Origin of the sequence: Streptomyces xanthophaeus, from assembly GCF_000725805.1 — a bacterium.
Lineage (GTDB): Bacteria > Actinomycetota > Actinomycetes > Streptomycetales > Streptomycetaceae > Streptomyces > Streptomyces xanthophaeus.
Genome location: NZ_KL647136.1, coordinates 74,077 through 129,374 on the forward strand (window position 1 = coordinate 74,077; position 55,298 = coordinate 129,374).

The window sequence follows — 55,298 nt, forward strand, 5'->3', positions numbered from 1 at the left end:
CTGGCGGCCGACTGGAGCCGCCCGGCCGCCGCGGAACGGCCGCGGGCGCTCTGATCCGCACGCGCGCGTCCGGCCGCACGCGCGGCCGTGAACCGCGTCACCCGGCGCGCCGTCAGGCCGAGGGGTCTCCTACGCTGGTTCCAGTGAAACTGCCCGGCCCCGCCCTCCCCACAGCTCCCGAAGCCGCCCCGCGCCCCGCCGCCCTGCGCATCCTGCTCGCGCTCGCGGTGGTCTTCCTCATGCTGGCGACCACCGGCTGGACCGCCGTGCACCGCCCCGAGACGGCGCCGCCGCTGCGGGCCACCGCCCTCGCCGCCTGGGCCTCGGCCCGGATCGACGGCCACCCGGTGCCGTCCGCCGACGCCCCCGTGCGCACGGTGGCCCGCTTCTTCGCGGGGCTCGACGACGCCCAGCGGGCCCGCCTCGCCGACAGCTACCCGCTGGTCGTGGGCAACCTCGACGGGGTTCCCGTGACGACCCGCTACCGGGCCAACGTGCACGGCCTGCGCGAGGCCGGCCGGATCGAGGACGCCCGCAGCCGCGACGTCGCGCTGACCCCGGCCGACCGCAGCGCGGCGACCCGCCGCTCGCACCGCTTCGCCTCGCTCGCCGAGCCCGGCCGGCAGATCCTCGCCTTCGACCCCACCGGCGGCGGCCGCGTCGCCGAGGTGTTCGGCGACCTCGACCTGGCCCGCCGGGTCTCGGTGATCGTCCCCGGCGTCGACACCGACGTCCTCACCTTCGAGCGCACCCAGCGCCGGTTCACCGCCCCCGTCGGCATGGCGCAGTCCCTGTACGAGGCCGAGCGCGCCGCCGATCCGCAGGGCCGGACCGCGGTCATCGCCTGGGCCGGTTACACCGCGCCCACCGGGGTCGGCATGGACGCGGCCACCGGCCGGATGGCCGTCGACGGCGCCGTCCGGCTGCGGGCGCTGACCCTGGCCCTGCCCGGGGACTCGACCGTGGCCCTGTTCTGCCACAGCTACGGCTCGGTGGTGTGCGGGGTCGCCGCGCACGAACTGCCGGACCGGGTGACGGACCTGGCGGTGGCGGGCAGCCCCGGCATGCGCGCCGGGAACGTCGAGGGCCTGGGCACCTCGGCCCGGGTGTGGGCGATGCGCGACGAGGGCGACTGGATCGAGGACGTACCGCACCTGGAGGTCGGCGGAGTGGGCCACGGGGCCGATCCGGTGTCCCCGGACTTCGGCGCGCGGCTGCTGTCCTCGGCCGGGGCCAAGAGTCACACCGGCTATTTCGCGCCAGGTACGAGCTCGGTGGACAACTTCGCCAAAATCGGAACCGGCGCATTCGGTTCCGTCGTCTGCGCCGCCCCGGATGACGAGTGCAGCCGTGGAATCTTCGGGACCGAAGGGGACTGACGCGCGTAGAGCCCCGAAAACGGGCTCCGCAACGAGGGGGACGCGTGGGGGCGCCGCCGTTTACCATGTGCCGCATGGGTGACGTACTGGCCGGAAACCATGCCGTCTGGGAGTTCGACTCGGACTCGGTGCTCATCCGCTTCGCACGGGGGTTGCGCACGCCGAGGACGCCCAGGCTCCTTCACGCCCTGGGTTCGCGCCGGATCCCCTTGGAAGCGGTGTGCGGGGTGGAGCTGACCCCGGGGAAGCGGGACACGGTGGTGCTGCGCGCCCTGCCGCGGCCGGGCGCCGATCCGCTGATGGAGGCCGCCGCCGGGCAGCTGCGGGAGGCCTGCGACCCGTACCGGCTGGTGCTGCCGGGCGAACGGGCCCCGCACGCCGCCGCGTTCGCCGACGCGCTGCGCTCCCGCCTCTCGCCCGACGCCGCCGAACCGGCTCCGCGCTTCCTCGTCGACGCACCGCAGCCGCCGCTGCACCTGAAGGCCTACGACGCGCGGCTCGACTTCGACGGCCGGGCCGTCACCTTCCGCTGGTCGCGTACGGGCGCCACCGGCACCAAGTGGAAGGCGGGCGACCAGCATTACCCGCTGACCGCCCTCACCGGCCTGGAGTGGTCCTCCCCGGAGGGCTCGCGCGGCCACCTGCGGCTGCTGCCGCGCGAACCCCGGCAGCCCGCCGCCGACCCCCGGCCGGACCACGACCTCGCCACCGCGGTCTTCGGGGTGGGCTACGGGGCGGTGCACGAATCGCTGCCCTTCGCCGCGGCCGTCCTCGCCGCCCTGCGCGGCCGCACCCCGGTCGGTGCGGTCCCCCGGCCCCGCCCCGGCGACGACCGGCTGCGCCACCTGGGCGAACTCCACGACGCGGGGCTGCTCACGGACGCCGAGTACGCGGCCCTGCGGGCCCGTTTCACCTCCGGGGCCGACGCCTGACCCCGCAGCGGCCCGGTCGCTCGCGCCTCAGGGCCGGGCGGCCTCGGAGCACGAGCTCCGCGTGTACGTCCCGATCTTGAAGTCCAGTACGGCGAGCGCGTCGGTGAGCTCCGCGAGCCGGGCCCGCACCTCGCGCCGCGTCCGCTCCAGCAGCTCGCGGCGCTCGTCGACGGTGTGCTCGCCCGCCCGCACCAGCTCGGCGTAGCGCACCATGTCCGCCACCGACATCCCGGTGGCGCGCAGCTTGCCCACGAACGCCAGCCAGTGCAGGTCCTGGTCGCTGAAGCGGCGCTGGCCCGAGTGGGTGCGGTCCACGTGCGGCATCAGGCCGATCCGCTCGTACCAGCGCAGGGTGTGCTGGGTCAGACCGGTCCGGGCCTCGACCTCGCTGATCGTGTACCGCGTCTGCGTCAGGCTCTGGCTCATGGCCCCACGCTAAAACCCTGGAGTGCACTCCAAGCAAGTAGGCTCGGCCGCATGGAGAGCTTGGAGGCCGTCAACAGCATGGAAAGCCTGCGGATCATCGAGACCTGGCCGGTGCCGTCCGCCGCGGCGGCCGTCGTACGGGCCGACGGGACCCTGGCCGGTTCCCACGGACCGGTCGACCACCGCTTCCCGCTGGCCTCGGTCACCAAGCCGCTCGCCGCGTACGCGGCCCTCGTCGCGTACGAGGAAGGCGCGATCGAGCTGGACGAGGCGGCCGGGCCCGAGGGTTCGACGGTCCGTCACCTGCTCGCGCACACCAGCGGCCTGGCCTTCGACGAGCACCGGGTGACGGCCCCGCCCGGGCAGCGCCGGCTGTACTCGAACGCCGGCTTCGAGGTCCTCGGCGACCACATCGCCAAGGCGACCGGCATCCCCTTCGCGGAGTACCTGCACCAGGCCGTCTTCGAGCCGCTGGGCATGACCTCCTCCGCCCTGGAGGGCTCCCCCGCCAAGGACGGCGTCTCCACCGTCTCGGACCTGGTCCGCTTCGCCGCCGAACTCCAGGCACCCCGGCTGCTCGACGTCCGTACGGTCGCCGCGGCCACCACCGTCGTGCACCCCGGCCTCAAGGGCGTCCTGCCCGGCTACGGGCACCAGTCCCCCAACGACTGGGGCCTCGGCCTGGAGATCCGCGACGGCAAGTCCCCGCACTGGACGGGCGGCTCGTCCTCGCCGCGGACCTTCGGCCACTTCGGCCAGTCCGGCACCTTCCTGTGGGTGGACCCGGACGCCCGCGCCGCGTGCGTGGCGCTGACCGACCGCGCCTTCGGGCCGTGGGCCGTCGAGGCCTGGCCGCCCTTCACCGACGCGGTGCTCGCCGAACTGGGCTCCCGCTAGCCCTGGCACCACCCGTCAGGGAAGCTCCCAGATCAGCACTTCCCCCGGGGACCCCGCGGTGATCTCCAGGCCGTGTTCGCCGGTGATCCGCGCCGAGTCCCCGGGGCCCAGCTCCTCGCCGTCGAGACGCAGGTCCCCGCGCACCACGTGCAGGTAGACCCGCTCGGCGTCCGGTACGTGCACCCGCTCGCCCGCGCCGGGCCGCCGCACGTGCAGGACCGCCCCGGCCGCGGGGACCTTGTAGGGCGTGCCCTCGGGCAGCCCCCTGACCACCTCGTACGAGGGCTCGCCGCCCGGGGTGAGCGGCGCGAGCCACGTCTGGACGAAGCGCAGCCGCGTGGCGCCGTCGTTGCGCTCCACGTGCCGGGCCCCGGAGCCGGCGCCGAGGTACTGCACGTCCCCGGGCCCGACCCGGCCGCTCTCCCCCGTGCTGTCCCTGTGGGTGAGCTCGCCCTCGACGACCCAGGTCACGATCTCGGTGTGGCTGTGGGGGTGCTCGTCGAAGCCCGCGCCCGGGGCGAGGGTCTCCTCGTTGCAGGCCAGGACCGGGCCGAAGCGCAGGTTGTCCGGGTCGTAGTACGACCCGAAGGAGAAGGCGTGCCGGGTGGTGATCCCCGTCGCCGGGTCCCCTCCCTCGTACCGGTCCGCGCCGCGTCGTACATCAATCATGGAGGCCACGGTAGACCCCGCGGCCGGGACCGGACTCCGCACAGCCGTCCCGATAAGGCAGTCTTGTCACGTGCCTCAACCCGAACGTGAGCATTCCCCCGCGACACACGCCGCGCATCCCGCTCCCGCCCATCCGCACACCGCGACGCTGCGCCGGCTGGAGAAGTCCTCCGGCCGGCTCGCCGCGAACGCGATCGCGCGGATGGACGAGACCCTGCCGTGGTACCGGGCGATGCCCCCGGAGAACCGCTCATGGATCGGCCTGGTCGCCCAGGCCGGCATCGCCGCGTTCACGGAGTGGTTCCGGCACCCGGAGACTCCACAGGCGATCTCCACCGACGTCTTCGGGACGGCTCCGCGGGAGCTGACCCGGGCGATCACCCTGCGCCAGACCGTGGAGATGGTCCGCACCACGATCGAGGTCATGGAGACCGCGATCGACGAGGTCGCGGCCCCGGGCGACGAGCAGATCCTGCGCGAGGCGCTGCTGGTGTACGCCCGGGAGATCGCCTTCGCGACCGCCCAGGTGTACGCGCAGGCCGCCGAGGCGCGCGGGGCGTGGGACGCCCGCCTGGAGTCCCTCGTCGTCAACGCGGTGCTGTCCGGGGAGGCCGACGAGGGTGCGCTGTCGCGGGCCGCGGCGCTGGGCTGGAACTCCCCCGAGCACGTGTGCGTGGTCCTGGGGACCGCGCCGGAGGGCGACAGCGAGCTGACGGTCGAGGCGATCCGGCGGGCGGCCCGGCACCACAAGCTCCAGGTCCTCACGGGTGTGCTCGGGGACCGCCTGGTCGTCATCGCGGGCGGCAGCGACAATCCGATGCAGGTGGCGAAGTCGCTGATCGGGCCGTTCGCCGCGGGTCCGGTGGTGGCCGGTCCGGTGGTTCCCGACCTGCTGAACGCGACGAAGTCGGCGCAGGCGGCGGCCGCCGGGCTGAAGGCGTGCACGGCCTGGCAGGACGCTCCCCGGCCGGTGCTGGCAGACGATCTCCTGCCCGAACGCGCGATCGCCTCGGATCCGGCTGCGCGGGAGCAGTTGGTAGAGGAGATCTACAGACCGCTCGAAGAAGCGGGCTCGGCCCTGCTGGAGACGCTCAGCGTTTACCTGGAGCAGGCGAGCAGTCTCGAAGGGGCTGCCCGCATGCTGTTCGTGCACCCCAATACGGTGCGCTACCGGCTGCGACGTGTGACCGACGTCACCGGCTGGTCGCCCTCAGATGTCCGTTCGGCGTTCACTCTGCGAATCGCCCTGATCCTCGGGCGTCTGGCCGACGGAGATCCGCAGTCCTAGACTTTTGTCGGACATCAACAATTACCCCGGCCGTTCTTGGTCCCTGTCCCCACGGGCGGCAGGGACCATCCACAAGAGAGAGTGTGAGGGTGCTCGTACTCGTCGCTCCCGGCCAAGGCGCCCAGACGCCTGGCTTCCTGACTCCCTGGCTCGACCTTCCCGGCGCCGCTGACCGCGTCGCCGCCTGGTCCGACGCCATCGGGCTCGACCTTGCCCACTACGGCACGCACGCCGGCGCCGACGAGATCCTCGACACGGCGGTGGCCCAGCCACTGCTGGTCGCCGCGGGTCTGCTCTCGGCCTCCGCGCTCGGCTCCCGCACGGCCTTCGGCGCCGTCGCGGGCCACAGCGTCGGTGAGATCACCGCCGCCGCGTACGCGGGGGTGCTGTCCGACGCCGACGCCCTGTCCTTCGTCCGCACCCGCGGGCTGGGCATGGCAGAGGCCGCCGCCGTCACCGAGACGGGCATGGCCGCGATCCTCGGCGGGGACCCCGACGTAGTGGTCGCACATCTGGAGAAGCTCGGCCTGACCCCGGCCAACATCAACGGAGCGGGCCAGATCGTGGCCGCCGGCACCGCGGAGCAGATCGCCGCGCTGGTCGCCGAGAAGCCCGAAGGCACCATCAAGGTCGTCGCCCTCAAGGTCGCGGGCGCGTTCCACACGCATCACATGGCCCCCGCGGTCGCCGCGCTGGAGAAGGCCGCGGAGGCCCTCGCCCCGGCCGACCCGGCGCTGACGTACGTCTCCAACAAGGACGGCCAAGTCGTGACCACGGGAGCCGACGTCGTCGCCCGCCTGGTCGGCCAGGTCGCGAACCCGGTCCGCTGGGACCTGTGCATGGAGACGTTCGCCTCCCTGGGCGTCACCGGGATCATCGAGCTCAGCCCCGGCGGCACGCTCACGGGCCTGGCCAAGCGGGCACTGAAGGGCGTACCGAGCGTCGCCCTGAAGACCCCGGACGATCTCGACAAGGCCGCGGCTCTCATCGCAGAGCACTCGGCCTGAGAGAAGGAGCCCACTCAGCATGTCCAAGATCAAGCCGGCCAAGGGCTCCCCGTACGCCCGCATCCTCGGTGTCGGCGGTTACCGCCCGACCCGCGTGGTGCCCAACGAGGTCATCCTCGAGACGATCGACTCCTCCGACGAGTGGATCCGGTCCCGCTCCGGCATCGCCACCCGGCACTGGGCCTCGGCCCAGGAGACGGTCGCCGCGATGTCGGTGGAGGCCTCGGGCAAGGCGCTGGCCGACGCCGGTGTCGCACCGGAGAAGATCGGTGCCGTGATCGTCTCGACGGTCTCGCACTTCAAGCAGACCCCCGCCGTCGCGACCGAGATCGCGCACCGGATCGGTGCGGGCAAGCCCGCCGCCTTCGACATCTCCGCGGGCTGCGCCGGCTTCGGCTACGGGCTGACGCTGGCCAAGGGCCTGGTGGTGGAAGGTTCCGCCGAGTACGTCCTCGTGATCGGCGTGGAGCGGCTCTCGGACCTCACCGACCTGGAGGACCGCGCGACGGCCTTCCTGTTCGGTGACGGCGCGGGCGCCGTGGTCGTCGGCCCCTCGGACGAGCCGGCCATCGGCCCCACGGTGTGGGGTTCGGAGGGCGACAAGTCCGACACCATCAAGCAGACCGTGCCGTGGGACGAATACCTCGGCAAGGACGGCGGCGAGAAGTTCCCGGCCATCACGCAGGAGGGTCAGGCGGTCTTCCGCTGGGCCGTCTTCGAGATGGCCAAGGTGGCCCAGCAGGCGCTCGACGCCGCCGGAATCACCGCCGACGACCTGGATGTCTTCATTCCGCACCAGGCAAACATGCGGATCATCGACTCGATGGTGAAGACTCTGAAGCTGCCGGAACACGTCACGGTCGCCCGTGACGTGGAGACCACCGGCAACACCTCGGCCGCCTCGATCCCGCTCGCTATGGAGCGGCTCCTGGCGACCGGAGCGGCGAAGAGCGGCGACACCGCGCTCGTCATCGGCTTCGGGGCGGGACTCGTCTACGCCGCGACGGTCGTTACCCTCCCCTAGGACCGGGATCCTTTTCCCGGTCCGCGTACCCAGTCAGCTAGAGAAGGAGCGCCACATGGCCGCCACGCAGGAAGAAATCGTCTCGGGTCTCGCGGAGATCGTCAACGAGATCGCCGGCATCCCCACCGAGGACGTCGCGATCGAGAAGTCGTTCACCGACGACCTGGACGTCGACTCCCTGTCCATGGTCGAGGTCGTCGTCGCCGCCGAAGAGCGCTTCGACGTCAAGATCCCCGACGAGGACGTCAAGAACCTCAAGACGGTCGGCGACGCTGCCGACTACATCCTGAAGCACCAGGCCTGAGCCTGACGAGCGTTTGTCGCCACCTGGCGGTGGCGCCGTGACAATTCAGCACCCCCTGAGACGTGGAGAAAGAATTCCTGTGAGCCCGACCAATCGCACCGTGGTCGTCACCGGTATCGGCGCAACCACTCCGCTGGGTGGCGACAGCGCTTCGACCTGGGAAGGTCTGCTCGCCGGCCGTTCCGGCGTAAAGCCCCTGGAGGGCGAGCGCTTCGCCGAACTCCCGGTCCGTATCGCCGCCGCAGCCGCCGTGGACCCCAGCGAGGTCCTGCCCCGACCGCTGGCCCGCAAGCTGGACCGCTCGGCGCAGTTCGCCGTCATCGCGGCCCGCGAGGCCTGGGCCGACGCCGGTTACACGGCCCCGGCCGGTGAGGACGAGGCCGTCGCCCCCGAGCGGCTGGGCACCGTGATCGCCTCCGGCATCGGTGGCGTGACGACCCTGCTCGACCAGTACGACGTACTGAAGGAGAAGGGTGTGCGCCGGGTCTCCCCGCACACCGTCCCCATGCTCATGCCGAACGGCCCGTCGGCCAACGTGGGCCTGGAGGTGAACGCCCGCGCGGGCGTGCACACCCCGGTCAGCGCGTGCGCCTCCGGCGCCGAGGCCATCGGCTACGCCGTCGAGATGATCCGCACCGGCCGTGCCGACGTGGTCGTCGCGGGCGGCACCGAGGCGGCCATCCACCCGCTGCCGATCGCCGCCTTCGCCAACATGATGGCGATGTCCAAGAACAACGAGAACCCCCAGCAGGCCTCCCGCCCCTACGACAAGGCCCGCGACGGCTTCGTCCTCGGCGAGGGCGCGGGCGTCGTCGTCCTGGAGTCCGCGGAGCACGCCGCAGCACGCGGCGCCCGGGTCTACTGCGAGGTGCTGGGCCAGGGTCTGTCCGCGGACAGCCACCACATCGCGCAGCCCGAGCCGACCGGCCGCGGTGTCGCCGCCGCCGTGCAGAACCTGCTCGACAACACGGGCCTCGACCCGGCCGAGCTGGTCCACCTGAACGCGCACGCCACGTCGACCCCGCAGGGTGACACGGCCGAGCTGAAGGCCCTGCGCAAGGTCCTGGGCGACGACCTCGACCACATCGCGATCTCCGCGACCAAGTCGATGACCGGTCACCTGCTGGGCGGTGCCGGCGGCATCGAGACCGTCGCGACCGTCCTCGCGCTGTACCACCGCCTCGCCCCGCCGACGATCAACGTCGACGAGCTCGACGACGACATCGACGCGGACATCGTGCGCGACGAGCCGCGCAAGCTGCCGGCCGACGGCCCGATCTCCGCGATCAACAACTCCTTCGGCTTCGGCGGCCACAACGTCACCCTGGCGTTCCGCACTGTCTAGTGCGCCTACACCGGCGCCGCTCTCGCGGACGTGGTTGCTCGCCGCGGGGGTTGCTCAATTGATGGTTGCGGTGTTCGTCGTCTGAACACCGCAGAAGGCCCACCCGGGTGATTCCGGGTGGGCCTTCTGCGTTGAGCGAGGGGTCAGACCACCTGGTGGAGCCAGCGGACCGGGGCGCCCTCGCCCGCGTAGCGGAAGGGCTCCAGCTCGTCGTCCCAGGGTTTGCCGAGCAGCTTGGCGATCTCGGCCTCCAGATCGGTCTCGCCGCGTGCGGAGCGGGCGAGGGCGGCGCGCAGCCGGTCCTCGGGGATCAGGATGTCGCCGTGCATGCCGGTGACGGCGTGGAAGATGCCGAGCTCGGGGGTGGAGCTGTAGCGCTCGCCCTCGGAGGTCGGGCAGGGTTCCGCGGTCACCTCGAAGCGCAGGAGGTGCCAGCCGCGCAGCGCGGAGGCGAGTTTCGAAGCGGTGCCCGCTTCGGCCTGCCAGGAGAACTCGGCTCTCCAGGTGCCCGGGGAGGCGGGCTGCCTGATCCAGTCGAGGTTCACCCGCACCCCGAGCACGCCCGCCACAGCCCATTCCACGTGCGGGCAGAGCGCGCGCGGTGCGGAATGCACGTACAGAACTCCACGTGTCGTCACCTGGACCTCCAGTATGGGACGAGGTCGGGAATAAACTCCAGAAAACGGACAGTATGTGACGTGATGTAATGTAACGGAAATTATTTGACATTGCGCTACGGGACTTGCGGCCGAAACGCCACGGGAAAAAGCTACCGTGAGTCAGGGGTCATGGTGTGACGTACGGTCGCTCCAAGGCCCGTAATCACACAGCTTTCACTCAGCAGGACGCCCCCGTACGAAACCGGGGCGACAAGAAGGGGACCGACCCGATGCGCACCACCGCTCCGCGCCGCAGGGCGCGCCGGACCCTCGTGGGCACAGGGGCGGCGATCGCCCTCCTGGCCGGTGCGGTGACGGGGTGCCAGTCGCAGGGGAAGCAGGAGGAGGGTGAGCGCGGGGCGCAGGCCGCACCGCGCTGGAACACCGCGCCCGCCTCGATCGCGGCGGTGGGCGACTCCATCACCCGTGGTTTCGACGCCTGTTCGGTCCTGGCCGACTGCCCCGAGGTCTCCTGGGCCACCGGCAACGACCCCGCGGTGCTCTCCCTCGCCACCCGGCTGCTGGGCGACGCCGAAGCGCCGGCGCGGAGCTGGAACTACGCGGTGACCGGCTCGCGGATGGCGGACCTCTCGGGACAGCTGGTCTCGGCCGCGGCACACAAGCCCGACCTGGTCACGGTGATGGTGGGCTCGAACGACGCCTGCCGGCCCACGGCTTCGTCGATGACCCCGGTGGCGGATTTCCGGGCCGGTTTCGAGAAGGCCCTCACGGAGCTGCGGACCGCCTCCCCCACCACCCAGGTGTACGTGTCCAGCGTGCCGGACCTCCAGCGGCTGTGGGAGCAGGGCAAGGACCTCCCGATGGTCCGGCAGATCTGGAAGCTGGGCATCTGCCAGTCGATGCTCGCCGATCCGCTGTCGGCGGCCTCGGGGGCGACCGCCCGGCGCGAGCAGGTGCGGGCGCGGGTGGTGGAGTACAACGAGGTGCTGCGCGAGGTCTGCGGGAAGGACCCGCTGTGCCGCTACGACGGCGGGGCGGTCTTCCAGTACCCGTTCTCGGCGGAGCAGTTGAGCCACTGGGACTGGTTCCACCCGGGCAAGGACGGGCAGGCCCGGCTCGCAGAACTCGCCCACCGCCAGGTGACGGCCGCCGAACCGCCACGTTGACGCGGGGGCCGCGCAGCCGGTCCGGGCGGGCCGGGGGCGGGTGTCAGGTCCCGCCCCCGGCCCTGTTCTCGGGGCCGTATCAGGGGTGATTTCCGGCCATTTCGGAGGCTACGGTGTGTCACGTCACGTCGAGCGTGGCCTTCAGCCGCGTGTCCGCGTGCGAGTGGCTCGCGCGGACCTCGTAGGAGCCCGCGACCGGCCGCCAGCCGCGGGCCTCCTCGTCCCAGATCTCGAAGGCCCGGGCGGGCAGCGGGATCTCGGTCTCCACGCTCTCACCGGGGCCCGCCTCGACGCCCGCGAAGCCGGCCAGCCAGCTCGCCGGGCGTTCCACGGTGTCGGCCAGGGGCGCCACGTAGACCTGTACGGTCTCGCGGCCGGGCCGGGTGCCGGTGTTGGTGAGGCGGACCCGGACGCTGTCGGGGGTGACCTCCAGGGACTCGTAGGACCAGTCCGTGTAACCGAGGCCGTGCCCGAAGGGGTAGGCCGGGGTGACGCCGTGCTTCTCGTAGGCCCGGTAGCCGATGAAGAGCCCCTCGCCGTACTCCAGCCGCCCCTCGGTGGGCACGACCTCGGTGACGGGGGCGTCGGCGAACTCCGCGGGCCAGGTGGTGGGCAGCCGCCCGCCCGGCTCGGCGTCCCCGAGGAGTACGTCGGCCAGCGCGGCCCCGCCCTCCTGCCCGGGGAACCAGGTCAGCAGCACCGCGGCCACGTCCTCGCGCCAGGGGAGCTCCACCGGGGAGCCCGCGTTGACGACGACCACGGTGTTCGGGTTGGCGGCGGCGACGGCGCTCACCAGGTCGTCCTGGCGGCCCGGCAGGCGCAGGTCGCGGCGGTCGAAGCCCTCGGACTCCACGCGCTCGGTGGTGGCGACGACCACGACGGCGGTGTCGGCGGCGCGGGCGGCGGCCACGGACTCGGCGATCAGCTCGTCGGCGTCGCGGCGCGGGCCGAGGTGGAGCAGGGAGAACATGATCGCCTTGAGCGGCATCGCGGTCATGTCGGGGACCTGGTAAGTCAGCGACACCTCGACAGGCTCGCCCTCGGTGAGGGTGGTGCGGGCACGTTCGGCGGGGGCCCCGAAGAAGGCCTCGAAGGGGTCGGCCTCGTCGCCCATCTCCTGGACGCCCTCCCACAGGGGCGTCCCGCCGACGCTCAGGGCGAAGGCGCCGAGCCCGCGGGTGCCGAAGGAGTGCTCCCCGCTCTCGCGGGGCACGAACCGGCCGGTGACCTCGATGCTCGCCATGGTCTCGTAGGCCGCGCCTTCGGGCAGGTCGTCGCCGATCCACTGGACCTGGCCGGAGGGCAGGCTGCCCGTGCCGAGGACGGCGCCGGAGGCGTCGCGGCAGACGGCCCGCAGCTCGAAGCCCTGGTCGGCGGGGGACAGCTCGTCGGAGGGGTCGGCGCCCACGGTGAAGGTGAGCGCACCTTCGGGGAGGGCGGCGGTGAGGCCGTCGAGCGGGGAGACGATGCGCTCGGGGAACACGGTGGCGGAGCCGCCGCCGAGGACCCGGGCGGAGCGGGCGGCGGCGCCGATGAGGGCGACCGAGCCGCCCGCGGCGGCGTCCAGCGGCAGGGCGCCGTTCTCGTTGCGGACCAGGACGGAGCCGCGGACGGCCAGTTCGCGGGCGAGGGCCTGGCCGTCGAGGTGGGCGGGGGGCTCGGCGACGACGGCGGGGGCGCCCTCCAGGAGGCCCACGCGGGCGGCGAGGCGCAGGACGTTGCGCACCGCCCCGTCGACGGTGGCCTCGGCGACCTCGCCCGAGCGGACGGCTTCGGCGAGGGCGGGCCCGTAGACGGTCTGCGGGCCGGGCATGGCCACGTCCAGGCCGCCTTCGATGTCACCGGCGGTGGAGCGGGCGGCCATCCAGTCGGAGACGTTGTACCCGTCGAAGCCCCATTCGCCGCGCAGGACTTCGTTCACGAGGTACCGGTGCTCGGTCATGGTCGTGCCGTTGACCCGGTTGTAGGAGGTCATGATGCCCCAGGGGTGGGCATTGGCGACGATGGCCTCGAAGGGCGCCAGGTACAGCTCGCGCAGCGGGCGCGGGGCGATGGCGCAGTCGACGGTGAACCGCTCGGTCTCGGCGTCGTTGCCGACGAAGTGCTTGACCGTGGTGCCGACGCCGCCGTCCTGGACCCCGTTCACGTAACCGCTGCCGACGGCCCCGGTGAGGAGCGGGTCCTCGGAGTAGCACTCGAAGTGGCGGCCGCCGAGCGGGGAGCGGTGCAGGTTGACCGTGGGTGCGAGCAGGACGTGGACGCCCTTGCGCCGGGCCTCCTGCGCCAGGAGGCGTCCGGCCCGGCGGGCCAGCGCCGGGTCCCAGGCCGCGGCGAGCGCGGTCGGGGACGGCAGGGCGACGGACGGGTCGTCGGCGGTCCAGCGCACGCCGCGCACCCCGATGGGGCCGTCGGACATGACCAGGGACTTCAGCCCGATCCCGGGGACGGCGGGCAGGGACCACATGTCCTGGCCGGCCAGCAGGCGGGCCTTGGTGTCGAGGTCCAGCTTGCCGAGGGCCGTCTCCACGGCGTCCTGGCGGGTCTGTTCGCGGGTCTGTCCGCGGGTCTGTCCGCTGATCTGTTCGCGGGCCTGATCGGCATCGGTCACGGCCGTGCCTCCTCGTCGGGTGCGGTGCGCGGGGGGTGTGCGGTGCCCCCATCGTGGACCTCCTCCCTGTAGAGCGGTAGGGTTCGTAATCCATTCGTGATATCGAGATGTCGTACGGTCCTGCTGGCGGGTACGGACGGAAAGGGGTGCCGGGGCGATGGTCAGGGCGAGGAGCGAGGAGCGGCGCGGCGAGATCGTCCGCGCGGCCCTGGAGGTGATCGCGGAGCGCGGCTACCGGGGCGCGTCCCTGGGCGCGGTGGCCGAGCGCGTGGGACTGACCCAGCAGGGGCTGCTGCACTACTTCCCCACCAAGGAGGCGCTGCTGGTCGCGGTGCTGGAGGAGCGCGACCGCTGGGACACCGGCGGCGGCTCGCGCGCCTCGGCCGGCGCCTGGCGCCTGGACCTGCTGGCCTCGCTGGTGGAGTACAACTCCATGCGCCCGGGGATCGTGCAGACCTTCTCGGCGCTGCTGGGCGAGAGCGTCACCGACGGCCATCCGGCGCGGGAGTTCTTCACCGAGCGCTACGCCCAGGTCCGTTCGGAGACGGCCGCGGTCCTGCGCGCCGAGTTCGGCGACCGGCTCCCCTCCGGCCTCACCCCGGAACAGGCCGCCCCGCTGCTGACGGCGGTCATGGACGGCCTCCAGTACCAGTGGCTGCTGGCCCCGGAATCGGTGGACATGCCCGCCGCCTTCCGCTCCTTCCTGACCCTGCTGCGCGGCCCGCAGGACGCCGCCTAGGCCGGCGCCCTTAGGGTGGCCCCGTGAAGATCGCCGCCGCCCAGCTGACCTGTCTGCCCTGCGACGTGCGGGCCAATGCCGCCCGGGCCGCCGGCCTCGCCGAGCGGGCCCGCGACCAGGGTGCCGAGCTGATCGTCTTCCCCGAGTTGACCCTGACCGGGTACGAGCTGGAGGCGCTGGCCGCCGATCCCGGCCTGTGGACGCCGGCCGACGACCCCCGCCTGGACCCCCTGCGCTCCGCCGGGATCGCCACCGCGGTCAACGTGGCCCTGCCCGGCCCGGGCCCGCGCCCCCTCATCGCCACCCTGGTCCACGACGCGGACGGGGCGCACGTGACCACGTACGCGAAGCAGCACCTCTACCGGAACGAGCAGGAGCACTTCGCGGCCGGGGAGGGCGACGGGCGCTTCGAACTGGGCGGGATCCGCTTCTCCGTGGGCATCTGCTTCGACAACCACTTCCCCGAACTGGCCGCCCGGGCCGCGGCGGACGGCGTCCGCGTCCACCTGGCCAGCTCCCTCTACGGGACGGGCGACGGGATCGGCGAGCGGGCGTCGGTCCACCCCGCCATCGCCGAGGAGCACGGCCTGTACGTCGTCCTCGCCAACCACGTCGGCCCGGCGGGCCCGTGGACCGGCTGCGGCGGGGCCGCGGTGTGGGCGCCCGGCGGTGCGCTGCTGGCCGAGGCGGACGACCGTACGGCCTGTGTGGTGACGGCCTCGGTGTGATGGGGTGGCGGCCATGAGCGACTTCGAGACGATCACGGTGGCGGAACGGCTGCACGGCTATCCGGGCGTGGCCTTCGGCGGTTACGTGGCGGGCCTGCTGGCCGCCCGAGCCGTCGCGCAGGGCGTACGGGTGGACTTCCGGCGGCCGGTCCCGACGGGGACCCCGCTGCGGCTGGCCCCGGTCGCGGGCGGCGGCAGCGAACTGACCGACGGGGAACTGCTGCTGGCCGCCGCGAGCCCCGCCGGGCCGCCGGCGCCGGACGCCCCCGCCGCCCCCACCTGGGAGCAGGCCACGGCAGCGGCCGAGGCCTTCCGGGCGGACCCGCCGGACGGCTCGGTCGACTGCTTCGGCTGCGGCCTGGACCGCACGCCCGCCACCGGACTGCGGCTGCACTGCGGCCGGGTGCCCGGCAGTGAGCTGGTCGCCGCCGCCTGGACCCCCGCGCCGGAGCTCGGCGGGGCGGACGGGCTGCTCCCGCCCGAGCTGGTGTGGGGCGCGCTGGACTGCCCCGGGAACGCCGCAGGACGGCTCCTCGACGGCCGCCCGGCGGGGGCGGTCACGGCCGCGCTGACCGCCCGCCTGCTGCGGCCGGTCCCGGTCGGGCAGGGGCTCGTCTCCTACGCCTGGCTGCTCACGGCCTCGGGCCGCAAGTACACCGTGGGCACGGCGCTGGCCACCGCGGACGGCGAGCTCTGCGCCCTCGCGGAGGCGCTGTGGGTGGTGCCGCGCCCGGCCGCCGCCTGAGCCGGGCCGGGCAGGAGGTGCCTCGCGCCCCACTCCCCCAGGGCCTCCAGGGCCGTGTTCAGCTCCTGGCCCAGGGGGGTCAGGGAGTACTCGACGCGCGGCGGCACCTCCTCGAACACTTCGCGGTGCACGATGCCGTCCGTCTCCAGCTCGCGCAGCTGCGCGGCGAGCACCTTCTCCGAGACCCCCGGGACCAGCCTGCGCAGTTCACCGAAGCGGCGCGGGCACTGCTCCAGCTCCCACAGGAGCGAGACCTTCCACTTGCCGTCGATCACGGACATCGCCGCGGCGATCCCGCAGTGGTCCGCACCGGGCCTTCGTGTCACCGACACCGCACACCCCTCCCACCTGGTCGCTCACCTCGGGGTAACCACCCACTTCGAGGTGCGTACTTGAGTGCCTGACGGCCTGCCACCAGGCTAAACGCCATGACCGACAACACGCCGCAGACGCCGATCACCGCTCCTTCCACCCCGCTCGCCCCGCTCGCCCCGCTCACCCTGCTCGGCCTCGGCGACATGGGCACGGCCCTCGCCCGCACCTGGCTCGCCGCCGGGCACCCCGTCACCGTCTGGAACCGCACCGCCGCCAAGGCCGCAGCGGCGGCCGAGCACGGCGCGACCGTCGCCGCGAGCCCGGCCGAGGCGGTGGCCGCGGGCCGGCTCGTCGTGCTCTGCCTGCTGGACGACGCCTCCGTCGGCGCGGCCCTGGAGGGCGTGGACCTGACCGGCAAGGACCTGGTAAACCTGACCACCGGCACCCCGGCCGAGGGCCGGGCCCGGGCCGCCTGGGCGCAGGCCCGCGGGGCCCGGTTCCTGGACGCCGGGATCATGGCCACGCCGTCGATGATCGGTGCGCCGGAGGCCGGGGGCTACGTCTTCTACAGCGGCTCGCGCGCGCTCTTCGACACCCACCGGGACACGTTGCAGGTCCCGGCCGGGGCCCGCTTCGTCGGCGAGGACGCGGGGTACGCGGCCCTGCACGACGTGGCGCTGCTGAGTGCGATGTACGGCATGTTCGCCGGGATCTCGCACGCCTACGCACTGATCGAGGGCGAGGACATCGCTCCCGAGGACCTGTCCCCGCTGCTGTCCGAGTGGCTCGGCGCGATGGGCTTCTTCGTCGGGAGCACGGCCGGGCGGCTGTCCTCGAAGGACTTCACCACCGGGGTGGTGTCCAATCTGGCCATGCAGGTGGCCGCCAGCAAGACCCTGCTGCGCACCGCCGAGGAGCAGGGGGTCAGCGCGGAGCTGATCTCCCCCTACCTGGAGCTGATGCGGCGGCGGCTGGCCGCCGACCCGGCCGCGCACGGCGGCGAGGACACGGCCGGCGCCCTCACGCTGCTGCGGGACGCCGGCCGGGCGGCGGCTACGACGACGGCGGCCTAGAAGCCGGGCGGCGGCGGGCCGAAGCCCTTGGCCTGCTGCGGTGCGGCCTGACCGGCATGACCCGCGGGCCCGCCGTGGCCCGCGTGGGTCGTGTGGTGTGCGTGGTTCGTGTGGTGCGCCCCGTTCGCCCCGTGCGCCCGGTCCGCGTCGTCCGCCCGCTCCTGCGGTGCGTCGGCCGGCATCAGGTCCCGCGCCATCAGCGTGGCGCCCGCCACCGCGCCCGGCATCAGGAACACCGCGACGAAGGGCACCAGGAAGGCCAGTACCAGCGGCACGCCGAAGCCCAGCACCAGCATCCTGCGCGACCGCAGCAGCACCAGCCGCTCGGCCAGGTCCACCCGGCGCCGCTGGAGGGCGACGGAGGTGAGCTCCTGGGTCAGGAAGTAGCCGGAGACGCAGAATCCGAGCGCCGGGACCACGGTCTGCCCGATCACCGGGATGAAGCCCAGGGCGAAGAGCAGGATCCCGTACAGCAGGACCCGGCCGAGCACCTTGACGCTGTCCCGGGCGGAGATCCACAGCTCCGTCCAGAGGGAGAGCCCGGACTCGGGGACCTCACCGCCCTCGCTGCGGTCGACCGCCTCCGAGAGGGACTCGTAGAACGGCTGGCCGATCAGCAGGGTCACGGCGGTGAAGGTGATCACCGCGACGAAGAGCCCGAGGCCGAAGAGCAGGGCGGTCAGGAAGCCGCGGAAGAGTCCGAGCCAGGGGGAGGACCAGTCGTCGGCGAACGGGGTGGCCCAGGCGGTCAGGTCGTCGGCTCCGGACCCGAGCCCGATCAGCGCACCGGCGTACAGGACGAGGGCCACGAGTCCGGGCAGCAGCCCGAATCCCAGCCAGCGGCCGTGCCCGAAAACCCATCGCTGTCCGGCCAGCAGATACCGGAAGCCCCCCGCAAGATCACTCATGTGGCCAGTTTACGGCGAAGGCCGCACCCCCATCGGGGGTGCGGCCTTCACTGAGCTGCGGCCGGATCAGACGGCGAGCTCGACGGTGATGTTGCCGCGGGTGGCCTTGGAGTACGGGCAGACCTGGTGGGCCTTCTCGATGAGGTCCTTGGCGGTGGCGGCGTCCACGTTCGGGATCACGGCGGAGATCTTGACGATCAGGCCGAAGCCGTCGTCGTTCTTGCCGATGCCGACCTCGGCGGTGACGGTGGAGCCGGAGATGTCGGCGTTCTCGTTCTTGGCGACGACACCGAGGGCGCCCTGGAAGCAGGCGCTGTAGCCGGCGGCGAACAGCTGCTCCGGGTTGGTGCCGGCGCCGCTGCCACCGAGCTCCTTCGGCGGGTTCACGACGACGTCGAGCTGGCCGTCGCTGGTGGCGACGCGGCCGTCACGGCCGTTCTCGGCGGTGGCGACAGCGGTGTACGCGACATCGGACTGCTGGATGGACATGTAAGAAGATCCTCCTGGTAATCGCCGCGACTCGCGCCCACGGTCGCAACGGTGTGGAGTGAGCCTAACCGGTGAAAGAAACGATCATCTTTCCGGTGTTCTCACCGCGCAGCATGCCGAGGAAGGCAGCGGTCGCGTTCTCGACGCCCTCGACGACCGTTTCGTCGTACCGCAGCTCGCCGGAGCGCAGCCATCCCGCCACGTCCTGGACGAACTGCTGCTGGATGCCGGTGTGGTCGCCGACCAGGACGCCCTGCAGCCGCAGGCGCTTGCCGATGACCAGGGCGAGGTTGCGCGGACCGGGGGTGGGCTCGGTGGCGTTGTACTGCGCGATCGCGCCGCACAGGGTGGCCCGGCCGTGCACCTTCAGGGAGGAGATGGCGGCCTCCAGGTGGTCCCCGCCGACGTTGTCGAAGTAGACGTCGATGCCCTCGGGGGCGGCCTCCTTCAGCTGCTCGCCGACGGGGCCGTTCTTGTAGTTGAAGGCGGCGTCGAAGCCGTACTTCTCTGTGAGGAGCGTCACCTTCTCGTCCGAGCCGGCGGAGCCGATCACCCGGGACGCGCCCTTGATCTTCGCGAACTGCCCGACGAGGCTGCCGACCGCGCCCGCCGCACCGGAGACGAAGACCGAGTCGCCCTCCTTGAAGGAGGCGACCTCGAAGAGCCCGGCGTAGGCGGTCAGACCCGGCATGCCGAGCACGCCGAGGTACGCGGAGAGCGGGGCGAGGGCGCCGTCGACCTTGGTGGCGTGCTTGGCGTCCACGTCGGCGTACTCGCGCCAGCCCAGGCCGTGCAGGACGTGGTCGCCGACGGCGAAGCGCTCGTCGGAGGAGGCGACGACCTCGCCGACCGCGCCGCCGTCCATCGGCTTGTCCAGCTGGAACGGCGGGACGTAGGACTTCACGTCGTTCATCCGGCCGCGCATGTACGGGTCCACGGACATGTGCAGGTTGCGCACGAGGATCCGGCCGGGGGCGGGCTCGGCGGCCACGGGCACCTCGCGCAGGGCGAAGTCCTCCGCGACGGGCCAGCCCTGCGGACGGCGGACGAGGTGCCACTCGCGGCTGACGGCGGGGATCTCGGACATGCGGCGCTCCTGGGGGAAAGACGGTGCTTCACGGAAATGCTTCAGCAACTGAAACAACCATGCGCCTGGATATTTCATGTTGTCAAGTAAATGGGTACGCTGTTTCCATGCCCAGTCGTCGCGCAGACCCAGTGACCCAAGAGGTCGTCGAGCTCATCGGCGACGTCGTGGCCCGCTACCACGAGGAGTACGAGCACGCCGCGGCCCGCCATCAGCTCACCGGAGCCCAGGCCCGTGTGCTCGGGCTGCTCTCCCTGGAGCCCCTGCCGATGCGCCGCATCGCGCAGAAGCTGAAGTGCGAGCCCTCCAACATCACCGGCATCATCGACCGCCTGGAGTCCCGCGGTCTCGTGGAGCGCCGCCCCGACCCCGCCGACCGCAGGGTGAAACTGGCCGCCCCCACCGAGGAGGGCCTGCAGACCGCGGACCGGCTCCGCGAGTCGCTGGACTTCGCGCGCGAGCCGCTGGCCGGTCTGAGCACGGCCGAGCGGGCGGTCCTGAGGGACCTGCTCAAGCGGATGCTGGGCTGACCCGAGCGGATGCCGGGCCGGCCCCGCCGCTCATCCGCAGAAGATCCAGAGCACGCAGCTCTTCGTCGGCGTGGGGGTGGGCGTGGGCTTCGGCGGCGCCGGGGGCGGCGGCTGCACGCCGCCGGGACCGGTCGGCGAGGGCTGACCCGAGACGGTCGGCCCGGTGGTGCCCCCAGGGCCGGGGGACGCGGACGCGGAACCCGAAGGCCCGGGTGCGGAGGCGGAGGCGGACGGCCCCGGCTGCGTGACGGCCGGGGAGGCGCTGCCCGCCCCGGCGGACTTCGTGGCCCCCGCGCCGGGCTTCGCGCTGCCGGAGGCCTTCGCGGCCCCCTTGCCCGAGGGCGCACCACTCGTCGGCGCGTCCGGAGCCGGAACGGGCTTCTGCGGGGCGGCGTCATCGGTGAGCACCACCGTGGCGGCCCGGTCGCTGGCCTCACCGTCGGCGGCCATCCGGGCCACGGCCAGGGAACCACCGGCCGCGAGCACCAGCCCGAGACCGATCGTCAGCAGGGTCCGGCGCCGTCTTCGGTGCGCGACACGGCGGCGGGCGCCGGGGCTGCGCTCGCCGGGACCGGACAGCACGACGAGCGAGTCGGCGTAGACGTCGGCCAGCGTGGAGTGCTGCGCGGGGACGTCCTCCGCGCCGTAGGGCACGTAGGGCGCGGCGATCACGTCCGGCGCGGCGGGCGCGGCGGGCATCAGGTACTGAGCCGGGGTTCCGCACCCGGCGCACGCGAGTGCGCCGTTGAGGTGCCTCCGGCAAGCGGGGCAGTAGTTCATGGCGCCCGCAGGCTACGTGGTCCCCGGCAACATCCGTATCCCGGGAACGTAAGGATCCTGTGTGGAATCGTTACGTCCATGACAGCGAACGCGCACTCGCCGCACCGGGGAGCCTTCGGGCCGGCCGCCTTCCAGCTGGTGCTGCTGCGGCGGATGGCGGACTTCCAGCCCGACCTCGCCGAACGCGCCCGCCACCGGCTGGGCGCCTCGCTCGCGGAGCAGCGGGAGGCCAACAAGCGCTGGCAGGCCATGGTCCGTTCGCCGAGGTCACGCGGGGCACTGGCCCGCTACCGCTCGGTGCTCGGCCCGCCGGAGTCCGCCTCGGCCCGCCGGATCGGCGACCTGGAGTGCGAGGCCCTGCTGTGGCCGGTGCCCCTCTGGCCGGACCTGCGCTTCGAGGTGCTGGCCGCGCCGGACGGGGCCGTGTGGAACGAGTGGCTGGTGCGGGCGCCGGGGGCGCCGGGGCCCGTCCTGGCCTCGCCGCAGGACCTGCACCCCTGGTCGGCGACGGTGGACGAGGTGGCGCGGGCCTTTTCCCCGGTGCGCCCGATGGAGGGCACCGCGCCGACCCGCTGGCGGCTGGCGTTCGCGGCGCGGGGGCGGCCGTACGTGGCGGAGTTCACGTACGGCCTGCTCCAGCGGGTTTCCTGCGTAGAGGATGCTGACCAGGAGGCGGCCCGGGAGCCGCTCTAGGTGCCGGCCCAGGCGTCGGCCTAGGTGGCGAGGAAGGCGCGTACGCCCGCCGAGGTGGCGTCGTCGCCGAGCAGGTCATTGTGCTTCAGGCAGCCGACCGGCGTGTTGGCGGCCCCGGTGAGCGGGACGCTGTCGTCGGGGTTGACGACCTCGTCGCAGTTCGACCAGAACGTCGCGTACTTCACCGCGCCCGGGGTCTCGTCGCCGCCGTTCAGGTTCTTCACCACGTACGAGCCGGGGGTCATGTCCCGGCAGGCCTGGTCCCACAGGGCGCAGGCCCAGGCGGTGGAGGTGCCCCGGTTGGGCCCGGCCAGCGAGACCCAGTGCTCCACGGCGGCCGCGCCGCCGCCGAACTTCACGTACCAGCGGCTCACGAGCGAGCCGAAGGAGTGCGAGACGACGTCGACCTGCGCGGCGCCGGTCTGCCGGCGGACGTCCTCGACGTACGCCCCGAGGCGCCCGGCCAGGACCTCGTTGACGGACTGGTGGGTGTCGTAACCCCAGGAGAAGAGTTCCGAGTCGGCGTACCCGGCGGTCCGCAGGTCCTCGCGCAGGCTCCCCCAGACCCCCGGATCGGCGTTGTAACCGTGTACGAAGACCACCGGATTGCGTGATGATGCCTGGTCAGCGGCGCGGCCGGTGACCCGGTCGGCGGCATGGGAAGGGAAGGGCGCCAGGAGCGCCAGGCAGAGTGTCAGGAGTGCCAGCAGTCTCTGGCGGGCCGTCAGCATCTAGTCCCCTTTACCTTGTTACGCGTGAGTAGCGCGTGCGGTGCGCGCATGGTGGTGCCTGTCGGTACAGAAATCCACCCCCATGCAGGCGCCGCGCACCCCCGCCCGGAGCAGCTCAACGGGCGCACAGACCCAAATGTCCGAGATGATATGAAAAGCGATCGGCATTCCGCCGGTCCCTTGCGTCAGCGCTCTCGGGAGGATCTGCCGTGACCGTCAGTCTTGAGCAGTTGCGCCGCTGCCACGTCGCCGTCGACCTGGGTGCGGCCAGAACCCGCGTGTACGTCAAGGGCGCCGGCCTGGTCGTCGACGAGCCCAGCGTCGCCGCGGTGAACACGCGGACCGGCGCACTCATCGCCGTCGGGACCTTCGCCGAACGGATGACCGGCCGCACGCCCGACTACATCCGGGTCGTCCGCCCCGTCTCCGGCGGCACGGTCGTCGACATCGAGATGGCCCAGCGGATGCTGCGCCATCTGCTCGGCGAGAAACTGCGGCGCGCGCTGCGCCGCAAGCCCCGGCTGCGGGCCGCCGCCTGCACCCCGCACGACGCGGACCCGCTGGCCCAGCGGGCGACCGTGGAGACCCTGGTCGGCCTCGGGGCCCGGCGCGTCGAGCTGGTCGACACCCTGATCGCCGCGGCCGTCGGCTGCGGCCTCCCCGTGGAGCAGCCGACCGCGACGATGATCATGGTGTGCGGGGCGGCGGCCACCCAGGTGGCCGTCCTGTCCCTCGGCTCGATCGTCACCGCCCAGCGCATTCCGATCGGCGGTGAGGCCATCGACCACGCCGTGGTCCAGCACCTGCGCCACGCGCACGAGCTGATGCTGCCGAGCCAGGCCGTCCGCCCGCTCCAGCTGGCCCTGCACGGCAACGGCATCACCGCCCAGGGCCCCGCCTCCACCCTGATCCACGGCCGTGACGTGGCCACCGGACTGGCCCGCTCCGTCCAGGTGGACACCGCGGCCGTACGGGACGCCATCCACACCCCGCTGACCGCCGTGATCGACGGCATCGGCAAGGTGCTGCGGGACTGCCCGCCGGACCTGGTCGCCGACCTGACGGACCGGGGGATCATGATGGTGGGCGGCAGCGCCCTGCTGCCGGGCCTGGACCAGATGCTGCGCGACGCCACCGGCATGCCCGTCGCCATCGCGGAACGGCCGGACGTGTGCGCCGTACTCGGTCTCGGCGCGATGCTCGAAGGGAAGATCGCCCCCATGGTCCTCAACCCGCTGTCCGAATGACGGACCCGCAGCCCGCGGCCGGACAGCAGGAGCCGGATCCGGCGCAGTCGGGGCTGCCCGTCCTGCTGGAGGCGGTGCTCAGCGTCGGCTCCGAGCTGGAGCTGCGCTCGACCCTCCAGCACATCGTGGAATCGGCGGCCGAGCTGTGCACGGCCCGGTACGCGGCGCTCGGGGTCATCGACCCCGAGCGCGCCCGGCTGACCGAGCTGTTCACGTCCGGGATGAGCGAGGCCGAGCGCGCCGCGCTCCCCCACCTGCCGGACGGCCGCTCCGGCCTGCTCGGCGTCCTCGCCGACGACCCGCGCCCGCTCCTGCTCGACGACATCACCCAGGACCCGAGGTCCGTGGGACTCCCGCCGGGCCATCCCCCGATGCGCAGCTTCCTCGGCGTCCCGATCCGGGTCCACACCGAGGTTTTCGGCAACCTCTACCTCGCCGAGAAGCGGGGCGACGGCCCCTTCACCGACGAGGACCTGGCCCTGGTCCGCGTCCTGGCCTCGCAGGCGGGCATAGCCATCGGCAACGCCCGGCTGTACGAGACCGCGCGCCGCCGGGAGCGGTGGATCGAGGGCGCCGCCGCCGTGACCACGACCCTGCTGGCGGGCCGCCCCGCGGCGGACGCGCTGAGCTGCGTGGCCGAGCGGGCCCGACTGCTGGCGGACGCGGAGGCCGGGGTGGTGCTCCAGCCGACCCCGGAGGGCGGCATGGAGATCGTGGCCGCGTCCACCCAAGGCGACCCCGGGGACCTCGTCGGGACGGCGATCGCCCCCGGTTCGCCGGTCCTGGAACAACTCCTCGGGGGCGAACCGGTCTTCATCGAGGACTCGGCCACGGACCCCCGGATGACCACGCACGTCCGGGAACGGTTCGGGCCCAGCATGATGCTCCCGCTCCAGAGCGGTGGCCAGCTGATCGGCACCCTGGCCCTGCCGCGCGGCCGCGACGGCCGGCCGTACGACGCCGTGGACCGGCTGCTGGCCTCGCAGTTCGCCCACCAGGCCGCGCTCGCCCTCGTCCTCGCGGACGCGCAGCACGACCGGGAACAGCTGGCGGTGTACGAGGACCGCGACCGGATCGCACGGGACCTGCACGACCTGGTGGTCCAGCGGCTGTTCGCGACGGAGATGATGCTGGAGAGCACCCGGCGCAGGGCCGAGAACGCGCCGTCCGGGGACACGGTGGGCGAGGAGCTCAGCCGGGCCGTCGACGAGCTGGACTCCACCATCCAGGAGGTCCGGACGGCCATCTTCGCCCTCCAGCAGCCTCCGTCCGACGCCCCGACGTCCTTCCGCGGCCGGGTCATGCGCGAAACGGGCGGGGCGGCGGTCCTGCTGGGCTTCCAGCCGTCGGTGCACTTCGCCGGCGCGGTGGACGCCCTGGTCCCGGAGCCGGTGGCGGCCGAACTGCTCGCGGCCCTGCGCGGCGCGCTCGCCGCGGCGCACCGGCGCAGCGGGGTCACCTCGATCGAGGTCAAGGTCGCCGCGAACCCGTCCCGGGTCCGCCTGACCGTGACGGACGACGGCAGCACCGGGCCGGGCACCCGCGGCACGACGACGACCTGGGAGTCGGCCCTGCGACCGCCGGCCCGGATCGAGCAGCGCGACACCGCCTGAAGGCCGTCCCGCCGGTGGGCCGGATCCCGCCCCGCGCGCGCACCGGTCCCGCCCTGCCGACGGGACACGCCCTAGGCTGACGGGGTGACGACGACCCGTCTTCCGGCCCGTGCGGCCATCGCCTCGGTTGCCGATCCCGGCAGCTTCGCCGAACTTCCCGCACCGCGTCCGGAGTCCCCGCCCGACGGCCCGCTGACCTGGGCGGGTTACGACGACTCCCGGGCCCGGGCCGCGGCCCGCACCGGTGAGCAGGAGTCCCTGGTCACCGGGACCGCCCGCTTCGGCGGCCGCGAAGCCACCGTGGTCTCCTTCGAGTTCGGCTTCCTCGGCGGCTCGCTGGGCGAGCGCACCGGGGACCTGCTGGAAGCCGCCCACACCCACGCCCGGGAGCACCGCCTCCCCCTCGTCTCGCTCGTCGCCACCGGCGGCTCGCGGATGCAGGAGGGCATGCTCGCCCTGACGCAGCTCCAGCGCGTGGCCCGCCAGTGCGTCCTGACCCGGGCGGCCGGGCTCGCCCAGATCGCGGTCCTGCGCGACCCGACCACCGGCGGCGGCTGGGCCACCCTGGGCGCCGGGGCCGATGTCGTCCTCGCCCTGCCCGGGGCGCAGGTCGGCTTCGCGGGGTCCCGGGTGCGCCCGGCGGACGCCGACCCGGCGGCCTACTGCGCCGAGGGGCAGTACGCCGCCGGGCACGTGGACGCCGTCGTGCCCCCGGCGGAGCTCCCCGCCACCCTGGCCGGCTGGCTCCGGCTGCTGGGGGCGCCCGGGGCCGACGGGACTGCCGGGCCCGTCGCGCCCCCGGCCGCACTGGCCTGCGTACCGCCGCCGGAGACCGGCTGGGACGCCGTCCTCCAGGCCCGCCACCCGGACCGGCCGCGCGCCGAGGCGTACCTGGACTCCTACTTCGGCCTGCGCCTGCCCCTGTCCGGGGACCGGGCGGGCGGCAGGGACCCCGGCGTGCTGTGCGGGTTCGGGCTGCGGGAGGGCCGGCCGGTGGCGTACGCCGCCCAGTGCGGCACCGCCACCCGGCCCGCGGGCTACCGTACGGCCGCCCGGGTCGTGCGCCTCGCGGACCGGCTCGGCATCCCGGTGCTCACCCTGGTGGACACCCCGGGCGCCGCGAACGACGCCGCCGCCGAGCACGCGGGCGCCGGACCCGCCATCGCGGACGCCTTCGCCGCGCTGGCCGGGGCCACGGTCCCCGTGACGAGCCTGCTGATCGGCGAGGGCGGTTCGGGCGGCGCCCTCGCGCTGGCCGCGCCGGGGAACACCTGGGTCACCCCCGACAGCTACTTCTCGGTGATCGCCCCGGAACTGGCGGCGGCCATCCTCAAGCGCCCCCCGCAGGCGGCTCCGGCCACCGCGGACCAGCTGCGCATCCGCCCCCAGGACCTGGTCGCCCTGGGGGTGGCCCGCGGGATCGTGGAACCCGGGGCGCAGACGGCTCAGGCATCAGAGACGACCTAGCGGCGGCGGTCCGGCAGCCTGACGTCGACCCGGTAGAGCCTGGTCACCTGCTGGGCGAGCTCGTTGTCGTCGCTGACGAGCAGCAGCCGCACCCGGCCCCGGCCTTCGTGTCCGGTGACCACCATGCCCTCGATGTTGTCGACCAGCGGGTGGTTCTGCGGCAGCTTCGACGGCGCCCCGAGCGTCGGGCAGCCGTCCAGGTCGGCGAGCAGCGTCTTGCGCGCGACGCGCAGCCGCGGGCCCTCCGCCAGCGTCTGCGTCTTCGCGGTGTCCGTCGCGCCCAGCGGGTCGGCGACGTACAGCCTCGCGGTGATCTTGAACTGCTGGGTGAAGCCCCGTTCCAGGACGATCAGCCGGCCGTCCTGCGTCGGCGCGAGCTCGACGAGCCCGTGGCCCGCGTCGACCGGGTACGCGTACTGGCGGCCCAGGACGAACTCCCCGCCCCGCCGCTCCCAGGTCTGGACGCGCTGCAGGGTCCGCCCCTGCGCGTCCTCGCCGTCACCGGCCAGCGGCCCTTCGAGGCCGGCGACCAGCGTGCGGCCGCCGGGCAGCAAGGTCAGTGATTCGAAGGTCTGGTTGGCGGCGGCCCGTCCCTGCGGGGCGAGTCGGAAGGAGTCCGGGACCGGCAGGGTGGCGAGGACGGCGCCGTCCCGTCCGTGGCGCCGGATCGCGGGCGTGAACTCGTCGGTGACCAGGTAGGTCCCGTCGCGGTCGACGACGATCCCCTCCGAGTCGACGGCCTTCCCGGCGCCGTCCGTCAGCGGGAGCTGCGCGGTGGCCCGGGCGGCCGGGGTGTCCCCGCGGCCCACCTTCAGGGAGAACAGCACCGACCGGTCGGAGACTCCGGCGACCGAGCCGTCGCGGTCGACGGCGAGGCCGGATATGCCCCCGACGAGGCGGCCGTCGACCGTGGTCTTGTCGAGCGCGTCGGAGTAGCCGGCCACGGAGACGCGGGGCGAGCAGGCCCGGTCCTCCTTCGGGGCCGCGGCGGCGGGCGGTACGAGGACGCCGGAGAGCGCGGCGGTGGCCACGGCGGCGGTGGTGAGGGTGCGAAGGCGCACGGAGGCCTTCCTTCTGGTTCGGCGGGCGGACGGGTGGACGGGTGGACGGGTGGAGTACAACTGCCGAACCGTCATATGGCGAATCGAAATAAAACGGAAGACCTTGCCACACGAAGGCAACGAACCGGCCAACTCCCCTTCACATCCGCCCGAAGTGCCGCGTCAGGTGCGCCTGGCCGTAGAACCCCGCCACCGTCGCCGCCCCGGCGGCCGGCATCCCCGACAGCAGCGGCCCCCGCACGCGCGAGCCGGTGGACGCGTAGGCCAACCCCGCCTCCGCTTCCGGGTCCGTGCCCCCGTCCGCACACCAGTACCAGTCTCCCCACCCGGACCCCCGGCCCCAGAGCGGGCCCGTCTTGCCGGTAACTCGCCATTGCCAGAGGCGATTTGACCGAATCGACGTACGCTCCACGCCTCCCGTTCAGCTCATGATGAAAAGACTCGTATGTCCAGGGAGGCGTAGTGATCGAACCTGGCAACAGCACCACGAGCACCGGCACCGCCCAGAACACGGTGCGCACCACTCTTCCCCTCACCGTCGGTGTCGAGGAGGAATTCCTGCTCGTCGACGCCCGGACCTTCCGGGTGGTCCCGGCCGCCCCGCTCGTCCTCGCCACGGCCGCCGGGCTGCCCGGCGAGCTGCATCCCGAGGGCACCCGCTACCAGGTGGAGATATCCACCCCGGTCGCGCATTCCGCGGCCACCCTGCGCGAGGAACTCGCCGGACTGCGGCGGACCCTGGGCCGGGCGGCCCGCGCCCACGGCTGCCGGCTGCTGGCCGCACCCTCGCCGGTCGTGGCCGTGGAGGGGCCGCTGCACCTGACCGACGACGAGCCGCGCCAGCGCGAGCAGCACCGCCGCTTCGGGGCGCTCACCGACACCCTGGTCAGCTGCGGCCGCCACATCCACATCGGCACCCTCGACGTGGACACGGCGGTGGCGGTGTCCAACCGGGTCAGGCCCTGGCTGCCCACGCTGATCGCGCTGGCCGCCAACTCGCCGTTCTGGGGCGGCCGGGACACCGGTCACGCGAGCTGGCGGGCGATGGCCTGGGCGGGCTGGCCCTCCGCCGGGCTGCCCCCGCACTTCACGTCCACGGCGCACTTCCGGCGCTCGGTGCAGACCCTGCTCGGCTCCGGGGCGGCCCTGGACACCAAGATGGTCTATTGGGACCTCCGCCCGTCCGGGAACTGGCCGACGCTCGAAATCCGGGCGCCCGACATGTCCCCCGACATCGACGCGGCGATCCTCCAGGCCGAACTGGCCCGGGCCCTGGTGGCCACGGCCCTGCGGGAGATCGCGGAGCGGCGTCCGGAGCCGGCCGTACGGGACGACGTACTGCGCCTCGCGCGCTGGCGGGCGGCGCACGACGGGCTGGAGGGCTTCGGACTCGACCCGTACACGGGAACCGAACTCCCCGCGGCCGATCTCGCGGAGGCCCTGCTGGACCTCGTCGCCCCGGAGCTGGCCCAGTCCGGCGACCTCGACCACGCGGCCAGGACCATGACGGGCCTGCTGCGGAACGGGTCGGGGGCCCACCGCCAGCGCGCGGCCTTCGCCCGCCGCCAGGACCTGACGGACGTGCTGCGGCACCTGACGGAGGAGACGGAGGACTTCTGACCCCAGCCGCACCCCAGCCCACCCCGCCCGCACCTGCGCGCTCCGGCGCCGAGGGGCGGGTCCGCCATGTACGGCGGGCCCGCCCCTGCGGTCGTCCGGGCAGGTCATGGGCGGCGCGGCGCGCCGCGAACCGCCCCGCCCTTCGTGACGGGGCCCGTCCCGCAGGGGCCACCCACGTTCCCGGAGGACCCCCGGCCGCTGCGCGGGGACGCGTCGCGGCGCCGCGCACACGCGCCCCACGGATGACGGGGACACGGCGCCCGGAGGACGGTCCGCCGACTTCTGAGGGGAACCCGGTTTGGGGTCCCGTCACCGGGGAAGCCGCTCGGTGTGCTTCGGACCGGAGGCGCGCCGTGCGAGCAACCCTCGCCCCCAGCCCGCTGCCTCCTGCCCGCTCCCACGGTGAGTGTCGACCACCGAGCCAGGGAGACGCGTGCTCATGACGCACGTAGGTATGAACAGCATCCGGCGCAGGCATCCCCACGACGACAACCCGGACACCGCGGCCGCGTTCCGCCGCATCGCGTCCCTCGCGGAGGGCCCGGAGAGGTCCGCGCTGCGCCAGGAAGTGGTGTGCGCCTGGATGCCGATGGCCGCACGGCTCGCCCGGCGGTTCAGCAACGGCAGGGAGCCCCTCGAAGACCTCCGGCAGGTCGCCCAACTGGGCCTGATCAAGGCGGTTTCCCGCTTCGACCCGGATTTCGGCACCGCTTTCGAGGCCTTCGCCATCCCCACGATCGTCGGCGAGGTGAAGCGGCACTTCCGCGACAACCTCTGGGCGGTGCACGTTCCGCGACGCGTCCAGGAGCTGCGCATCCAGGTCCGCGCGGCCGACAGGGAACTCTGCCCCCCGCTCGACGGCGACGGCCCCGCGGTCTCCGAGATCGCCGCGGTGACCGGCCTGACCGAGCTGGAGGTACGGACGGGCCAGGGGGCGCTGCACAGCTTCACGACCCTGTCCATGGAAGCCGCGCACAGTCGCGCCGAGGGTGAATACCCGCTCGCGGAGACCCTCGGCCGTGCGGACCCCGGCTTCGACCTGGTCGTCGACCGGGAGGCGGTCCGGCCCCTGCTGCGGGCGCTGCCCGAGCGTGACCGCAGGCTCCTCTACCTGAGGTTCTTCTGCGAGATGAAGCAGAGCCGCATCGGCGAAGAGCTCGGCATGTCCCAGATGCACGTCTCCCGCCGGCTGAGGCGCATCTGCGCGTCCCTGCGCGATCAGGTGATGGCCGAGGCCGCCTGACCTCACGTAGTCACCGGCACCGGACGGCAGGGTCCGCCAAGGCGATGCCCGCGCCCCTCGGCCGGGGCTACGCTCCCCGGTGCGGCCCCAGCCCCTGGCAGCCAAGCCCATCCGATGAACCTGTGTCAGGCCGGACGCGATGACTGTGATGCGAGGTACGCGTGGTGCATCGAACGATCACGATCCACGAAGCGCCGAGGACCTCGACGGAGGCGGCTTCGCCGGCGGACGGTGAGCCGACCGCCGAGGTCCTCCACTTGCGTGCCGAGGTCGAGCAGTTGAGCAGGGCACTGGAGAGCCGCGCGGTGATCGACCAGGCACAGGGCATGGTCATGGCTCTGGCGCCGTGTTCCGGCGCCAGAGCCTGGGACCTGCTGGTGGACGTGTCGCAGCACCGCAACGTCAAGCTCAGGGACGTGGCTGCGGCTCTGGTCTCCAGCGCGGAGGGCGAAGCGCTCCCCGACGCACTGCAACGTGCGCTGCGCCACGCCTTCCGGCGGCTTCACACGGCCGAAGGCCGCTGACGGGGCGGTGCGATCGCCGGGGACGGCTAGTAGTAGTGCTTCCGTCCGCCGACCGAGTGCCCGACGGCTCCCAGGATCCACAGGATGATCCCGATGACGACGAGGATGAGCCCGATGGTCCACAGGATGGAGATGCTGGTCAGCCAGCCGACCACCAGCAGGATGATTCCGAGGACGATCATGGTGTCCGCCGATCTCGCGAAATGGGCAAAGCCCCTGATCTGTGGAGGTATCCAACCCTCGTGTAGGCGACTGCCCGGCCAGTGCGGTCCTACACATCCGGAGCGGCTCGATCGGCCCCGCACCCTCATCACCGGCGCGCGGGGGCACCGGGGGGCCAGCGAGGAACACCCGGGGCACAAAAAAATCGCGAGCACGCAGGTAAGAACGTTCCTGCATGCTCGCGAAGCGGTGGGGCGGGTGGGACTCGAACCCACGGCCGACGGATTATGAGTCCGCTGCTCTAACCGGCTGAGCTACCGCCCCTTCACGGCGTGGCGCGTACATGTGTGCGCGCCGTCTGCCGCAGCATAGCCGCTCATACGATCTCCTGCCTCGGATGCCTCGCATGATCGGCTTCGCCTGTTCAGAGAGACCGCGCTGAGGGCTGCCCGGTTCCAGGACGCGGGTGGAAAAGAAGAAAAAAGAAGAGGAGACCCGCTGGGGTCTCCTCTTCTCTCCTGCTCCCCCGGCTGGACTCGAACCAGCAACCCTCCGGTTAACAGCCGAATGCTCTGCCAATTGAGCTACAGGGGACCGCGCTCCCCCGACTGGACTCGAACCAGTAACCTGCCGGTTAACAGCCGGCTGCTCTGCCAATTGAGCTACAGGGGATTGCTGCGGTGCATCGAACAGCCCACCTCCGGCCTTGCCGGGGGGCGAGCGCCCGTTGCGAGTCATAGATTAGCGCAAGCAGGGGGGTGCTCCGCCAATCGGTATCGACAGCAGGCCGGGCACCACACGACGAAGGGTGACAGGCATGCGGTACAAGGTCACGTTCGCGGTCGGACTGGCCCTCGGGTACGTGCTCGGGACCCGGGCCGGACGCGAGCGGTACGAGCAGCTGAAGAAGTCCGCGCGGGAGCTCGCGCAGAACCCGGTGGTGCGCAATGCCGCCGAGAGCGCCGGGCAGAACGGGCGCGCGTTCGCGGGGAAGGCCTTCGCCGCCGTGAGCGAGAAGGTCGGCGACGCCGTCCCGGTGTCCCTGGCCGGGCGGGTGCGCGGACTGCGCGACCGGGCCGCCGGAGGCGCCGAGGACGAGTGGGGCACCAGCAACACCTGAGGTCCGCGGGGCCCGGAGCCCGGAAGGGCTCCGGGCCCCCTGGACCTGGACCACCCCTGGACCCGGACTACCGGAGTGCCGGAGTCCGCGATGCTCCCGGGGTCCTTGTGATCTCCGGGGGCTCCGGGACGGTGGAGACCGGGCTCGCGTGCGGCAGAATTCTCCGTATGGGGATAGTCGCCGGGCTGGACAGTTCTTCCGCCTTCACTCGCATAGTCGTCTGTGACACCGAAACCGGTGCCGTGCTGCGCCAGGGCTACGCGCCCCATCCGCAGCCCGCCGGGGACCCCTCCGCCGCGCATCCCCACGAGACCGATCCACAGGCCTGGCTGCTCTCGCTCGGCGAGGCCGCCGGCGGCGGGCTCCTCGAAGGGGTACAGGCCATCGGCGTGTCGGCGCAGCAGCACGGCCTGCTGCCGCTCGATGCCCAGGGCGGTCTCGTCCGCCCCGCCCTGGTCGGCAACGACAAGCGCGGGCAGGTGGCCGCGGCCGACCTCGTCGAGGCCCTCGGCGGCCGGCACGCCTGGGCGGACGCGGTGGGTTCGGTCCCGCACTCCGCGCAGCCGCTCGCCAAGCTGGCCTGGCTGGCCCGCGCCGAACCGGAGGCGGCCCGCCGGGTCGCCGTACTGCTGTCCCCCCACGACTGGCTGGTCTGGCAGCTGCTGGGCCGGCCCGCCCGCCGCACCACCGACCGGGGCGGCGCCTCCGGGACCGGGTACTGGTCGGCGGCCACCGGTTCCTGGCGCCCCGACCTGGTCGAACTGGCCCTCGGGCACCAGGCGCTGCTGCCGGAGGTGCTCGGCCCGGCCGACGCCGCCGGGACCACGCCCGAGGGGCTGCTGATCTCCGCGGGTACCGGCGAGACGATGGCCGCCGCCCTCGGACTGGGCGTCGGACCCGGCGACGCGGTGGTCTCGCTGGGTGCGTCCGGCTCCGTGATGGCCGTGCACCACGAGGCGCTGTCGGAGCCGGGCGGCCTGATCACCTCCCTCGCCGACGCGGGCGGCATGCACCTGCCCGTGGTGAACACCTCCAATGCCGTGCGGGCCCTGCGCGGCACGGCCGAGCTGCTGGGCACCGACCTGGAGGGGCTCTCCGACCTCGCACTGAAGTCGACGCCGGGCGCCCACGGCCTGGTGATGCTCCCCTACCTGGAGGGCGAGCGGACGCCGAACCTGCCGCACACCGCGGGCACCCTCACGGGGCTGCGGCGGGACTCGATGAAGCCGGAGCACCTGGCCCGGGCCGCCTTCGAGGGCATGCTGTGCGGGCTGGTGGACGCGCTCGACGTGCTGCGCTCGCGCGGGGTCGGCATCCGCCGGGTGTTCCTGCTCGGCGCGGCGGCCGGGCTGCCCGCCGTACAGGCCGCGGCGCCGGGACTGTTCGGCACGCAGATCGTGGTGCCCGAGCCGGCCGACTACGCGGCGCTGGGGGCGGCACGCCAGGCCGCGTGGGCCCTCGGGGCGCAGCACGGCACCCTCTCCCCGCACACCCCGCCGGTCTGGCCGACGCCCGCCGCCCAGGTCTTCGAGCCGGGCGAGGAGTTCCCGGCGTGGCAGGGGGTCCGTCAGCAGTACATCGCGACGCGCGAGGAGATCCACCCCGGGGCCTTCTGAGCGACGCGGCCGCCCCGCAGGCCCGAACGGGCACGGGGACGGGGAGCCTGGGTCCGCCGCTGGGCGGGGCTCCTCCTTTTGACCGGGCTTTGCGAAATCCGGTGGGGATCGGGCCGTCGTGTGGCTCAAGATGGAGGGTATTCCCCCCCGATCTTGCCCACCGGAGCCTGCGCGTGCTCATACGACTTCTGCGGACCCATCTGGGTCCGTACCGGAAACCCATCGGGCTGCTGGTCCTGCTGCAACTGCTGCAGACCAGCGCGACCCTCTACCTGCCCACGCTCAACGCGGACATCATCGACCGCGGTGTCGTCAACGGAGACACCGGCTACATCCTGCGCTTCGGCGCACTGATGCTCGGGGTGTCCCTCGTCCAGCTGATCTGCAACGCGGGGGCCGTCTACTACGGCGCCCGCACGGCGGCGGCCCTGGGCCGCGACGTCCGCGGCGCGGTCTTCGACCGGGTGCAGAGCTTCTCCGCGCGGGAGCTCGGACAGTTCGGCGCCCCGTCGCTGATCACCCGCACGACGAACGACGTCCAGCAGGTCCAGACGCTGGTGCTGATGGCCTTCACCCTGATGGTCGCGGCTCCGATCATGTGCGTGGGCGGCATCCTCATGGCGCTCTCGCTCGACGTGCAGCTGTCGAGCGTCCTGCTCGCCGTGGTCCCCGTCCTCGGGGTGTCCGTCGGCGCCATCGTCTTCCGGACGCGGCCGCTGTTCCGCAAGATGCAGGAGCGGCTGGACACCGTGAACCGGGTCCTGCGCGAGCAGATCACCGGCAACCGGGTGATCCGCGCCTTCGTCCGCGACGGGTACGAGAAGGAGCGCTTCCGGGAGGCCAACGCCGACCTGACCGGGGTGTCGCTGGCCGCCGGGAAGCTCCTCGCACTGATGTTCCCCACGGTCATCGTGGTCGTGAACATCTCCAGCGTCGCCGTCATCTGGTTCGGAGCGATGCGCGTGGACAGCGGCGGCATGGAGATCGGCCAGCTGACGGCCTTCCTCGCCTACCTGCTGCAGATCGTCATGGCCGTGATGATGGCCACCTTCATGTTCATGATGGTGCCGCGCGCCGAGGTGTGCGCCGAGCGCATCCAGGAGGTCCTGGACACCGCGTCGAGCGTGGTCCCGCCCGCCGAGCCGGTGCGCGAACTCGCCCGGCGCGGGCAGCTGGAGCTGCGCGGCGCCGACTTCCGCTACCCGGGCGCCGAGGCGCCGGTGCTGCGCGGAGTGGACCTGGTGGCCCGCCCCGGCGAGACCACCGCGGTGATCGGCTCCACCGGGAGCGGCAAGTCCACCCTGCTGGGCCTGGTCCCGCGGCTGTTCGACGCGACCGGCGGCGAGGTGCTCGTCGACGGGGAGGACGTCCGGCGGCTCGATCCGGAACTCCTGGCCAGAACGGTCGGCATGGTCCCGCAGAAGCCGTACCTGTTCTCCGGGACGGTGGCCTCCAACCTGCGCTACGGGCGCCCGGAGGCGACCGACGCGGAGCTGTGGCGGGCCCTGGAGGTGGCCCAGGCGAAGGAGTTCGTCACCGCGCTGGAGGGCGGGCTGGACGCTCCGGTCTCGCAGGGCGGCACGAACGTCTCCGGCGGCCAGCGCCAGCGCCTGGCGATCGCCCGGACGCTGGTGCAGCGCCCCGAGATCTACCTCTTCGACGACTCCTTCTCGGCCCTGGACTACGCGACGGACGCGGCGCTGCGCGCGGCGCTCGCCCAGGAGACCGGGGACGCGACCGTGGTCATCGTCGCCCAGCGGGTGTCGACCATCCGCGACGCCGACCGGATCGTGGTCCTGGACGAGGGCCGGGTCGTCGGCGTGGGCCGGCACCACGAGCTGATGGACGGCAACGAGACCTACCGGGAGATCGTGCTCTCCCAGCTGACGGAGGCGGAGGCCGCATGAGCGGGCCCGGAGGACGGATGATGGCGGGACCGGCCCAACGGTCCCTGGACTTCAAGGGCTCGGGCAAACGGCTGCTGGGCCAGCTCGCCGAGGACCGGCTCAAGCTGTGGGGCATGGTCGTCGCCGTCGTCGGCAGCGTCACCTTCACCGTGATGGGTCCCAAGATCCTCGGCCAGGCCACCGACCTGGTCTTCGCGGGGATCGTGGGCCGGGAGATGCCGGCCGGGATCACCAAGCAGCAGGCGCTGGACGGGCTGCGCGCCGACGGCAAGGGCGGCATGGCGGACATGCTGTCCGGCACCGACTTCACCCCGGGCCAGGGCATCGACTTCGGTGCGGTCGGGGTCGTGGCGATCTGGGCGCTGGTCGTCTTCACCCTGGCCGGCCTGCTCATGCTGGTCGCGACGCGGCTGTCGAACCACGTCATGAACGGCACCGTGTACCGGATGCGCGAGGAGCTCCAGGCGAAGCTGTCGCGGCTGCCGCTGTCGTACTTCGACCAGCAGAAGCGCGGTGAGGTGCTCAGCCGCGCCACCAACGACATCGACAACATCGGGCAGACGCTCCAGCAGACGATGGGCCAGCTGCTGAACTCGCTGCTGACCATCGTCGGCGTGCTGGCGATGATGTTCTGGATCTCGCCGCTGCTGGCGCTCGTCGCGCTGGTGACCGTACCGGTGTCGGTCTTCGTCGCGGCGAAGATCGGCAAGAGGTCGCAGCCGCACTTCGTGGCCCAGTGGAAGAGCACCGGCACCCTCAACGCGCACATCGAGGAGATGTACTCGGGCCACACGGTGGTCAAGGTCTTCGGGCGGCAGAAGGAGTCCGCGGAGCTGTTCGCCGAGCAGAACGAGGCGCTGTTCCGGGCCTCCTTCAAGGCGCAGCTGGTCAGTGGCCTCATGCAGCCGGTGATGGCCTTCCTGTCGAACATCAACTACGTGCTGGTGGCGGTCGTCGGCGGACTGCGGGTCGCCTCGGGCACCCTGTCGATCGGTGACGTGCAGGCCTTCATCCAGTACTCGCGGCAGTTCTCGATGCCGCTGACGCAGGTGGCCTCGATGGCGAACCTGGTGCAGTCGGGCGTCGCCTCGGCGGAGCGGGTCTACGAGCTGCTCGACGCGCCGGAGCAGGAACCGGACGTCGAGGTCCCGGAGCGTCCCGAGGCGGTGCGCGGCCGGGTCACGCTCGACAAGGTGGCCTTCCGCTACGAGCCGGACAGGCCGCTCATCGAGAACCTGTCGCTGGACGTGGAGCCGGGCCAGACGGTCGCGATCGTCGGCCCGACGGGGGCGGGCAAGACCACCCTGGTCAATCTGCTGATGCGGTTCTACGAGGTCACGGGCGGGGAGATCGCCCTCGACGGGGTGGACATCGCGAAGATGACGCGCGAGGACCTGCGCCGCGGCATCGGCATGGTGCTCCAGGACACCTGGCTGTTCGGCGGCACGATCGCGCAGAACATCGCCTACGGGGCCTCGCGCGAGGTCACGCGCGCCGAGATCGAGGAGGCGGCCAGGGCCGCACACGCGGACCGCTTCATCCGCACGCTGCCGGACGGCTACGACACCGTGCTGGACGACGAGGGCGCGGGGGTCAGCGCGGGCGAGAAGCAGCTGATCACGATCGCCCGGGCGTTCCTCTCGGACCCGGTGATCCTGGTGCTCGACGAGGCGACGAGCTCGGTGGACACCCGTACCGAGGTGCTGATCCAGAAGGCGATGGCGCGCCTGGCGCACGGCCGTACGTCCTTCGTCATCGCACACCGGCTGTCCACGATCCGCGACGCGGACGTGATCCTGGTCATGGAGGACGGCTCGATCGTGGAACAGGGCACGCACGCGGAGCTGCTGGCGGCGGGCGGTGCGTACGCGCGGCTGTACGCGGCGCAGTTCGCGCAGGCGGTCGCCGAGGTCGACTAGCCGGGACGGCGGCCGACGGGAGACGCCCGGAGGGGACAGCCGGGGGAACGGATCGGACGGGGGCGCCCTGCGGGGCGCCCCTCACCGTCAATCCAGATACCCCCGGAGCTGGTCGGCGAAGGCGTGGTCCCGCAGTTTGTTGAGGGTCTTGGACTCGATCTGCCGGATCCGCTCACGGGTCACGCCGAAGATCCGCCCGATCTCCTCCAGGGTGCGGGGCCGCCCGTCGGCGAGTCCGTACCGGAGCTGGACGACCTTGCGCTCCCGCTCCCCCAGCGTGGACAGCACCGCTTCCAGGTGCTCGCGCAGCAGGAAGAACGCGGCGGACTCGACGGGGGACGCCGCGTCGCCGTCCTCGATGAGGTCGCCGAGGGCCACGTCGTCCTCCTCGCCCACCGGGGCGTGCAGGGAGACCGGCTCCTGCGCGAGGCGCAGCACCTCCATGACCCGCTCGGGGGTCAGCTCCAGGTGGACGGCGACCTCCTCGGCGGTGGGTTCGTACCCGCGCTCCTGGAGCATGCGGCGCTGGACGCGGACGACGCGGTTGATCAGCTCGACGACGTGCACGGGCACGCGGATGGTCCGGGCCTGGTCGGCGAGGGCCCGGGACATCGCCTGGCGGATCCACCAGGTGGCGTAGGTCGAGAACTTGTAGCCGCGGGCGTAGTCGAACTTCTCGACGGCCCGGATGAGTCCGAGGTTCCCCTCCTGCACCAGGTCGAGCATGGTGAGCCCGCGGCCGACGTACCGCTTCGCGACGGAGACGACGAGCCGCAGGTTCGACTCGATGAGGCGGCGCTTGGCCATCCGTCCCATGACGACGAGCTTGTCGAGGTCCAGGGCCAGCTGCGAGTCGAGGTCGCAGGACCCGGCGAGCTTCTCCTCGGCGAACAGGCCCGCCTCGACGCGCCGCGCGAGGTCGACCTCCTCCACTGCCGTGAGCAGCGGGATCCTGCCTATCTCGCGCAGGTACTGCCGGAAGAGGTCGGCGGAGGGGCCCGCTCCGCTGCTGCTGTCGCTGCTGCGCCGGCGCTGTACGGGCACCGGTTCGACGAGTTCCAGCACCTCGGGCTCTTCGTCCACGGCTTCGGCCTCTGTCCCGGCCTCTTCGGCCTCCGAGGACTCGCTCACGTTCACGTTCACGGTCAGGATCTCGGTCTGCACGGGGGCGACCTCCAGGGCTCCGAGGACGGGGGCACCGCACTCAGTGTGGGGCACGACACAGGGCGGCCACGAGGGGCGTGCGAGCACTTTCTGAGTCCGGTGCGTGACCGGATGGTTACCCGCCGGGAAGAATCCCGATGCGCACCGGACGCATGTCCGAGACGATCGGCTCCATGCCTGAGTACGAGACCCACGTGACGGTGCACTGCGCGAACGGGGCGGAGCTGGAACGCCTCGACGCCTGGGCCGGGGCGCGGGAGTTGAAGGTCACCCACATCGTGCTGGCGCGGGGCCGGATGGTGTCGCAGCCGATGCTGACGCTGCGGGACCGCACGGGCCACGAGCGCCTGCTGCCCCAGCTGCGGGAGGCCGGCTTCGACCCGGTCCGGGTCAAGGTGGAGACGGTCCCCTGGACCTCGGACCGCCCGGGCCCGGGCGGCGGCTACTTCGAGCACCACCTGAAGCTCCGTCTCCCGCCGCACTACGACCGCGCGGCCCTGGAGGACCTGGCGGTACGGCACTCGGCGCACGTCTCGTGGAACGCCCGCCGGGTGCTGCCGGACGGCGGGCACGAGCGGTTCGTGACCCAACGCTGCCGGGGGGTCCCTGCGGAGCGGGCGGGGGCGGCCTGCGACGCACTGACGGCCGCGCTCGGCTCGGCGGGGTACGAAATCCACTCGGAGGAGCGGGAGTTCGTGCTGTACGACAGTGACCTGTCCGTGGACGACGGATGGATCGAGGAGGGGAACGCGTGATGAGCTCTGCCGACGAGCCGTGGAAGCCGTCGATTCCTGGCGGGCCGGACGACATCCGGGAACCCGCTGCCGACCGGAAGCGCCGCAAGACGCAGCTGCCGTCCACGCTCACCGCGGGGGTGGGTGAAGCGGCCGCGCGGCACCGCGTGTTCGATCCGGCGCTCAAGCACTTCGACGGCGCCTACCGGCCCACCGACGAGGTGGTCCCCGACCCGGCGGTGCGCGTCCGCTGGCAGGCGGCACGGCGTACGGCGCTGGCCGTGACCCTGCGGGCGGTCGCCTCGTCCGGGTGGGCCGGGTCGCTGGTACTGCGCGGCAGCATGCTGCTGTCCGGCTGGTACCCGGGGACGGCGCGCGCGCCGCACGACCTCGACTTCGTGGTGGTGCCGCAGGAGTGGCGGATCGAGGAACCCCGGACCCGCCGGATGCTGGACGCGGTCGCCTCGGCCGCCGAGCGGGCCGCCGCGGAGCACGGAGGGCTGGCCATGCCGGCCTCGGAGGCGGTCTCGGAGTACATCTGGACGTACGAACGGGTCCCGGGCCACCGGCTGGTCCTGCCGTGGTCCGCACCGGGACTGCCCGGCGGCCACGTACAGCTGGACTTCGTCTTCCACGAGGCACTGCCCGTCGCGCCCGCGCGGTCCGACGCCGCCGGCGCCGGGCTGCTCGGTGCGACGAAGGAACTCTCCCTGGCCTGGAAGCTGCTGTGGCTGGCGACCGACCTGTACCCGCAGGGCAAGGACCTCTACGACGCGGTACTGCTCGCCGAGGACTGCACCTTGCCGTACCCGCTGCTGGAAACGGTGTTCCGGCAGTCCGGCGAGTGGCAGGCCGGTGACGTCCTCGCCCCCCTGAACCTGAGCACCTTCGAGGACCTCGACCTGCGCGAATGGGCGGATTTCGCCCGGGAGTACCCGGAGATCGACGCCGGTGCGGGCGCCGGTGCGTACGTACGCCGCCTGGCCGTGGCGCTGGCGCCGACCTTCGGCGAGCGCGGCTAGGCCGGTTCGACGCGGACCGCGCAGACCTTGAACTCCGGCATGCGGGAGACCGGGTCGAGGGCCGGGTTGGTCAGGGTGTTGGCGCGGCCCTCGCCGGGCCAGTGGAAGGGCATGAAGACCGTGTCCGCGCGGATGGCGTCCGTGATGCGGGCCGGGGCCACCGCGCGGCCCCGGCGGGAGACGACGGCCAGGGGGCTGCCGTCGACCGCGCCGATGCGGGCGGCGAGACGGGGGTGGATCTCCACGAAAGGGCCGGGCGCAGCCGCGTTGAGCTCGTCCACGCGGCGGGTCTGGGCCCCGGACTGGTACTGGGCGACGACCCGGCCGGTGGTGAGCAGGACCGGGTACTGGGCGTCGGGGACCTCGGCGGCGTCCCGGTGCGAGACGGGGACGAAGCGGGCCCGGCCGTCGTCGGTGGCGAAGGCGTCGAGGAAGAGCCGGGGGGTGCCAGGGTGCGCGGCCGCGGGTTCGGGAGCCGGTCCTGCGGCCTCGGGGGACGGTTCGGCCTCGGGGAGCGGTTCGGGGCAGGGCCAGAAGACGCCCTGTTCCGTCTCGATGCGGGCGTAGGAGATGCCCGAGTAGTCCGCGGGGCCACCGGCCGAGGCGCGGCGCAGTTCTTCGAAGACCTCCTCGGGGTCGGTCGGGAAGCCCTTCTCGACGCCCAGGCGGCCGGCCAGGCCGTGCAGGACCTCCAGGTCGGTGCGGACCCCGGGCGGCGGGGTCAGGGCCCGGCGGCGCAGCAGGACGCGGCCCTCCAGGTTCGTGGTGGTGCCCGTCTCCTCCGCCCACTGGGTGACGGGCAGGACCACGTCGGCGAGGGCGGCCGTCTCGGAGAGCACCACATCGGCCACCGCGAGGAAGTCGAGCGAGCGGATGCGCTCCTCGATGTGCGCGGCGCGGGGCGCCGACACCACCGGGTTGGAGCCCATCAGCAGCAGGGCCCGGACGTCCGTGCCGAGGGCGTCGAGGAGTTCGTAGGCGCTGCGGCCCGGGCCCGGGAGGGAGTCGGGGTCCACGCCCCAGACCCCGGCGACGTGCGCCCGGGCCTCGGGGTCGGTCAGCTTGCGGTAGCCGGGGAGCTGGTCGGCCTTCTGGCCGTGCTCGCGGCCGCCCTGGCCGTTGCCCTGGCCGGTGAGGCATCCGTAGCCGGAGAGCGGGCGGCCGGCCCGGCCGGTGGCCAGGCACAGGTTGATCCAGGCGCCGACGGTGTCGGTGCCCTTGGACTGCTGCTCCGGGCCCCGTGCGGTGAGCACCATCGCGGAGGACGGCTCGCAGAACAGGGAGACCGCCTCGCGCAGCCGGGGGACGGGCACCCCGGTGATGCGTTCGACCAGCTCGGGCCAGTGGGCCATGGCGGCGGCCCGGGTCTCCTCCCAGCCGGTGGTCCGGGCCGCGATGAACTCCTCGTCCGTGCGCCCCTCCGCCACGATCAGGTGCAGCAGGCCGAGGGCGAGCGCGAGGTCGGTACCGGGGCGGGGGGCCAGGTGCAGGTCGGCCTGCTCGGCGGTACGGGTGCGGCGCGGGTCGATGACGATCAGGGTGCCGCCGTTGGCCTTGAGCTCGGTGAGGTAGCGCAGGGCGGGCGGCATGGTCTCGGCGAGGTTGGAGCCGACGAGGATCACGCAGCCGGTGCGGGGGATGTCCTCCAGCGGGAAGGGCAGTCCGCGGTCGAGGCCGAAGGCCCTCTGGTGGGCGGCGGCGGCCGAGGACATGCAGAAGCGGCCGTTGTAGTCGATCTGCGAGGTCCGCAGGGCGACCCGGGCGAACTTGCCGAGCGCGTACGCCTTCTCGTTGGTGAGTCCGCCGCCGCCGAAGACCCCGACGGCGTCCGGTCCGTGGGCGCGCCCCGTGCGGGCGAGGCCCTCGGCGACGGCGTCGAGGGCCTCCTCCCAGGTGGCCGGTTCCAGCTGCCCGGCGTGGGTGCGGACGAGCGGACCGGTCAGGCGCACCCGGGAGGAGAGCACGGCGGGTGCGGTGCGGCCCTTGCCGCACAGCGCGCCCCGGTTCACGGGGAAGTCCGCGCGTTCTTCCACCGTCACGCTGCCGCCGCCCGGTTCGGGGCGGAGGTTCATCCCGCACTGCAGCGCGCAGTACGGACAGTGCGTGGCGGTGAGGGCGGCTTCCGGGGTGTGCATGGACGCCAGCGTGGGTCTGCGGTGTTACGCCCGCCGCCGTCCCGCGTTACGACTGGGGATGTTCGGCCTCAGCGGTGCCCGCGGACCCCGGTGAGGCCGGGCGCACCGGGGGCCGGCCGACGATCTCCCCGTACACGATCCGGCCGCCGACTACGTCGAGGACCCGCATGCGGAGGGCCGTGCCCGAGCGCCGCCCGGAGGCGGGCGCCGCGGCCCGGTCACCGGCCGGTCAGGTACTTCACCGTGAGGCCCGCGGTCCAGCCGCCGTCGACCGCGAGCTCGGCTCCCGTCATGTAGGCGGCCGCGTCCGAGAGCAGGAAGGCCACGGCCGCGGCGATCTCCTCGGGGGCGCCCACGCGGCCCAGCGGGGTGCCGGGGTAGTTGCCCTCGCCCGCCTGGATGCCGATGGGTGCGGTCATCGGGGTCAGGGTCATGCCGGGGTGGACCGAGTTGACGCGGATGCCCGCTTCGGCGAGCTCGACCGCGCCGATCTTCGACAGGCCGCGCACACCCCACTTCGAGGCGCCGTACCCGGCGGTGAGCGCGAGACCGGTCAGGCCCGCCGCGGAGGAGATGTTGACGATGGAGCCGCCTCCGCCGGCCCGCAGCATCGGGATCGCAGTCTTGATGCCGATGAACACACCGACCAGGTTGATCTCCACGACCTGGCGGAAGTGCTCGACGCTCTCGTGCTCCAGGAACTGGCCGGTGGATATGCCCGCGTTGTTCACGAGGCCGTCGATGCGGCCGAACTCGGCCACGGCGTGGTCCAGGGCCGCCTGCCAGTCGCTCTCGCTCGTCACGTCGTGCCGCAGGAACCGCGCCGCGCCACCGAGCTTCGCAGCGGTATCGGCGCCCTCCGCCTCCAGGACGTCGGTGATCAGCACCTGGCCGCCGCCGTCCACGACGGCCTGTGCGGCCGCCGCGCCCAGGCCGCGGGCTCCCCCGGTGATGACGACGACCTTGCCGCTCAGATCCACAACAGCCACGGTGCACACCCCTGTTCTCGGTCCGACAGACTCGCATATGACTAATCGGCATAGCCGATGGCGCCGTCAGTCTGTCAGAGCGGCCAGCGCGCGCGACACCCCTTCCTCCTTCGGCCCCAGGAACCGCGGCGCGGGCTTGAGCGCCGCATCCACCGCCGCCTTGCCCGCCGCGAAGACCTCGCGGGCCCCGCCGTAGTACCAGGTGGCGTCGTGCACGTCGGCCACGCCGACCCCGTACGCCTCCACGCCCGCCGCCTGGCACAGGGCCACGGCCCGGCGTATGTGGAAGCCCTGGCTGATCAGGACCGCGCGGTCGACCCCGAATATCTCCTTGGCCCGGACGCACGAGTCCCAGGTGTCGAAGCCCGCGTAGTCGCTGACGATCTGCGCGTCCGGCACCCCCAGCCCGGTGAGGTAGGTGCGCATCGCGTCGGGTTCGTCGTACTCCTCGCGGCTGTTGTCGCCGGTGACCAGCACGACCTTGACCTTGCCGGTGCGGTACAGCTCGGCCGCGGCGTCGAGCCGGTCGGCCAGGTAGGGGGTGGGCCGCCCCTGCCACAGGCCCGCCCCGAACACGACGGCCACCTCCGCCGGGGGCGCCGTGGCCGTGGTCCGCAGCCGGTCCGCCGCCGTCGCGTGCGTCCAGGCCGACGGCAGCAGCGCGAGCACGCAGCCGGCCATCACGGTCTGCACGGCCCGGCGCCTGCCCCGCACGCTCCGCAGCGCCCGGCCCCGCATCCAGCCCGGCACCCGCCCCGGCACCCGCTTCGGCATCCGCTTCGCCGTACGCCCCGCCGTCCACTTCGGCATCTTCATGACTCCCCCTCGCGCCCCGCGCCTCACACGTCGTTCGCACACATTGACGAACCGCCCCCGGCCGCCAGTTCCGCCCCCGCCACCTTTCACCCGTACGAATGATCGAGTGAGGTCCCGGTAAACACACGTCACCCGGCCGCAACGCCCAGGCAACCTCCGGCGCGCAGGATCGGTCCATGACGGAGCCGGTGCACCCTCCCGAACTGCTCTCCCTGCCCCTCGACACCGCGGCCGAACTGCTGACCCGGTTCACCGCCCAGCTCGGCACGCAGCTCAGCGGGCTGCGCCCGCCCCGCGCCCGCCACCACGGAGCCGCCCCATGCACCCCACCCTCGTCGCCGTGGCCCACGGCAGCCGCGACCCGCGCGCCCTGCTCACCGCGGGAGCCCTTCTGGAACGGGTCCGCGAGCTCCGCCCCCGGCTCGACGTCCGGCTCGGGCACATCGAGCTGAACCAGCCCCTCCTCCCCGACACCCTGCGCGCGGCCTCGGGTGCGGCGGTGCTCGTACCGCTGCTGCTCGGGCGCGGTCACCACGTCAAGCGCGACCTCCCCGCGGCGGCCGCCCGGGCCACGCACCTCAGGACCTCCGTCGCCGCCCCCCTCGGCCCGCACCCGCTGCTCGTCGAGGCCCTGTACGAACGGCTCCTGGAGGCCGGCTGGGGCTCGGCCGGGACCGGGCGTCCTGCGGTGGTCCTCGCGGCGGCCGGGTCCCGCGACCCCGATTCCGCCACCGACACCCGCCGCACGGCCGCGCTGCTGTCCGAACGGCTGGGCGGGGTGCCGGTCGTCGCCGCCTACGCCTCCGGAAGCGGACCCACCGTGCCCGAGGCCGTCCGCGCGCTGGCCGCGCGCGGCCGGCACCGGGCCGCGGTCGCCTCGTACTTCGCCTGCCCCGGCCGGTTCGCCTCGCAGTGCGCCGCCGCAGCGCCCGGCCCGGCCGCCGCCCCGCTCGGCGCCCACCCGGCGCTGGCCCGCCTCGTCCTCCAGCGCTACGACGAGGCCCTCGCGCTGCGCTCCGCCCATCGGGAACTGGCCACTGCCTGAGCAGCGTGTTCGGTCGGATTGCTCGGATTGTCGGTGTCTCCGGTTAACGTCTCATTATGGAAGGCACCGCTCACGCCCCCGCAGACCCGTCCCGCCTCGAAGCTCTCTACGGCCCCACCGCCACCGAGCGTTGGTCCACCGAACCGGACAAACAACCGGGGCGCACCGCCTTCCAGCGCGACCGTGCCCGCGTGCTGCATTCCGCCGCCCTGCGCCGGCTCGCCGGGAAGACCCAGGTCGTCGCCCCGGGCAGCCGCTCCTACGACTGGGACGCGAGCCCGCGCACCCGCCTGACGCACTCCCTGGAGTGCGCGCAGGTCGGCCGCGAGCTCGGCGCGGCCCTCGGCTGCGACCCCGATCTCGTCGAGGCCGCCTGCCTCTCGCACGACATGGGCCACCCGCCCTTCGGGCACAACGGCGAGGAGGCGCTCAACGAGTTCGCGAAGGACTGCGGCGGCTTCGAGGGCAACGCCCAGTCGCTGCGCCTGCTGACCCGGCTGGAGCCCAAGCGCTTCGTGCCCGATCCGGCGACGGGCGAGCTCGTCAGCGTCGGCCTCAACCTCACCCGGGCCTGCCTGGACGCCGCCACCAAGTACCCGTGGGCCCGCGGGGACCACCCCACCGACCCGGGCTCGGTGAAGTTCGGGGCGTACGAGGACGACCTGCCCGTCTTCGCCTGGCTGCGCCGCGGCGCGCCCGCGGACCGCAAGTGCTTCGAGGCTCAGGTCATGGACTGGGCGGACGACGTCGCGTACTCCGTGCACGACTTCGAGGACGGCCTGCACGCCGGACACCTGGACCCCAACCTCCTCTTCGCCGAGCCCGAGCGGGCCGCGATCTGGCGGGTCGCGATCGGCCGGTACGTGCCCGCGGACACCGAGCCGGAGGAACTGCGCGCGGCCCTCGACCGTTTGATGGAGCAGGAGTGGTGGCCGCACGGGTACGACGGTTCGGCCGTCGCCCAGGCCCGGCTGAAGGACGCCACCAGCCAGCTGATCGGCCGGTTCTGCCTGGCCGCCGAGGGCGCCACCCGCGAGGCGTACGGCTCGGGCCGCCTCACCCGCTACGCGGCGGAGTTGGTGGTCCCGCGCGAGGCGCGCAACGAGTGCGCGGTGCTCAAGGCGGTCGCCGACCTGTACGTCATGCAGCGCGACGAGCAGGAGCGGATCCGGGCCGACCAGCGCATCGTCCTGGCCGAACTCGCGGAGGCGCTGAGCGCCCGCGCCCCGGAGGGCCTGGACCCCCAGTTCCGGGCGATCTTCGACGCGGCCGCGGACGACAAGGCCAGGAAACGGGCGGTCATCGACCAGATCGCGTGTCTGACCGACGCATCCGCCCGTTCCTTGCACGCGCGCCTCACCAGGCGCACGCGACGCGCCGAAGAGTGAGCTGATCGAGACACTCCCCCTTCACGCGGCAGGCTCAGTGCGGGACGCTCGCATGTGGTCGCATGTGGCGGAGAGGTTATGAGGAGGCATCAGGTGGTCGACGCACACCGGACGTTCGTCATCGTGGGCGCGGGGCTCGCCGGGGCAAAGGCGGCCGAAACACTGAGGGCCGAGGGGTTCACGGGGCGGGTGATCCTGATCGGCGACGAGCGCGAGCACCCCTACGAGCGGCCGCCGCTGTCCAAGGGCTACCTGATGGGGAAGGAGGAGCGGGACAGCGTCTTCGTCCACGAGCCGTCCTGGTACGCGCGCTCCGACATCGAGCTGCACCTGGGCCAGCCGGCGGTGCAGCTGGACCGGGACGCGAAGAAGGTGGTCCTCGGCGACGGCACCGTGCTGCACTACGACAAGCTGCTGCTGGCCACCGGCGCCGAGCCGCGCCGCCTGGACGTCCCGGGCACGGACCTGGCCGGGGTGCACCACCTGCGGCGGCTCGCCCACGCCGAACGGCTGCGCGGCGTACTGGCCGGTCTCGGCCGGGACAACGGCCACCTGCTGATCGCGGGCGCGGGCTGGATCGGGCTGGAGGTGGCCGCCGCGGCGCGCGGGTACGGCGCCGAGGTCACCGTGGTCGAACCGGAAGCCACCCCCCTGCACGCGGTGCTCGGCCCGGAGATCGGCCGGCTCTTCGGGGACCTGCACGCCGACCACGGGGTCCGCTTCCACTTCGGGGCCCGGCTGACCGAGATCGTGGGCCACGACGGGATGGTGCTGGCCGCCCGTACGGACGACGGGGAGGAGCACCCGGCGCACGCGGTGCTGGCGGCGATCGGGGCCTCGCCGCGGACCGCACTCGCCGAGACCTCCGGGCTCGCGCTGGTCGACCGGGAGCACGGCGGCGGGATCGCCGTGGACGCCTCGCTGCGCACCTCGGATCCGGACGTGTTCGCGGTCGGGGACGTGGCGGCCGCCCACCACCCGGCCCTCGGGACCCGGCTGCGGGTGGAGCACTGGGCCAACGCCCTCAACGGCGGTCCGGCCGCCGCGCGGGCGATGCTGGGGCAGCCGGTCAGCTACGACCGGGTGCCGTACTTCTTCTCCGACCAGTACGACGTGGGCCTGGAGTACTCGGGGTACGCCCCGCCGGGCGGCTACGACCAGGTGCTGATCCGCGGGGACGCGGGGAAGCGGGAGTTCATCGCCTTCTGGCTCTCGGAGGGACGGGTGCTGGCCGGAATGAACGTGAATGTGTGGGACGTCACAGAGCACATCCAGGCCCTGATCAGGTCCAAGGCGCCGGTGGACCGCGAGGCCCTCGCGGACCCCAATGTTCCGCTTGCGTCGCTGGTCACGGCGGAGGGTGCCTGACGGGATTGCCCTCGCCCGGCCGTAGACTTCACGGGTGGCAGGACGGATCAATGACGACGACGTGAAGGCGGTACGGGACGCGGTCCCGATCGACGCCGTCGTCTCCGACTACCTCCAGCTGCGCAACGCGGGCGGCGGCAACCTCAAGGGCCTCTGCCCCTTCCACGACGAGAAGTCCCCGTCCTTCCAGGTCAGCCCCAGCAAGGGCCTCTACCACTGCTTCGGCTGCCAGGCCGGCGGGGACACCCTCGACTTCGTCATGAAGATCGACCACCTCTCCTTCTCGGAGGCGGTCGAGCGCCTGGCCGGCCTGGCCGGCATCACCCTGCGGTACGAGGAGGGCGGCTACACCGCCGGCACCAGCGGCCGCGGCGAGCGCATCCGGCTGGTCGAGGCGCACAAGGCCGCCGCCCAGTTCTACGTCGACCAGCTGGACGGTCCCGAAGCGGAGATCGGCCGCAAGTTCCTGGCCGAGCGCGGCTTCGACCAGGCCGCGGCCGCCCACTTCAGCGTGGGCTACAGCCCGGCCGGCTGGGACCACCTGACCCGCTTCCTGCGCGGCAAGGGCTTCACCGACAAGGAACTGATCACCTCCGGGCTCGCCCAGGACAGCCGCAGCGGCAAGCCCATCGACCGCTTCCGCGGCCGCCTGATGTGGCCGATCCGCGACATCAGCGGCGAGGTGGTCGGCTTCGGCGCGCGCAAGCTGCGCGACGACGACAACGGCCCCAAGTACCTGAACACCCCCGAGACCGCGATCTACAAGAAGTCCCAGGTGCTGTACGGCATCGACCTGGCGAAGAAGGAGATCGCGAAGACCTCGCGGGCGGTCGTCGTCGAGGGCTACACCGACGTGATGGCCTGCCACATGGCCGGGGTCACCACCGCGATCGCCACCTGCGGCACCGCCTTCGGCGGGGACCACATCAAGATCCTCCGCCGGCTGCTGATGGACAACGCCACCGCCGAGGTGATCTTCACCTTCGACGGGGACGCGGCCGGGCAGAAGGCCGCGCTGCGCGCCTTCGAGGACGACCAGAAGTTCGCCGCCGAGACCTCCATCACCATCGCCCCGGGCGGCATGGACCCGTGCGACCTGCGCCTGGCACAGGGGGACGCGGCCGTCGCGGGGCTGGTGGAGGCCCGGACCCCGCTCTTCGAGTTCGCGCTGCGCCACATCGTGGCCCGGCACAACCTGGAGAACCCGGCCGGGCGGGCGGCCGCGCTCGACGAGGCGGCCCCGGTCGTCGCCCACATCAAGAACATCGCGATCCAGCACGAGTCGGCGGTCCAGCTGGCCGGGATGCTGGGCATCCGCGACGAGCAGTTCGTGGTCAAGCGGGTCGCCCAGCTGGCCCGCTGGGCCCGGGAGCGCGGCAGCCAGCCCCCGCAGCAGGGCAGGGGCCGTCCCTCCCCCGAGGCCGCCCCCGCCCCCACGCCCGCCGACCGCCCGGCCGGCGGCCCGGCCCTGAACCTGCGCAGCCCCGCCCACCGCACCGAGCGCGAGCTGCTGAAGCTGGCCCTCCAGCGCCCGGCCCTGGTCTCCCCGGCCTTCGACGCCTACGGCATGGACGAGTTCACCGCCCCGCCCTACGCGGCGGTGCGCCAGGCCATCCAGGACGCGGGCGGCGCCTCGCAGACCGCCGACGACTACCTGGCCCGGGTCCGCGCGGCCGCCCCGAACGACACCGTCCGCGCGCTCGTCACGGAGCTGGCGGTCGAAGCCATCCACGCGAAGACGGTGGACGAGATCTACGCGGGGGTCCAGCTGGTCCAGGTACGGCTGCGCGCCGTCGACCGCCGGGTCCACGAGGTCCAGGGCACGCTGTCCCGGCTCGGCCCGCAGGCCCCGCCCGAGCAGCTGGCCGCCGTCCAGGAGGAGCTGTGGATCCTCCAGCAGTACGGCCAGCGCCTGCGCAACCGCGGCGCCGAGGGGCTCTAGGCGCTCTCGTCCCGGTCCCGTCCGGGCAGGTCCCGTGCGAGCCAGTCCCCGCCCGGTATCTCCGTGCCCGAGCCGCGCAGTTCGCGGGCCAGCAGCGGCGACGCGAGGTAGACCCACGCCAGGACGCGGGAGCCGTCGGGGCGCAGCACCTCGCGGGCGGTGCGGTCGTAGAGGTTCCCCGGGCGGCCCGGACCCTCGTACTCCTCCAGCCGGTCCAGCGCGACGAGCAGTTCCCCGTAGGCACCGGGGGCCGCCGTGACCAGTTCCCCGACGATGCCGGGGCCGGGGCGGTGGACCGCGTACGGGTAGCCGGGGCCGTCGTAGAGCGCCGCGTCCGGCAGCAGCGCCGGCTCCTCGCAGGCCGTGCGGCCGCGCAGGAACAGGCCGTGGTTGACCTCGCCGGGACGCAGGGTCCCGTAGACGAAGAAGGGCAGCTGCGCGCCCCGATGCTGTGGCCGGACATCCGAGGTCACGGGCCCTCCTTCCCCTCCGCTCCGGGACGCGGGTCCCGGCTTCCGCCGCACGACACCACGGTACGCACCGCCGGGCCACGGCCCGCGGGCGGCCGTGCCGGTCTGCGTCCACCGCCGGGCGGTCCGGGCCGCAGGCTCGGGTCACCCGGACGGAGCGTTCGGGCGGGGTGACGGCCCCAGCGGCGCTGACCTGCGCGAACGGCTCCGGGGGTGGGCGCGTACGGGTGCTCCTGACGGGACATCAGCAGGCGCGCTCCGGGTGGGGCGGGTTACCTCGGGAACACGACCCCGTGTCCACAGGAGAGCCCCCATGCGCCGACGCACCGCCCACGCGCTCACCGCCGCCGCGCTGACCGCCGCCGCGTTCACCGGCCCGGTCGCCGGTGCGGTCGCCGCGGCGGACCTCGGCATGGTGAGCTTCGCGCCGGGGGACTTCGCCGCGCTGGAGGTGTGGCCGAAATCCGCCGCCCCCGGCGCCACGGTCACGGTGAACACCACCGCCTGCGGCAGCGGCAGCCATGCCGAGGGAGACGCCACGACGGTCGGAGGGGGCCGCTTCAAGCTGGTCCCGGGCACCCACAAGGAGGTGGTCGTGGGGCAGTTCCACGTCTCCCGCGACACCCGTCCCGGCACCTACGGCATCGGCGCGACCTGCGCGAACGGCAAGTTCGCCACCGGCGACCTCGTCGTCACCGAACGCGGCCCGCAGGGCCCCGTCCAGACCGGGGTGGGTGGTGGCACGACCACCGGCACCGACCCCGCCAAGATCGCGACGGGCGCGGCCGTACTGGCCGCGACCGTCGTCGGCGGTACCTGGCTCATGCGTCGCCGGGCGAGCGGCACGCTGAGCTGACGGACGCCCACCGCGGCTCCGGCCGCGGTCCGACCGGTACCGTCCCCCGTCGCCCGCCCCGCGAGGTCCCCCCCGTTCGCGGGGCCGGGCGACGGCCATTCACCCCGAATCGAAAGCCGAGGGGGCACGCATGGGTGGCGATTTCCGAGCGGTGCGCGGTGGCGGCCCCGACGCCGGTCCGGCCCCGCGGCCGGGCGAGCGCCGGCCCGCCGCCCGCCACGCCGGCCTCGTCGCACTCGCCGCCTGCGTCGGCGTATGGCTCGTGACCAGCGGTTCCCACGAGCCGGTCGGGCCGCCGCTGCCCTCCCCCGCCGAAGCCCTGTCCGCCGCCTGGGCCGATGGAGCGGGCGCCGGGATCGCACCGCTCGCCGGTTCCCCGCCGACCCGCATCCGGATCCCCTCCATCCGGGTCGACGCCCCGCTCACGGGCCTCGGCCTGGACCCGGGCGGCAGCCTCGAAGTGCCCCCGCCCGCCCGGCGCGACCTGGCCGGGTGGTACCGCGAGGGCATCACCCCGGGCGCGGCGGGCACCGCCGTCATCGCCGGGCACGTGGACCACGCCACCGGCCCGGCGGTCTTCTACCACCTGGGCGCGCTGCGCCGCGGCGCCGCCGTCGAGGTGCCGCGCGCGGACGGGCGTACGGCGGTGTTCACCGTGCACGCGGTCGAGGTCTACGACGCCAAGGCCTTCCCCGACTCCCGCGTGTACGGCCCTTCGCCGCGCGCCGAGCTACGGGTGATCACCTGCGGGGGCGGCTTCTCGCCCCGTACCGGATACCGGGGCAACGTGGTGGTCTTCGCCCACCTGACCGGAACCTACTGAGTCCCGGGCTCAGCCCCACTGTTCGAGGCCGAGCTTCACCACCAGGGCGCCCACCACGGTCAGCAGCACGCCGCGGACGAAGCCGCTGCCCTTCTTCAGGGCCATCCGCGCCCCGATCATGCCTCCGGCCAGGTTGAACACCGCCATCAGCGCGGCCAGCTGCCACAGCACCATGCCCTGGTACGCGAACATCGCGAGCGCCCCGGCGTTGGTGCAGCAGTTGACGATCTTGGCAGTGGCGGAGGCGGTGACCAGGTCGAGGTGGAGCAGCGCGGTCAGCGCGAGCACCAGGAAGGTGCCGGTGCCGGGCCCGATGAGGCCGTCGTAGAAGCCGATGCCGAGCCCGGCCAGCCCGATGGCCAGCAGCACCCGCCGGCGGCTGACGGGCGAGGTGGCGGGGGCGGTGCCGAAGCCGGGGCGGAAGAGCACGAAGGCGGCGACGACCACCAGCACCACCATGATCAGCGGGCGGAGCGCGTCCTTGCTGATGCCTCCGGCGAGCGCGGCGCCGCCCATCGAACCGGCCAGCGCGGCCGCGCCGATGCGGACGGCGAGCTTCACGTCCACCGGGGCCTTGCGCACGTAGGTCACCGCGGCGCCCGCGGTGCCGACGATGGCCACGGCCTTGTTGGTGCCGAGGACGGTGGCGGGGTGCGCGTTCGGCAAGCCGAGCAGCAGGGCGGGCAGGAGCAGCAGGCCCCCGCCGCCCACCACCGCGTCGATCCAGCCGGCCGCCGCGGCGGCCACGCACAGAACGATGATCATGGTCGTTGATATGTCAGGCACGTCCTGACCTTATGGACCTGGCGGTTGCAGCGGCCGTCAATGCCCCGAAACTTGCGCAAAGGTTGAGCTTCGCCCGGCCGGGACCCGGTCGGGAGCCACCGGACCGGCCGGTTCCACCCCCGCCGTGAGGGCGCTCGCGGCCAGCACGCTGGCCAGCCCCAGCCCGGCCGCCAGCCGCCGCGCGGGCGGTACGGCGGCCAGCGCGGCCCGTGCGGCGAGCGCCGCCCGCCGCGGCTGCCAGGCGGACGGCCTGCGGTGGCGCGCCGGAGCGGGACGGGCCGCGCCGGGTACGGCCCCGGGCACAGGCGAGGGCGCGGGCACAGGAACAGGCGCGGTCAGGGCTACGTGCAGCGGGTGACGCATGACGCGGAGACCTCTCGGAAGCGGGATGCGGCGGCAGGGACCGGGCGAGGCCAGGACGGCAGGACGGCGGGCAGGACGACGGCAGCCCGGCCCAGGACGGCAGGACGGAGGGGCGGAGGGGCGGACGGCGGGCAGGCGGGCCCGGGAGGGCTCAGAAGGTGAAGCACTCGCTGTGCACCCGCCCCGCCGGCACCCCCGCCCGCAGCAGCGCGGTCCGGGTCGCCTCGGCCATCCCCGGCGGCCCGCACAGGTACACGTCGTGCTCGGCCAGGTCCGGCACCAGCTCGGCCAGCGCCTGCGGGGCGAGCGGATCGTAGGCGCTGCCCGACGGCCCGAGCAGGTAGTGCAGCCCGGCCTGCCGCTGCGCGGCGATGGCCTCCAGCTCGGCGCGCAGGACGAGCTGCTCCTGCGCCCCGGCCCGGTAGAGCAGGGTGAGGTCGCCGGGGCCGCCCGGCAGCGTCTCGAACAGGGCCCGCATCGGGGTGATGCCGACCCCGCCCGCGATCAGCAGGACCTTGGGCCGGGTCCGGCGGGCGGCGGTGAGCGCCCCGAAGGGCCCGGTGGCCAGGACCCTGGTGCCGGGGCGCAGCCGCCGGATGCGGCGGGAGTGCCCGCCGAGCCCCTTGACGGTGATCCGCAGGGTGTTACCGCGGACGGGCGCGGACAGCGAGAACGGCAGGGCGGTGTGCCACAGCCGCCGCTGGAGGAACCGCCAGCGCAGGAACTGCCCCGGCTCCGCCCGCAGCTCCGCGAGGTGCTGCCCGTACATGACGACGGAGACCACCCCGGGCCCCTCGGCCCGGACCTCCAGCACCCGCAGCCCGTGCCGCAGGGCCTGCCGTACGGGGACCACCGCGCGGTACCAGACCAGCAGGACGGCGACCACGCTGTGGGCGAGGGCCCAGAACCAGGCGACCGGGGCCAGGTCGGGCCCGGCGAGCTGGTGGGCGAAGCCCAGGGCGACGGCCACGTGGACCAGCAGGTGCACCCCGCGCCAGGTCTCGTAGGACAGACGGCGGCGGGCGGCCCGGGCGGAGGTCACACCGACCGCGGCCAGCAGGACGGTGGCCAGCGCAGCCGCGGCGAGCGCGGGGTAGCCGAGGAGCTCCCGGCCCGCGGAGACCACGTCGAGCCCCTGGTGCACGGCGTAGCCGAGGAGGGCGAAGAGCCCGTGGCCGAAGCACAGGAGGAGCACGTACCGGCCGCCCAGCGCGTGCCAGCGGGCGAGCCGGTCCGCGCCGACCCCGTGCTCGACGGCGGGGACCCGGGCCATCAGGAACAGCAGCACCAGCACCCCGTACCCGGCGAGCAGGCCGGTCAGGTGGGCGGCCGTGGCGAACAGGGCGTCGGGCCGGGCGGAGGGCCGTACCTGCGCGGCCCACAGCAGGGTCACGGCCCCCGCCCCGCCCAGCATC

53 protein-coding genes and 3 tRNA genes (2 of these 56 only partly in view) are annotated in these 55,298 nt (G+C 73.3%); 33 read left to right on the forward strand and 23 right to left on the reverse strand.

Annotation, left to right across the window (positions count from 1 at the left end; all coding sequences use genetic code 11):
• The 3 genes from IO30_RS0137395 to IO30_RS0137405 form a co-directional block, all read left to right on the forward strand.
• Positions 1–54: the 3' end of a TetR/AcrR family transcriptional regulator gene (locus tag IO30_RS0137395; RefSeq protein ID WP_031150743.1), read on the forward strand. It extends 630 nt beyond the left edge of the window; the window shows 54 of its 684 coding nt (coding positions 631–684); its start codon lies beyond the left edge, outside the window; the stop codon is at positions 52–54.
• 95 nt (positions 55–149) lie between these two features.
• On the forward strand, positions 150–1,379 hold the full coding sequence (locus IO30_RS0137400; protein WP_031150745.1) for an alpha/beta hydrolase: 1,230 nt from the start codon (positions 150–152) through the stop codon (positions 1,377–1,379).
• A 74-nt stretch (positions 1,380–1,453) separates the two neighbouring features.
• On the forward strand, positions 1,454–2,311 hold the full coding sequence (locus tag IO30_RS0137405) for a DUF4429 domain-containing protein (protein ID WP_031150747.1): 858 nt from the start codon (positions 1,454–1,456) through the stop codon (positions 2,309–2,311).
• A gap of 27 nt (positions 2,312–2,338) precedes the next feature.
• Here the strand turns inward: IO30_RS0137405 and IO30_RS0137410 are convergent, their stop codons facing one another.
• The gene (locus IO30_RS0137410; RefSeq protein ID WP_051859414.1) at positions 2,339–2,737 is read right to left on the reverse strand and encodes a MerR family transcriptional regulator; all 399 of its coding nucleotides are present in this window, start codon (positions 2,735–2,737) and stop codon (positions 2,339–2,341) included.
• Positions 2,738–2,815: 78 nt separating this feature from the next.
• On the opposite strand from IO30_RS0137410, the gene IO30_RS0137415 reads away from it, so the two are divergent.
• Entirely contained in the window at positions 2,816–3,634 is an 819-nt protein-coding gene (locus IO30_RS0137415) for a serine hydrolase domain-containing protein (protein ID WP_031150751.1), read from the forward strand.
• Positions 3,635–3,649: 15 nt separating this feature from the next.
• On the opposite strand, the gene IO30_RS0137420 is transcribed toward IO30_RS0137415, so the two are convergent.
• Entirely contained in the window at positions 3,650–4,303 is a 654-nt protein-coding gene (locus IO30_RS0137420) for a pirin family protein (RefSeq protein WP_031150752.1), read from the reverse strand.
• Positions 4,304–4,373: 70 nt separating this feature from the next.
• On the opposite strand from IO30_RS0137420, the gene IO30_RS0137425 reads away from it, so the two are divergent.
• From IO30_RS0137425 to fabF, 5 genes are all read left to right on the forward strand, one after another.
• Positions 4,374–5,591 (forward strand): PucR family transcriptional regulator, encoded by a 1,218-nt coding sequence (locus IO30_RS0137425; RefSeq protein ID WP_031150754.1) that lies wholly within the window; start codon positions 4,374–4,376, stop codon positions 5,589–5,591.
• 89 nt (positions 5,592–5,680) lie between these two features.
• A complete protein-coding gene (locus IO30_RS0137430) occupies positions 5,681–6,598 on the forward strand; it encodes an ACP S-malonyltransferase (protein ID WP_031150755.1) in 918 nt (305 codons plus the stop codon).
• Positions 6,599–6,617: 19 nt separating this feature from the next.
• A complete protein-coding gene (locus IO30_RS0137435) occupies positions 6,618–7,622 on the forward strand; it encodes a ketoacyl-ACP synthase III (protein WP_031150757.1) in 1,005 nt (334 codons plus the stop codon).
• Positions 7,623–7,677: 55 nt separating this feature from the next.
• On the forward strand, positions 7,678–7,926 hold the full coding sequence (locus IO30_RS0137440) for an acyl carrier protein (protein ID WP_031150759.1): 249 nt from the start codon (positions 7,678–7,680) through the stop codon (positions 7,924–7,926).
• 79 nt (positions 7,927–8,005) lie between these two features.
• The gene (gene fabF / locus IO30_RS0137445) at positions 8,006–9,271 is read left to right on the forward strand and encodes a beta-ketoacyl-ACP synthase II (RefSeq protein ID WP_031150763.1); all 1,266 of its coding nucleotides are present in this window, start codon (positions 8,006–8,008) and stop codon (positions 9,269–9,271) included.
• A gap of 143 nt (positions 9,272–9,414) precedes the next feature.
• Here fabF and IO30_RS0137450 read toward each other — a convergent pair whose 3' ends face one another.
• On the reverse strand, positions 9,415–9,909 hold the full coding sequence (locus tag IO30_RS0137450; protein ID WP_031150765.1) for a DUF3145 domain-containing protein: 495 nt from the start codon (positions 9,907–9,909) through the stop codon (positions 9,415–9,417).
• 251 nt (positions 9,910–10,160) lie between these two features.
• On the opposite strand from IO30_RS0137450, the gene IO30_RS0137455 reads away from it, so the two are divergent.
• Entirely contained in the window at positions 10,161–11,057 is an 897-nt protein-coding gene (locus tag IO30_RS0137455; protein ID WP_031150767.1) for an SGNH/GDSL hydrolase family protein, read from the forward strand.
• 118 nt (positions 11,058–11,175) lie between these two features.
• On the opposite strand, the gene IO30_RS0137460 is transcribed toward IO30_RS0137455, so the two are convergent.
• Complete coding sequence (locus tag IO30_RS0137460; protein WP_373316503.1) at positions 11,176–13,665, reverse strand: beta-glucosidase family protein; 2,490 nt, start codon at positions 13,663–13,665, stop codon at positions 11,176–11,178.
• Between the two features lie 157 nt (positions 13,666–13,822).
• Between IO30_RS0137460 and IO30_RS0137465 the strand changes: the two genes are divergently transcribed.
• Positions 13,823–14,404, forward strand: coding sequence for a TetR/AcrR family transcriptional regulator (locus IO30_RS0137465; protein WP_031150771.1), 582 nt, complete (start codon positions 13,823–13,825; stop codon positions 14,402–14,404).
• Positions 14,405–14,427: 23 nt separating this feature from the next.
• Positions 14,428–15,132, forward strand: a complete 705-nt coding sequence (locus IO30_RS0137470) for a carbon-nitrogen hydrolase family protein (protein ID WP_031150772.1) — start codon at positions 14,428–14,430, stop codon at positions 15,130–15,132.
• Between the two features lie 618 nt (positions 15,133–15,750).
• Here IO30_RS0137470 and IO30_RS0137480 read toward each other — a convergent pair.
• Positions 15,751–16,203, reverse strand: a complete 453-nt coding sequence (locus IO30_RS0137480) for a winged helix-turn-helix transcriptional regulator (protein WP_373316502.1) — start codon at positions 16,201–16,203, stop codon at positions 15,751–15,753.
• A 102-nt stretch (positions 16,204–16,305) separates the two neighbouring features.
• On the opposite strand from IO30_RS0137480, the gene IO30_RS0137485 reads away from it, so the two are divergent.
• Positions 16,306–17,265 carry an NAD(P)-dependent oxidoreductase gene (locus tag IO30_RS0137485; RefSeq protein WP_031150779.1) on the forward strand — a complete coding sequence of 320 codons (960 nt, stop codon included), beginning with the start codon at positions 16,306–16,308 and terminating at the stop codon, positions 17,263–17,265.
• On the opposite strand, the gene IO30_RS0137490 is transcribed toward IO30_RS0137485, so the two are convergent.
• The 3 genes from IO30_RS0137490 to IO30_RS0137500 all read right to left on the reverse strand — a co-directional run bounded on the left by IO30_RS0137490 (position 17,262) and on the right by IO30_RS0137500 (position 19,749).
• Entirely contained in the window at positions 17,262–18,173 is a 912-nt protein-coding gene (locus IO30_RS0137490; RefSeq protein ID WP_078904097.1) for an EI24 domain-containing protein, read from the reverse strand. The genes IO30_RS0137485 and IO30_RS0137490 overlap by 4 nt on opposite strands.
• A gap of 66 nt (positions 18,174–18,239) precedes the next feature.
• On the reverse strand, positions 18,240–18,662 hold the full coding sequence (locus tag IO30_RS0137495; protein ID WP_031150783.1) for an organic hydroperoxide resistance protein: 423 nt from the start codon (positions 18,660–18,662) through the stop codon (positions 18,240–18,242).
• Between the two features lie 64 nt (positions 18,663–18,726).
• Entirely contained in the window at positions 18,727–19,749 is a 1,023-nt protein-coding gene (locus tag IO30_RS0137500) for an NADP-dependent oxidoreductase (RefSeq protein ID WP_031150785.1), read from the reverse strand.
• A gap of 107 nt (positions 19,750–19,856) precedes the next feature.
• Here IO30_RS0137500 and IO30_RS0137505 point away from each other — a divergent pair, with 107 nt between their 5' ends.
• Positions 19,857–20,279, forward strand: a complete 423-nt coding sequence (locus IO30_RS0137505; RefSeq protein ID WP_031150788.1) for a MarR family winged helix-turn-helix transcriptional regulator — start codon at positions 19,857–19,859, stop codon at positions 20,277–20,279.
• 30 nt (positions 20,280–20,309) lie between these two features.
• Here the strand turns inward: IO30_RS0137505 and IO30_RS44180 are convergent, their stop codons facing one another.
• Positions 20,310–21,059, reverse strand: coding sequence for an SCO2400 family protein (locus IO30_RS44180; protein ID WP_157853458.1), 750 nt, complete (start codon positions 21,057–21,059; stop codon positions 20,310–20,312).
• Between the two features lie 78 nt (positions 21,060–21,137).
• Between IO30_RS44180 and IO30_RS0137515 the strand changes: the two genes are divergently transcribed.
• Positions 21,138–21,752 (forward strand): hypothetical protein, encoded by a 615-nt coding sequence (locus IO30_RS0137515; RefSeq protein ID WP_031150791.1) that lies wholly within the window; start codon positions 21,138–21,140, stop codon positions 21,750–21,752.
• Positions 21,753–21,772: 20 nt separating this feature from the next.
• Here IO30_RS0137515 and IO30_RS0137520 read toward each other — a convergent pair whose 3' ends face one another.
• Positions 21,773–22,483, reverse strand: a complete 711-nt coding sequence (locus IO30_RS0137520; protein WP_031150793.1) for an esterase/lipase family protein — start codon at positions 22,481–22,483, stop codon at positions 21,773–21,775.
• Between the two features lie 209 nt (positions 22,484–22,692).
• Here IO30_RS0137520 and IO30_RS0137525 point away from each other — a divergent pair, with 209 nt between their 5' ends.
• The 3 genes from IO30_RS0137525 (at position 22,693) to IO30_RS0137535 (ending at position 26,810) form a co-directional block, all read left to right on the forward strand.
• A complete protein-coding gene (locus tag IO30_RS0137525; protein ID WP_031150795.1) occupies positions 22,693–23,730 on the forward strand; it encodes a rod shape-determining protein in 1,038 nt (345 codons plus the stop codon).
• Positions 23,727–25,343: a sensor histidine kinase gene (locus tag IO30_RS0137530; protein WP_051902830.1), complete on the forward strand. Its 1,617-nt coding sequence runs from the start codon at positions 23,727–23,729 to the stop codon at positions 25,341–25,343. Before IO30_RS0137525 ends, IO30_RS0137530 begins: the two co-directional genes overlap by 4 nt.
• 84 nt (positions 25,344–25,427) lie before the next feature.
• Positions 25,428–26,810, forward strand: a complete 1,383-nt coding sequence (locus IO30_RS0137535; protein WP_031150799.1) for a carboxyl transferase domain-containing protein — start codon at positions 25,428–25,430, stop codon at positions 26,808–26,810.
• Here the strand turns inward: IO30_RS0137535 and IO30_RS0137540 are convergent.
• Positions 26,807–27,871 (reverse strand): esterase-like activity of phytase family protein, encoded by a 1,065-nt coding sequence (locus IO30_RS0137540; RefSeq protein WP_031150800.1) that lies wholly within the window; start codon positions 27,869–27,871, stop codon positions 26,807–26,809. The two genes, IO30_RS0137535 and IO30_RS0137540, sit on opposite strands and share 4 nt — an antisense overlap.
• Before the next feature lie 139 nt (positions 27,872–28,010).
• Entirely contained in the window at positions 28,011–28,139 is a 129-nt protein-coding gene (locus IO30_RS47790) for a hypothetical protein (protein ID WP_272933198.1), read from the reverse strand.
• 194 nt (positions 28,140–28,333) lie between these two features.
• Here IO30_RS47790 and IO30_RS0137550 point away from each other — a divergent pair, with 194 nt between their 5' ends.
• From IO30_RS0137550 to IO30_RS0137560, 3 genes are all read left to right on the forward strand, one after another.
• Positions 28,334–29,491 carry a carboxylate-amine ligase gene (locus tag IO30_RS0137550; protein ID WP_051859417.1) on the forward strand — a complete coding sequence of 386 codons (1,158 nt, stop codon included), beginning with the start codon at positions 28,334–28,336 and terminating at the stop codon, positions 29,489–29,491.
• Positions 29,492–29,930: 439 nt separating this feature from the next.
• On the forward strand, positions 29,931–30,734 hold the full coding sequence (locus tag IO30_RS0137555) for a SigB/SigF/SigG family RNA polymerase sigma factor (protein ID WP_234321750.1): 804 nt from the start codon (positions 29,931–29,933) through the stop codon (positions 30,732–30,734).
• A gap of 164 nt (positions 30,735–30,898) precedes the next feature.
• A complete protein-coding gene (locus tag IO30_RS0137560) occupies positions 30,899–31,258 on the forward strand; it encodes an ANTAR domain-containing protein (RefSeq protein WP_078904934.1) in 360 nt (119 codons plus the stop codon).
• Between the two features lie 26 nt (positions 31,259–31,284).
• Here the strand turns inward: IO30_RS0137560 and IO30_RS46230 are convergent, their stop codons facing one another.
• The 4 genes from IO30_RS46230 to IO30_RS0137580 all read right to left on the reverse strand — a co-directional run bounded on the left by IO30_RS46230 (position 31,285) and on the right by IO30_RS0137580 (position 32,092).
• Positions 31,285–31,440: a DUF6131 family protein gene (locus IO30_RS46230; RefSeq protein ID WP_167347312.1), complete on the reverse strand. Its 156-nt coding sequence runs from the start codon at positions 31,438–31,440 to the stop codon at positions 31,285–31,287.
• A gap of 230 nt (positions 31,441–31,670) precedes the next feature.
• Positions 31,671–31,744, reverse strand: a tRNA-Ile gene (locus tag IO30_RS0137570).
• Between the two features lie 197 nt (positions 31,745–31,941).
• Positions 31,942–32,014: transfer RNA gene (locus IO30_RS0137575), tRNA-Asn, on the reverse strand.
• Between the two features lie 5 nt (positions 32,015–32,019).
• Positions 32,020–32,092, reverse strand: a tRNA-Asn gene (locus tag IO30_RS0137580).
• A gap of 145 nt (positions 32,093–32,237) precedes the next feature.
• Here IO30_RS0137580 and IO30_RS0137585 point away from each other — a divergent pair.
• The 4 genes from IO30_RS0137585 to IO30_RS0137600 all read left to right on the forward strand — a co-directional run bounded on the left by IO30_RS0137585 (position 32,238) and on the right by IO30_RS0137600 (position 37,982).
• Entirely contained in the window at positions 32,238–32,540 is a 303-nt protein-coding gene (locus IO30_RS0137585; RefSeq protein WP_031150807.1) for a hypothetical protein, read from the forward strand.
• Between the two features lie 167 nt (positions 32,541–32,707).
• Positions 32,708–34,156, forward strand: a complete 1,449-nt coding sequence (locus IO30_RS0137590; protein ID WP_031150808.1) for an FGGY family carbohydrate kinase — start codon at positions 32,708–32,710, stop codon at positions 34,154–34,156.
• A gap of 173 nt (positions 34,157–34,329) precedes the next feature.
• Positions 34,330–36,063 (forward strand): ABC transporter ATP-binding protein, encoded by a 1,734-nt coding sequence (locus tag IO30_RS0137595; RefSeq protein ID WP_031150811.1) that lies wholly within the window; start codon positions 34,330–34,332, stop codon positions 36,061–36,063.
• Complete coding sequence (locus IO30_RS0137600; protein WP_031150813.1) at positions 36,060–37,982, forward strand: ABC transporter ATP-binding protein; 1,923 nt, start codon at positions 36,060–36,062, stop codon at positions 37,980–37,982. Before IO30_RS0137595 ends, IO30_RS0137600 begins: the two co-directional genes overlap by 4 nt.
• A gap of 87 nt (positions 37,983–38,069) precedes the next feature.
• Here IO30_RS0137600 and IO30_RS0137605 read toward each other — a convergent pair whose 3' ends face one another.
• Complete coding sequence (locus IO30_RS0137605; RefSeq protein ID WP_234321751.1) at positions 38,070–39,113, reverse strand: RNA polymerase sigma factor; 1,044 nt, start codon at positions 39,111–39,113, stop codon at positions 38,070–38,072.
• Between the two features lie 206 nt (positions 39,114–39,319).
• Here IO30_RS0137605 and IO30_RS0137610 point away from each other — a divergent pair, with 206 nt between their 5' ends.
• Both IO30_RS0137610 and IO30_RS0137615 read left to right on the forward strand, forming a co-directional pair.
• Positions 39,320–39,901: a hypothetical protein gene (locus tag IO30_RS0137610; RefSeq protein ID WP_107065132.1), complete on the forward strand. Its 582-nt coding sequence runs from the start codon at positions 39,320–39,322 to the stop codon at positions 39,899–39,901.
• On the forward strand, positions 39,901–40,902 hold the full coding sequence (locus IO30_RS0137615) for a nucleotidyl transferase AbiEii/AbiGii toxin family protein (protein ID WP_031150819.1): 1,002 nt from the start codon (positions 39,901–39,903) through the stop codon (positions 40,900–40,902). Before IO30_RS0137610 ends, IO30_RS0137615 begins: the two co-directional genes overlap by 1 nt.
• Here the strand turns inward: IO30_RS0137615 and IO30_RS0137620 are convergent.
• The 3 genes from IO30_RS0137620 to IO30_RS0137630 form a co-directional block, all read right to left on the reverse strand.
• Positions 40,899–43,037: a molybdopterin oxidoreductase family protein gene (locus IO30_RS0137620; RefSeq protein ID WP_031150821.1), complete on the reverse strand. Its 2,139-nt coding sequence runs from the start codon at positions 43,035–43,037 to the stop codon at positions 40,899–40,901. The two genes, IO30_RS0137615 and IO30_RS0137620, sit on opposite strands and share 4 nt — an antisense overlap.
• A 218-nt stretch (positions 43,038–43,255) precedes the next feature.
• A complete protein-coding gene (locus IO30_RS0137625; RefSeq protein ID WP_031150823.1) occupies positions 43,256–44,026 on the reverse strand; it encodes a glucose 1-dehydrogenase in 771 nt (256 codons plus the stop codon).
• 66 nt (positions 44,027–44,092) lie between these two features.
• Positions 44,093–44,764 (reverse strand): SanA/YdcF family protein, encoded by a 672-nt coding sequence (locus IO30_RS0137630; protein ID WP_373316550.1) that lies wholly within the window; start codon positions 44,762–44,764, stop codon positions 44,093–44,095.
• 397 nt (positions 44,765–45,161) lie between these two features.
• On the opposite strand from IO30_RS0137630, the gene IO30_RS41485 reads away from it, so the two are divergent.
• The 4 genes from IO30_RS41485 to dnaG all read left to right on the forward strand — a co-directional run bounded on the left by IO30_RS41485 (position 45,162) and on the right by dnaG (position 50,585).
• Entirely contained in the window at positions 45,162–45,887 is a 726-nt protein-coding gene (locus IO30_RS41485; protein ID WP_051859419.1) for a sirohydrochlorin chelatase, read from the forward strand.
• A 56-nt stretch (positions 45,888–45,943) separates the two neighbouring features.
• Complete coding sequence (locus IO30_RS0137640; protein WP_031150827.1) at positions 45,944–47,275, forward strand: deoxyguanosinetriphosphate triphosphohydrolase; 1,332 nt, start codon at positions 45,944–45,946, stop codon at positions 47,273–47,275.
• A gap of 93 nt (positions 47,276–47,368) precedes the next feature.
• The gene (locus IO30_RS0137645) at positions 47,369–48,643 is read left to right on the forward strand and encodes an NAD(P)/FAD-dependent oxidoreductase (RefSeq protein WP_031150829.1); all 1,275 of its coding nucleotides are present in this window, start codon (positions 47,369–47,371) and stop codon (positions 48,641–48,643) included.
• Between the two features lie 34 nt (positions 48,644–48,677).
• The gene (gene dnaG / locus IO30_RS0137650) at positions 48,678–50,585 is read left to right on the forward strand and encodes a DNA primase (RefSeq protein WP_031150831.1); all 1,908 of its coding nucleotides are present in this window, start codon (positions 48,678–48,680) and stop codon (positions 50,583–50,585) included.
• Here the strand turns inward: dnaG and IO30_RS0137655 are convergent.
• Positions 50,582–51,058 (reverse strand): gamma-glutamylcyclotransferase family protein, encoded by a 477-nt coding sequence (locus IO30_RS0137655; protein WP_051902831.1) that lies wholly within the window; start codon positions 51,056–51,058, stop codon positions 50,582–50,584. The genes dnaG and IO30_RS0137655 overlap by 4 nt on opposite strands.
• Before the next feature lie 310 nt (positions 51,059–51,368).
• Here IO30_RS0137655 and IO30_RS0137660 point away from each other — a divergent pair, with 310 nt between their 5' ends.
• Both IO30_RS0137660 and IO30_RS0137665 read left to right on the forward strand, forming a co-directional pair.
• The gene (locus IO30_RS0137660) at positions 51,369–51,911 is read left to right on the forward strand and encodes a hypothetical protein (RefSeq protein WP_167347313.1); all 543 of its coding nucleotides are present in this window, start codon (positions 51,369–51,371) and stop codon (positions 51,909–51,911) included.
• A 130-nt stretch (positions 51,912–52,041) separates the two neighbouring features.
• Positions 52,042–52,734 (forward strand): class F sortase, encoded by a 693-nt coding sequence (locus IO30_RS0137665; protein ID WP_078904931.1) that lies wholly within the window; start codon positions 52,042–52,044, stop codon positions 52,732–52,734.
• 9 nt (positions 52,735–52,743) lie between these two features.
• Here the strand turns inward: IO30_RS0137665 and IO30_RS0137670 are convergent, their stop codons facing one another.
• Both IO30_RS0137670 and IO30_RS0137675 read right to left on the reverse strand, forming a co-directional pair.
• Positions 52,744–53,520: a sulfite exporter TauE/SafE family protein gene (locus IO30_RS0137670; protein ID WP_031150839.1), complete on the reverse strand. Its 777-nt coding sequence runs from the start codon at positions 53,518–53,520 to the stop codon at positions 52,744–52,746.
• Between the two features lie 514 nt (positions 53,521–54,034).
• Positions 54,035–55,298: the 3' portion of a ferredoxin reductase family protein gene (locus IO30_RS0137675; RefSeq protein WP_031150841.1), read on the reverse strand. 32 nt of this gene lie beyond the right edge of the window; only the last 1,264 of its 1,296 coding nucleotides appear in the window; its start codon lies off the right edge, out of view; it ends in the stop codon at positions 54,035–54,037.

Excerpts from the sequence above, each read along its gene's own strand:
- IO30_RS0137665 (WP_078904931.1), top strand. The coding sequence starts at position 52,042 with ATGGGTGGCGATTTCCGAGCGGTGCGCGGTGGCGGCCCCGACGCCGGT.
- IO30_RS0137630 (WP_373316550.1), bottom strand. The coding sequence starts at position 44,764 with ATGCGGGGCCGGGCGCTGCGGAGCGTGCGGGGCAGGCGCCGGGCCGTG.
- IO30_RS0137555 (WP_234321750.1), top strand. The coding sequence starts at position 29,931 with ATGACGCACGTAGGTATGAACAGCATCCGGCGCAGGCATCCCCACGAC.
- IO30_RS41485 (WP_051859419.1), top strand. The coding sequence starts at position 45,162 with ATGCACCCCACCCTCGTCGCCGTGGCCCACGGCAGCCGCGACCCGCGC.
- IO30_RS46230 (WP_167347312.1), bottom strand. The coding sequence starts at position 31,440 with ATGATCGTCCTCGGAATCATCCTGCTGGTGGTCGGCTGGCTGACCAGC.
- IO30_RS0137455 (WP_031150767.1), top strand. The coding sequence starts at position 10,161 with ATGCGCACCACCGCTCCGCGCCGCAGGGCGCGCCGGACCCTCGTGGGC.
- IO30_RS0137485 (WP_031150779.1), top strand. The coding sequence starts at position 16,306 with ATGACCGACAACACGCCGCAGACGCCGATCACCGCTCCTTCCACCCCG.
- IO30_RS0137520 (WP_031150793.1), bottom strand. The coding sequence starts at position 22,483 with ATGCTGACGGCCCGCCAGAGACTGCTGGCACTCCTGACACTCTGCCTG.
- IO30_RS0137410 (WP_051859414.1), bottom strand. The coding sequence starts at position 2,737 with ATGAGCCAGAGCCTGACGCAGACGCGGTACACGATCAGCGAGGTCGAG.
- IO30_RS0137590 (WP_031150808.1), top strand. The coding sequence starts at position 32,708 with ATGGGGATAGTCGCCGGGCTGGACAGTTCTTCCGCCTTCACTCGCATA.
- IO30_RS0137415 (WP_031150751.1), top strand. The coding sequence starts at position 2,816 with ATGGAAAGCCTGCGGATCATCGAGACCTGGCCGGTGCCGTCCGCCGCG.
- IO30_RS0137640 (WP_031150827.1), top strand. The coding sequence starts at position 45,944 with ATGGAAGGCACCGCTCACGCCCCCGCAGACCCGTCCCGCCTCGAAGCT.
- IO30_RS0137505 (WP_031150788.1), top strand. The coding sequence starts at position 19,857 with ATGCCCAGTCGTCGCGCAGACCCAGTGACCCAAGAGGTCGTCGAGCTC.
- IO30_RS0137500 (WP_031150785.1), bottom strand. The coding sequence starts at position 19,749 with ATGTCCGAGATCCCCGCCGTCAGCCGCGAGTGGCACCTCGTCCGCCGT.
- IO30_RS0137620 (WP_031150821.1), bottom strand. The coding sequence starts at position 43,037 with ATGCACACCCCGGAAGCCGCCCTCACCGCCACGCACTGTCCGTACTGC.
- IO30_RS0137465 (WP_031150771.1), top strand. The coding sequence starts at position 13,823 with ATGGTCAGGGCGAGGAGCGAGGAGCGGCGCGGCGAGATCGTCCGCGCG.
- IO30_RS0137610 (WP_107065132.1), top strand. The coding sequence starts at position 39,320 with ATGCCTGAGTACGAGACCCACGTGACGGTGCACTGCGCGAACGGGGCG.
- IO30_RS0137585 (WP_031150807.1), top strand. The coding sequence starts at position 32,238 with ATGCGGTACAAGGTCACGTTCGCGGTCGGACTGGCCCTCGGGTACGTG.
- IO30_RS0137615 (WP_031150819.1), top strand. The coding sequence starts at position 39,901 with ATGAGCTCTGCCGACGAGCCGTGGAAGCCGTCGATTCCTGGCGGGCCG.
- IO30_RS0137405 (WP_031150747.1), top strand. The coding sequence starts at position 1,454 with ATGGGTGACGTACTGGCCGGAAACCATGCCGTCTGGGAGTTCGACTCG.
- IO30_RS0137440 (WP_031150759.1), top strand. The coding sequence starts at position 7,678 with ATGGCCGCCACGCAGGAAGAAATCGTCTCGGGTCTCGCGGAGATCGTC.
- IO30_RS0137490 (WP_078904097.1), bottom strand. The coding sequence starts at position 18,173 with ATGAGTGATCTTGCGGGGGGCTTCCGGTATCTGCTGGCCGGACAGCGA.
- IO30_RS0137515 (WP_031150791.1), top strand. The coding sequence starts at position 21,138 with ATGACAGCGAACGCGCACTCGCCGCACCGGGGAGCCTTCGGGCCGGCC.
- IO30_RS0137435 (WP_031150757.1), top strand. The coding sequence starts at position 6,618 with ATGTCCAAGATCAAGCCGGCCAAGGGCTCCCCGTACGCCCGCATCCTC.
- IO30_RS0137530 (WP_051902830.1), top strand. The coding sequence starts at position 23,727 with ATGACGGACCCGCAGCCCGCGGCCGGACAGCAGGAGCCGGATCCGGCG.
- IO30_RS0137420 (WP_031150752.1), bottom strand. The coding sequence starts at position 4,303 with ATGATTGATGTACGACGCGGCGCGGACCGGTACGAGGGAGGGGACCCG.
- IO30_RS44180 (WP_157853458.1), bottom strand. The coding sequence starts at position 21,059 with ATGAACTACTGCCCCGCTTGCCGGAGGCACCTCAACGGCGCACTCGCG.
- IO30_RS0137660 (WP_167347313.1), top strand. The coding sequence starts at position 51,369 with ATGCGCCGACGCACCGCCCACGCGCTCACCGCCGCCGCGCTGACCGCC.
- IO30_RS0137495 (WP_031150783.1), bottom strand. The coding sequence starts at position 18,662 with ATGTCCATCCAGCAGTCCGATGTCGCGTACACCGCTGTCGCCACCGCC.
- IO30_RS0137600 (WP_031150813.1), top strand. The coding sequence starts at position 36,060 with ATGAGCGGGCCCGGAGGACGGATGATGGCGGGACCGGCCCAACGGTCC.